Source organism: Enterococcus sp. AZ079 (genome assembly GCF_050547255.1).
Taxonomy (GTDB): Bacteria; Bacillota; Bacilli; order Lactobacillales; family Enterococcaceae; genus Enterococcus_D; species Enterococcus_D casseliflavus.
In genome coordinates, this window is sequence record NZ_CP172955.1 from 57,672 (window position 1) to 115,342 (window position 57,671).

Sequence of the window (57,671 nt, forward strand, 5' to 3'; positions counted from 1 at the left end):
AATGTCCGATTGGTATTAAAGATCTCCATTAAAAAGTGACGTTTTTCAATGTCGGATTCTTTGGTGACATATTGTAAATAGGCTTGTTCTGCTTGTTCTTCGATCGTTTGTACGTGAGGGGGCAATAAACCGATCAACCCTAGTTCTTTTCGTTCTTCTTGCGTAAACGCGGTTCCTTTGTTTAAAAATGGGTTATTTAAAATGTCATGTGCTTTCATTATGTTCCTCCAATGGATATATTTTGAGTACTCGTTCATTTCCATTAGCTACTTTAATCCTCGGACAGAATTATAGTCAACTATCGGTGGTATAATAAAAATTATTTATAACAAAACCGATGCGAGCTTGAATCGGCTAAGGGAGAAATCAGACGATGAACATACGAGATTTAGAATACTTTAACGCTTTGGCAGAGATGCTTTCTTTTACGCAAGTGGCGCATAAATTTGCTGTCAGTCAACCAACCGTCAGCTACGCTATCAAACGCTTGGAAGAGCATTATGGCTGTGATTTGATCGCTCGAGAAGCCTCTCATCGCTCCATCTCATTGACGACAGAGGGGGAAATTTTGAAGGCTCATGCACAGTATATCTTAGATGAATTTGTGACCTTGGACCGAGCCATCGACCATGCTAAAAACAACCGGACCCACATCGGTTTGCCACCGATCATTCGTTCCAAACTCTTTTCAAAACTCTTAGATGAGAAAGAGATCATCCGCTTTATTTCGAAATTTCACTTGGTATCTGGGGGATCCAATGAATTGCTTTCAAAACTATTATCGGGAAAAATCGATTTTAGCTTGCTGGGCAGTGTCAATCCCCTCGTCCACCCGAATCTGCAGGTGAAGTTGCTGCACCAGCAAGAGTTTTTTATCTTTGTGTCAAAAGAAAACCCATTGGCAGGAAAAAAGGAAATCTCATTCGAGGAAGCTGCCGAATATCCCTTTATCCTATTGGAAAAAGGCTATACCCACATGCGTGCCTTTCAGAATTTAAGTGAGAAATCAAAGAAGAAGCCAGAAGTCCCCTTTTATTTTTCAGACGTCCAGACGATTGGCCAGCTGGTCAGTTCCAATATCGGCATTACCTTGATGACGGAATTTCCCGTGTTTCAAGAAATGGAAGGCTTAGTGAAAATACCATTGGTCCCTGAAGATAAGGAAATCTTTTATATTCAATATGCCTATTTAAAGAGTGCGATGTTGAATCAAGAAGTCCAGAAGTTGATTAGGATCTTGGATGAGCTGTCTTGGGAGGATGAAGGGTGAGGAATGGGGATTTCTTGATGTAAGGGCAGAGAAAAAATGGACGTTTGGGGAGGGGTAACCGTCCTAACTTGGAGAAGTATTTGGTTCACTAATGGTGTTTCAGAATCAGGGAGAACTACTACCAGTATCAAAAGAGGACTTTGGTTTGACACTTATTATTATACATGGAGTTACAGAGTTTGGTAAGAAATCTAATACTACTTTATTCCTTCTATTGCAAACAGAAGGAATTTTTCTTTTTTAGAAAAAATGATCGTCTTGTCTACAAATACGACAGATAAAAAAATAGAAACCCTGAAAACAATTTTTGCTCAAGATACCATAATTTCAGCTGTTAGACATATCATAAAGTTAAGCACTGAAAGAAACTATAGAATTTAGCTGAATTTATATATAATGCTATTTTTAAACCGAATCGTTTCATAAATAGTGTGTTTTATAAATTTATTGAATAAACTTATTTGTATTTTGTTATTGACTTTTAATGTTTTTTATATGATATCGTTTTATTATGAAATAATGAATAAAATATAATGTGCAAGGAGGAAATAATGGAAATGATTAGTGTTGCTAAAAAAAGTATCAAAGGATTATTTTTAGTTGGTGTTGTATCATTAGGTATTATTGCGTATCAACCCAATTCCGCTGTAGCGTCAGAAGCTACGTCTGAGTTTTCTGGTGGCTGGATAGAAGGAGAAGGGGAGTTTGGAAACAAACCAACAAATGCAAACTCTTTAGTTTCAGCAAGAGCAAAAGATTTCTATCATAATAGTGGGAACAAGAATGTTACTACCCGACAAAAAACTGGATGGGCTGAGACTTACTGGCGTAATGTTTACCACTATTCTCGTGTGCAGCTAAAAGCCCCTATACTTAAAGATGTACGTGTAGATTCGGGAAGAAAATACGGGCAAGCTTATTCATATGCTGAAGCAACAGGGGTTCGAGATCTAGTAACTTATACTTACTGGGGAAGCTGATTGCTAAAAAAATCTAATGTTCGAATTAGGATACCCAACTCTTGAAGTTGGGTATATTTATTTAGGCCGATTAATTCAATAAGCGCCAAAGGTTATGCTAACATTAGGAAAGAGAAAAGAGGGAATTTTTTGAAAAGAACACTTTTTTTCGTAACAAATCTAATTTTTCTGATTGCAACACTCATAAATGCTTTTTCCTTTTTTTATTTTTTTTATCAAAGTAATTTAGACTTTGTTTCCAATAATTTTACGTCTAAAGAGTCAGTACGTCTTATTGTTAATAATAATCTATCTTCCGAAACATGGGGAAATTTGCTAGGTGATCAAAAGAAAATGCTTGTTGTAAAAAATTTAGAAAGTAATTTTTACTATAAAGCAATCTATACTAACTACGACTGGTATCTTCCACTTTCTGAGGGGAGAAACTTTGTTAAAGAAGATTTCTATGATGGGAAGAACAGAGCGATTGTCGGAAAAGAATTGGCTTCTAAAAATAAAAACAATGTAAATATTGAAGGAAAAAATTACGAAGTCATTGGCGTATTAGACGGATCCTATTCAAAAAATTTAAACAAAACGGCTTTAATTAACATTGATTCACTGGAAGGAACTCAAACTCAAGGTGTTTATCAAATTAACTCAAATGAATCAGCGATGGAAAAAGTAAAAAAACATTTGATCAATGATATTTCCGCCATTACGTATTCCGATGATACCAAAATATATAATGCGAAAAATACAGAAGGCAATAATAATTTGTTGCGCTATTCTTTTCAAATACTCTGCTTGTTAGGGGTAGGAATTTGTATATTTTTCTATCTTACTTTATCTCAATCTACAAATTATTTAAAAAAAATTATAGGGATATCTAGAAATACGGTTCTTATAGAAGAGATAAAACAGTTATTAGCTGTATGGTTGGTTGAGAGTGTTCTAGTTTTAACTATTCTATATTTTCCTTTTAAAAAATATATTTATGATTCGATACATTCATTTACAACTAATTATATATCTTCTCAGTTTCTTATCATATGTAGTGCAGCTACCCTATTTATTCTTCTTTTCTTGAGAAATTGGAGGAAGCTTGATGAAATTTAGTAATTATCTGTCAGAGATTTTTGAATCTGTTAAACGAAAAAAACATTTGTTATTTTTCTACAGTTTGTTTTTGTTGTTTTCATTTCTAACACTTTCAGTTTCTAATATTATGTCACAAGAAAATAGTAATGAAGAGAAAAGGATCTCCACTGGAGATACTAAAACGTTCAAGTTAGTTGATAATCTAATTGGAGAAGACGAAGAGAACTTTTTAAAAAATCTTCAGAGTGTAAATTACCTCTCGTCTATGTATAACGAATTATTGGGAAGCACAATAGGAGAATACCAAGTGATTGGAAGCCAAGGTATAAACTATTTAGAGGAAAACAATTTGGATACTCAGTTTATTGATAACTATGAACATATTGTTAATGTTATTGATAATATGAGTAGTGATGAAATTCCATATAAATCACTGCAAATAAACAATAAGGTGCTTCAACGTTTTAAACTTAGGTTATCACAAGGAAATTTGTTCTCACAAGAGGATTATCAATACAATGACAATAAAATTTCGGTGATATTAGGAGACAATTATTCAGAATACTTTTCTGTTGGAGACAAAATTCAAATTTCTTATTTATTTAAGAATTTCGAAGCTAAAGTAATCGGTTTTGTTGAAAAAGGGGAAAGAATTGTTTTTAATGAGTATGATGATTATGTATTAGATGATCGTATTATTCTTCCTTTCATCGAAAAGGCTCCCCAACAACTAAATAAAGAAGATTTTTCATTTTTTCAAAAACATTTTTTAAACGGAATTAATGGATACTATCAGGTACCTGATTCTTTATCGCAAGAACAAATGTATAAATTCGTGAATGAACTTTCTCAGCCTTACCAAGTTGGTACAATTGATTTGATAGGAGAATCAGGATTTCATCTATCTTCTATTCTATATACGATCACTAAAAACAATAGGTTACTAAAACTAGTTGCTTATTTTTCAATTGTTGTATTAATAGCGGTAACGATAGTATTTTCTTACTTAGAAATGTTTCGTGATAAAAAGGTTTACCATTTACATTTGTTTTTAGGTGTGATGTTAGGATGATTTCATGGACACGATTTGGTAGAATCTAACTACTAAGAAAAGGACGTGTCCACGATGGCAAAAGCCAATAAAAAATTTGATGAAGACTTTAAGAAGACGATCTTAGATTTAAACCAGTCTGGCCAATCGGTCGAGGAACTGGCAGAGCAATATGGTATCGCTACACAAACGATTTATCGTTGGAAGAAGCTTCATACAAAGAATGAAGCAACCGGCATGACTGAGGCAGAAATCCTAGCAATGAAAAAGGAAATGGCCCGCATGCAGGAGGAAAACACCATCCTAAAAAAGGCTTTAACCATATTCGCTCAAAAGTAAAAATGAGTGATGTCTTCGAATTTATTCAATCAAATGTTCATGATCATGACGTAAAACAAATGTGTACCGTTTTGGAAGCACCGAAATCCAGCTACTATGACTGGAAGAAAAAGAAGCCTTCCAAGCGCCAATCAGAAAACAAACGCTTAAACCGCTTGATTTCAGGAATCTACTTTGAAAACAAGGGGATCTATGGTGCGCCCAAAATTCATAAGATTCTTGTTGGCCGTGGCGAGAGCTTGTCCCTAAAGAAAGTACAAATACTGATGAGAAAATTAGGCTTGCGTTCAGTCACCCTCAAGAAGTACAAGCCTGGCAAACAAGTGAAAGTTAAAAGTGAAGGACGTAAAAACTTGTTAAACCAAGATTTTACCACTACGTCGATCAATCAAAAATGGGTGACAGATATTACCTATATTCATACCCTAAAAGATGGCTGGACCTACCTCTCCACTATCCAAGACCTCCACACAAAGAAAGTCATCGGTTGGAAGTTTGGCAAGCAGATGACGAAAGAATTGGTTATCGAAACCCTTGACCATGCGCTCTTACACCAAACACCCTCCGAGAACTTAATCATCCACTCAGATTTGGGTTCTCAGTACACTAGCGAAGCCTATGAGGCAAAGCTGAATGAATTGAACATTCGGCACTCCTTCAGTCGTAAGGGCTGTCCCTACGATAATGCCGGCATCGAATCGTTTCACGCCTCACTCAAAAAAGAAGAAGTCTATCCATCAAAAGCGTATGAAAACTTTGAAGCTGCTCATTTAGCGTTATTTCAATACATTGAAGGATTTTACAATCGCAAGCGAATCCATAGTAGTATCAACTATTTAACACCAAATCAGATGGAGGAGTTGGCATTGCAAGCTTAGTTCCTAGCTACCACCTACATTTTTTTTGCGAGATTTCCACAGGGCTTCAACTTCATCGCTTCGATCAGCGGTCAAACGGTTTTGGTTTGACGGCTGGTCGAAACGATGAGATACTCACCCGCTGGAATCTCGAAAAAATTCTCACAAATCGTGTCCGAGGTATTGACTCAAATCCAGTGCTACAAAAAAAGAAATTCGCCAGTACTTCCTTGGAGAAAAAATATTACTTTTATCTAGTGTTGTAATTATCAGTGTGATTATAACCAATTACTTAGGGGTAGTTACCAGTAGCTTTCTGATATCATTACTATGCCTGGCGTTATTACTATTTTTATTATTTTATCTCTCAGTAACCATAATTCTTAAGAAATGGAGAATTACAAATGATTAGTATTCAAAACGTTGCACTTCAAATAAAAGATGGTCGGAATAAAAAAGAACTTTTTGAAAATCTTAACTTAACTTTAAATGAAGGCCAAAAAGTCGCAATCATGGGAAAAAGCGGCAGTGGCAAAACAACATTGTTAAAACTAATTGCGGGATTGATTAAAGCAGAAACAGGAGCTATCATTTTTGATGGAAAGAATTTAAGCAGTATGAATGCGAATGAGCGAAGCTTCAATCGTTTAAGGAATATTGGATTTATATTTCAAGATAATCCGATGATTGAAAGTAAGAATGTTTTTGAAAATATTGCTTTACCACTAAAATATTTAGGTGTGGAGAAAAAAAATGTGGAGAAAAAAGTTCATGTTATGTCAAAGCGCTTAGATATTTCACACTTACTATCTGAGAACCCTAGCTATTTATCTGGCGGTGAAAAACAAAGAGTAGGAATTGCTCGAGCACTGATTACTGATCCAAAACTTATTTTGGCAGATGAACCAACTGGTTCACTAGATTCAGAGACAGAATTAATGGTATTAGATATTTTTCAAAGAATTGAATGGAATAATACGAGCTTTGTAATGGTGACACATGACGCTTCCGTAGCAAATATTTGCGATGAGCTATACATGTTAAAAGATAGAAAACTAGAGAATTTTCAAGACTTTAGAAATATCTAAAATAATTTTGAATTCTACTATCAGCCGTAGCAAGAGATATTACCAGCGAATTTTGAAATTGATTTAATTCATAATGGAAGGGGTCAGAAACTTTTTAGTTTTTGATACGCGGGTAAACTCTCGGTATAATAGGCTTGAGATCGTTCCATAAATTTATTTCATAAAGTTAAGGGGATTTTGCATGATTTTAGATAACAATTTGGGTTTAACCAATCAAGCTACGTTAGACAAGGCTGAAGAAAAACTCAGCAAACAAAAAGCGAAGGAATTATATGATTCTGGGAAAATAAATGAAAGCGAAGTAGGTTCATTCCCTGTTGTACTAAGCAATCAGTCTTTATGAATTTGATTTTGAAATTAGGAGAAATTCGGATAGTATTTCTACGTGGAATGATTGTAAAAGGAGAGTACAGAGAAGTTTTTCTCGGTATTCTCCTGCTTTTTTTGAGAACAGAAACAACAAGCTTATGCCATGCACCCATTTTCTAAGAGTGAGTAAAAAAGTAAACCAAGCTCATTATTGTTGCATATGCAACAATAATGAGCTATTATAGTGCTAGATAGGGAGGGGATAGTTCGTGGAGGATATACTTCGTGAGATAGGTTCGATCAGTAGAATGTTGGAATCCATTGCTAATATTGAATTTAAAGAGGTTCAACTCAGTAAAGGACAATACATTTACTTAGTTCGTATATTTGAAAATGAAGGAATTATTCCTGAACGATTAGCCGAACTCATCAAAGTTGATCGCACGACTTTGTCCAGGGCAGTAAAAAAGTTAGAGGAAAATGGGTTCATTCTAAAAGAGTCAGACAAAGAAAATAAAAAAATCAAACACTTATACACAACCATCAAAGGAAAACAGGCGGTTCAATTAATCATAAGAGAAAATAACTATTCAAATAAAGTAGCGATTCAACAGTTATCTGCTTTAGAAAGAAAAAATCTTGCGGAAATGCTGGCAAAAATAAAATCTTCGGTAGAAGTTGATTGGGTCAACGTCAAGAATGGGATCAAAAGAGACTATTGAACGAATAGCGCCGCTAGGGAGATTGGCTCTGATTGAATGTACATTCATGTTACCTAGGAAAGGAAGCACAGGTAGCTGATATTTTGTTAAAAAGGATATAACGAGGATGTCTGCTGAAAAAACAAAGAGCCTGAAAAATAAAGGACAGGAAGTTGTTCAAATAAACTTAGTAGGAGTGTAGAGAAAGTGAAGAAAATAATGATCGATCAAGAATTTTGGGCGCTGTTTCCAGAAGCACAAATCAACTGCCTTGTTGTAAAAAATATAAACAATGTTGCCGATGCTGCACAAGAAACGTTTTTTACTGACTTGCTAAAAAGTAGTAAAGAACAAGCAAAGCGCTACTTAACGACCGATACCTTCAGTGAAAATCAGGTGATCCAAGAATGGCGAAGTGCTTTTCAGCAATTTAAAACGAAAAAAGGGGTACGCTCTTCCATCGAAGCACTGTTGAAACGGGTGAATCAAGACAGAGAATTTTCTCCCATCAATCCCCTAGTAGATATCTATAATAGTATTTCCTTGAAATATGGTGTCCCTTTAGGTGGAGAAGATCTCGATACAATCGTTGGCGACCTTCATTTAGGCGTTGCAAAAGGCGGCGAATCCTTTTTCCCTTTAGGTGCAGAAATTGACTCCCCAGCCTTGGCAAATGAAGTCATTTATTATGATGAGAAAGGTGCGATTTGCCGATGCTTGAATTGGCGGGAAGCCCAACGTACGATGCTAACAGAAGAGACCACCCATGCTGTTTTATTCATTGAGTCGATCAATGAAACGCAACGGGCTCGGGCGAATGAAGCAATCAAAGAATTAAGTCTGTTGATTCAAGAGTATTTTAACGTAACAGGTGATGATTATGTGCTAAGTAAAGAAAGTCCTGAAATCATTTTGTAGGGATGAGCTTGTTGTCTATAGGATAAGATTGATTTACTGAATGCTTGAAAAATTCTAATAGAGAGAAAATCTACTATTATCAAATTTTCTTGAAAAACGAGAGAGGGACAAAACTGAGAAGTTTTTGTCCCTCTTTTAGTCATTTGCACATGTTTCTAATTTCTGATTTAACTGTGTCTCATTGGACAATATTTAGAAGGTAATCAGAATAGGTTTCCTATAATGCACAGCAACTATTGTTGTAAGGAAGGATTCGGTAGTATGTTTCAGGCAAATCGCCAGAAATAGCTAAAAAGCCACTCTATTCTACTCTCTTTTTCAAGAATTCCTGTTAAATGGTAGGTTTTATGTCAAAATGAAAGGTAGAAATGAATGAGGAGTGGTTGATATGAAAGAAACGATATTAGCAATGAAGCTGAAAGAATATAGAGAAAAAAACAAGCTAACGCAAAGTAGGCTAGCAGAATTATTAGAAGTAAGTGACAAGACGATCTCAAAATGGGAGTTAGGTGCTACGTACCCTAGCAAAAAAAATATGATCAAAATAGCCGAAGAATTGGATATTTCATTAGAAACATTACTTTTGGAAGAAACTAAGAAAGACAATGAGGATCTAAAAGTAAGCATCAAGTATGGGGTGATTAGTTTTTGCTTGATCTTTTTTGTCACGATGATCGTAACTTCGTTCAATCAAGACTTCAGCACGATTATGAATCTTTCTATTCAAGAAAAGTTAGGAGTATTTTTAACCACCGCTTTAAAATTATTGAGCATCTCTGTGCCGCCAGCGATCATCATTGGCTCCGCGTTTTATTTTTATATCTTCCCAAAAAATAAAAAGGAGAACTAACCATTTCCTCGATTTCGACGGAAATGGTAGATTAGGGTATAGGAATCAAGTCATGGACAGAAAAACGGTATTTTAGGCTCAGTACGACTAGTATAAAAAGCGCGTAAATTTTACAAGAAGGAGAGAGCAGGATGGGATTATTTGGTAAAAAGAAAGAAGTCAGAAATTTAACGAAGGAAGAAGAAGCAGAAATCAAAGAAGAAATGGCACGACAAATGCTTTCAAAAAACGAAAATGATATTGGCATGGTCAAGAAAATCAAAGACCTGACAAACATGAGCACAGGACAAGCGAAATAGCTATTCCTGAAATTCAGGGATGAGTTAACCGAGAGATAGCGGTTAGGGAATCAGCCAACAACAGCCTTTCAAATGCGAGGCAGATTCGCTTCATTGACAGCTTATGCGGTTGAAAAGGATACCGTCTTCTAGTCAGTTAGCATTATAAAATTTGGTTACGCCGTAGCACTTCTATTACAATCAAGATTTTTTTCTTCTACTGGAGGGCACAACGATGTCGAAAGATTTAAAAAAGGTTTACAGTATTACGATTATTCAGGTAGTGATTTACGTGAGTGCATTCGCCATGGCTTTTCTTAATCGCGGGATCGCACCGAACTGGCCCTTCTACTTGGTCCTAGTAGGAATATTAGTAGGATTTTTTATCCCCCAAAAATATCGCTCCCAATTTTCTTCGACTGCTCCGGGTATTTTTTTTAAGAACCGTACGAGACGTACAGAAAATATAATCGAACTGACCGTCACTTGTTTCGTCATTTTTCTGGTTATTTATTTAAATCTTGTCTAAAATATTCGGACTCTATATTTATAACCAACGCCGTTTCACTAATCGATAGTTTATCGCTATTTTTGCATTAAATTTTCCATCATGTGGACATTTTGGTAAAATTTTAATGCAATTATTGTCATCTTTGCAGGATTAAATTATGGAATAATAAGCACATAAAGAAAGAGACAGTGCAAAGTGAAAGAGAATCTTTTTTAGGATGTCTAATATAGGGAAAATACTTTCAATCAAACACTGACAATACGTAGCCTTATTATTAATTTTATTATTAACTAATGATCGTATACAGGTTATAGAAGAATCTTAAAAACTGAGATGAATATAAGGAGAGAATAAATATGAAGAAAAAAAACTCTGAAAAATGGTATTTTTGGGTACTTGTTGTCATAATGGTCGTTGTCTTTTTGTATCTTACTAATTAAAGAGGATTAATTTTCTTGAAAATAAACACTTACTAAGAGTGACTATTTTAAAGTTAGTGAATGGATGATGATTTTTGGAAAACGAATATGATTTACTTTTTCTTGGTACAGCAACCACTTATTTATACCTAAAAACGAAGAACATAACCTCCTCGATTCTGTTGCATTTCTTATATAATGTATTTGTTGTATTCCTCTCTTTCATATAAGAAGAAGCTAATTAAAAAGAGTTTTTAATGCTTAGCTCTTGTATAAGAAGATCCTGTTATATTTTGGGAATCCTTTTTTGGATACATTCAATCACAGGGACATTGATCAAATAAACATCGAAAAACTATTTTATCCATGTATGTTTTGTACAACAGGCTTTATTTGTATTTATAAATCTATCTGTAAATCATTTTCCTGGACATGGTTTTTAAACAAGACGCTCTCATGTTATGATGGTGATAAAATTTCCTAACATTAAATCCTTCAAACAAGCGATTCGTGTTTTTAAAAATAGCATAAGTAGATGAGAGTGTGAATGTATATGAAACTAAGAGAAGTAAATACTATCCAGCCAGAATTAGAGCAACAATTAATTGAAGTATGGGAGAGTTCTGTTAAGGCGACGCACACCTTTTTGTCAGAGACCGAAATCCAAGCCATTAAGCAATACATTCCAGAGGCATTGCATCATGTGCCGCATTTGATTGTCGTAGTAAGTGAGCATGGAGAGCCAGCTGGTTTCATGGGGATCTCGGATCGAAATCTTGAAATGCTGTTTATAGCAAATGAACAAAGAGGCAAGGGACTAGGAAAGAAACTCTTGGCATACGGGATGGAAAACTATGCTGTAAATGAACTGGGAGTAAATGAACAGAATCCTCAGGCGAAAGGATTTTATGAGCATATGGGATTTGAGGTATACAAAAGAAGCGAGTTAGACGAACAAGGAAACCCTTATCCAATTCTTTATATGAAGAAAGTTGTTAAAGGGTAGTCATTGCCAGTAAAAGACTTGATTTTGTGGGAAATAGGTAAGAAGAGTATCTAGAAAGCCAATGGTTTCTAGATACTCTATTTGTTCGTTGGCGTTGTCATAGAATTCTGCAACTACGACAAAAGTTAGGAACGCTTGGTTCCCAATGAAGTAAGCGATGCTCTTTGCTTACTCTCCAAGAACTTGGTTCCAACATATGTTGTCGTGTTCTCAACCCTAATTTATGTAATAATGCAAACAGGAGCCATGAGGAGAAGCACATATCGTTAAAAAACCAGGTGTCATTTGTTAGGTTTGGGAGAAGAAATGTGTGGTCCTTCATGCATTTGAAAAAAGAAGAGATAAGAGGGGAAATTGTGGACAATTACCAAATGTAAGATCCTTACTTCAGACTTTCTTTATTTTTCATCTATGCATAAGCTAGCAATGGCTAGGTGTCTTGTAGCTCTATTTCATCTTAAGGAGTGACTATTTTGACAGTTTTAAAAGTATATCAGGTTGATGCATTTACAACGGAAAAATTTAGAGGAAATCCTGCTGGAGTCGTTTTAAACGGGGATAATTTAACAGATCAGGAGATGCAAGCAATCGCACGCGAATTAAATAATTCTGAAACAGCATTTTTACTATCACCTGATAGTCCAGACCATGATGTTAGAACTAGGTATTTTACACCAAAAACCGAAGTTCCTATTTGTGGACATGCAACTATTGCTTCTCAGTATGTCAGAGCAATTGAGAATAATCTTGAAAGTTGTAGAGTCATGAATAAAATCAATATTGGTACGTTACCGATAGAAATAAACAAATTGGAAAATGACTACACCATAACTATGGCTCAGGGAGATATTGAATTTTCTCAGTACATTTCAGGCAGCAACCTAGAATTTCTGATGAACGCTTTGAGAATAACTGAAAATGATCTAGATGAACGGTGCCCTGTTCAGATTGTTTCTACTGGACGTTCCAAAGTGTTAATCGGTATAAAATCTCGTCATGTATTAGACCGTATTGTACCTAATTTAGAAGCATTGAAAGAACTAAGCAAAGCAATTGACTGTACGGGGTATTTTCTATTTACTTTACATCCTGAAACAGAGACTATTTTAAGTCATGGCAGAATGTTTGCTCCCATAAGCGGTATTGACGAAGACCCTGTGACAGGGAATGCAGTCGCTCCTTTAGGTGCCTATTTAATTAAACATAAACTAGTAAAACATGACAACTCTATGTTCTCTTTTAAGGTAGAGCAGGGTGATGTTAGGATGATTTCATGGACACGATTTGGTAGAATCTAACTACTAAGAAAAGGACGTGTCCACGATGGCAAAAGCCAATAAAAAATTTGATGAAGACTTTAAGAAGACGATCTTAGATTTAAACCAGTCTGGCCAATCGGTCGAGGAACTGGCAGAGCAATATGGTATCGCTACACAAACGATTTATCGTTGGAAGAAGCTTCATACAAAGAATGAAGCAACCGGCATGACTGAGGCAGAAATCCTAGCAATGAAAAAGGAAATGGCCCGCATGCAGGAGGAAAACACCATCCTAAAAAAGGCTTTAACCATATTCGCTCAAAAGTAAAAATGAGTGATGTCTTCGAATTTATTCAATCAAATGTTCATGATCATGACGTAAAACAAATGTGTACCGTTTTGGAAGCACCGAAATCCAGCTACTATGACTGGAAGAAAAAGAAGCCTTCCAAGCGCCAATCAGAAAACAAACGCTTAAACCGCTTGATTTCAGGAATCTACTTTGAAAACAAGGGGATCTATGGTGCGCCCAAAATTCATAAGATTCTTGTTGGCCGTGGCGAGAGCTTGTCCCTAAAGAAAGTACAAATACTGATGAGAAAATTAGGCTTGCGTTCAGTCACCCTCAAGAAGTACAAGCCTGGCAAACAAGTGAAAGTTAAAAGTGAAGGACGTAAAAACTTGTTAAACCAAGATTTTACCACTACGTCGATCAATCAAAAATGGGTGACAGATATTACCTATATTCATACCCTAAAAGATGGCTGGACCTACCTCTCCACTATCCAAGACCTCCACACAAAGAAAGTCATCGGTTGGAAGTTTGGCAAGCAGATGACGAAAGAATTGGTTATCGAAACCCTTGACCATGCGCTCTTACACCAAACACCCTCCGAGAACTTAATCATCCACTCAGATTTGGGTTCTCAGTACACTAGCGAAGCCTATGAGGCAAAGCTGAATGAATTGAACATTCGGCACTCCTTCAGTCGTAAGGGCTGTCCCTACGATAATGCCGGCATCGAATCGTTTCACGCCTCACTCAAAAAAGAAGAAGTCTATCCATCAAAAGCGTATGAAAACTTTGAAGCTGCTCATTTAGCGTTATTTCAATACATTGAAGGATTTTACAATCGCAAGCGAATCCATAGTAGTATCAACTATTTAACACCAAATCAGATGGAGGAGTTGGCATTGCAAGCTTAGTTCCTAGCTACCACCTACATTTTTTTTGCGAGATTTCCACAGGGCTTCAACTTCATCGCTTCGATCAGCGGTCAAACGGTTTTGGTTTGACGGCTGGTCGAAACGATGAGATACTCACCCGCTGGAATCTCGAAAAAATTCTCACAAATCGTGTCCGAGGTATTGACTCAAATCCAGGGTCATGCAATGGGGAGAAGCGGAGTAGTAGATGTATCAGTACTTATAAAAGAGGGAGAACCGGTTGAAGTATCACTTGGGGGAAGTGCGGTTATAGTATTTGAGACTGAAATCGTATTATAGAGACGATGAAGATGAAATGGGGTATGATTTTTGAGGTCAGAAATATATCTTCAGTAAAGAAAGAGCGTAGAGAAATTTTCTCTGTGCTCTTTCTTTATACTAAATGCTCAAAAATGTATCATGGGTTTAATAGAGGCTTTATAGATAGGGCAGGTTGTCTCAAATATCTTCAAAAGTAGCGGATTTTGAGTAGAAGAATGTAATCATCTTACAATAACGAATCATCGCATGCCTCTCTAAAATCAACCTTTGATCAACTCTACCAGCACATCAGCTGTTTCCTGCGGATGGCTGATTGGAAAATGATGACCCAATGGCAGATCGACTATTTTAGTCGTTTATCTTGGCGGTAAATAGCTTTTATCCTCGGTTCCCCATATGATCGGAATTGAAGAGTCTATTCTTTGGTGAAGGGTCATTTCTTTTAACAACCGATTTAGTTGAAGTGTTGTGTTGACTATCCGTGAAGAACGAACACTCTTCTTCACTCTTTTTACGTACTCGCTAGAAGAGGTTGCTTTGTCTATCAGCAGGCCTTTTTTTGTAAAATAGGCGAGTAATTGTCGTTCAGAGGCATGCTTTAAAGCTAGTTTACTGAGCCATGATGCAGGGGCCGAATCAATTTTGTGGACAGGTGGTTGTAAAAGAATCAGTTGGTCGTTCTCTGAAAAGAAGCGCTGTTCAGCGGCTGTTAGTAACAAGGCAGCACCAAAAGAATGGCCGATAAAAACAGAGCCATCAGGCAGGATATTCTTTAGTGAGCGTACCAACTCAAGATATGATGTCAGCAGCTGTGGCTTTTTAATAAACGGAGATCTTCCGAATCCTGGTAAGTCTGCGATGATAATTTTTCTGCCGGTTTGTTTATTCAATGCCAGCCCCAGTTGAAAGAGATCGGTGCCATCGCTAAATAAGCCATGCAAAAGCACGAGAGGAGTAGCAGAGCCCTCCAATTGATAGACCGTCGCTTCGTTGATAGCTATGCGTGTGTAGGGTGTTAGGCTTTCTTCCCCATAGGTCAAGCGGAAATCAATGTCAGCTACTGCTAGCGGGATGTTTGATGCTGCGATTTTTTTAATCAGTTTCGGCTCAAAATCACGTTTTGTCAGCCGATTGTCAAAGGTTCTATTGGTCAAAAAGTTTAAACTGCTTTCAGGAATACCCGTTAGTTTGCTTCCGCCAGCTGCCATAACGAACTTGAGTAAACCAAAAGGAACAGTCAGCCGAGGTTTGTTTCGATTAAGACTTTCAGAAATCAGCCCCATCAGTTGAACGATCTCTTTGTCGGCGTGTTTATCGGCAACAAGGGGATACGTCATTTCGTCTTTTGTCTCATTGAATATGGTTTTGACAATAAATTGAGCGAGTACATTTTTATTGATCAACGGTAGTCGATAGTCACTTCCTCCGGGGATAACAGGTAAGGCTCCACTTCGGATTATTTTTATAAATAAGCCAAAGCCTTCGAGTTGTTCGGTGCTGCCTGTTTGCTCATCACCGATGACGGTTGGCGGGTTGATTACTGCTAAAGGAATATGGTGCTTTTTCGCTTCTTGTCGAATATAAATATCAGATAAAAACTTCATCTGCTCATAGGGCGGGGTTCCAAGTAACGCTGGATGCACCTTTTTGAACACATCCGTCGTTTCCCAGACAGAAGCATCATCCGTGAATGGGCTCATGTACCCAGCTACGTGGATGATCTTTTTCAATTTGTTTCTCTTGTTGATTTCTGTTGCAAGGGTCATGAGATTTTTGCTGCCTTCTAAAAAGGAGCGCTTCGCGGCTACTTCTGATAAGGTGATATCCACCGGACCGCCGCAGTGAAGAATCATGTTGCAGTTCATCACTCGTTCTTGGTCGACCGCATTTAAGCCTAAGTTCTCTTTTGTTAAATCGCCTGTTACCAACACTATTTTTTCAGGGGCTAATGCTTGCAATGGTCTTGCTTTCGCTGGATTTCTGACAAGTAATGTTAAGAAAACATCTTCCCTTGCGAGTTGTTTGACGATTTCTTTGCCAATAAACCCAGTTGCCCCGATAATTAAAATATTCATTATTTTCTCCTTTTTTAGAACTATTTAGTCCTAATTTTATATAAAAAAATTACTCTTAAACGAGTAATTTAAATAAATTTTTGGCTGTAGTAGTGAGATACTGACTCTCTTTTTTTACTTCTGCTAAAAAGAGTGCCCCTTCAAGGTTATTCACAAAAATCTCCGCCGTTTCTTTGACGTTGATGTCTTCACGAAATGCTTTAGTATTTATTCCTTCTTGAATCAATCCCTCGCAGATACGCGTTAAATAATCAAAAAAATGATTGATTTTTTCTTGGACCAGCCGATCATTTTTCGGTGCTTGCATAATGAAAGTAATGAAGGGACAGCTGCCTTGATAGTCCCGCTCTTCAATTTCTTCAGCTAAACTTTCTAGAAAGGTCAGCATTTTTTCTTCCAAAGTTAGATTGGTCTGTTTCAAAATGTCTGCTAGTTTTTCTCGGTATGCAGTGATCCAAAAATCAATCACTGCTAGTAATAATTCCTCCTTACTTGAGAAGTGGTAATAGACATTTGATTTTGACACACCGCTTTGCTGCACGACCTCATCCATACTGGTATACGTGTAGCCGACTTTGAGAAAAAGGCTGGCGGCTGTTTCGATCACTCTGTTTTTATTTGAATGTTTATAATTTGCCATAATAGAACTATATAGTACTAATTGAGTCTTGTCAATTTTTTATTCACTGATTGATTCATTTTCTTTTTATTGTTGTAAAATTAATGTTAAAAAATAATTTAAGGTTCTTTTTTTAATAGTTGGTATGTATAATAAGAACATACAGTAAGAAAGTGTATGCTGAAAAGAGGACCCTTATGAAAAAGTTTGCAATTGGCTGTTTTTGGATCAGTCTTTTTATCACGGTCGTTGGCTTTTTTTACAGACGATTTTGATCCCTATTCAAGATTTTGACACAATCAGCAAAGAAGAACTTAAGGATATCCAACTTGACCTTGCTATTAATTATCCATTAGGAACTGGTATGCTCTATGTCGGGCTTCCTTTGTTAGTATGCTCGAGTGGTTATTTGGTTTTTTGTTATTTTAGAGATAGAAAGAACTAAAGCTGTTTTTGTATCCCTTATAAAAGGAAGAGCACTCATAAAAACACCACTTTTCACCACAAAAGAAAGAGTGTGGATTTCGAAACTTATAACAGAAATCATACGTGCATTGACTGGTAACATCTGTAAATTAGTTTTGAAAGATAGCGAAGCTTCTCTTGAAAAAATGCTTAAGGTGAACGCAATATAATATGATGTACGTTTGTTTTTAAATGAAAAGGTAAATATTGTTTGGATCTGTAATGTTTGGGGAATTACTAACTAATTAAGGAAGTGCTTTATGAAAATAAATGATGTTTTGCATAGATGCCAGTATACAATTATTTTATCTTCTAATACACCACCGCTTGATTTAGCTTCTTTAAGTAATATGGGGGTCTGGAGTAATCCAAAAGAGAAACACTATATATTGACTTTGACACACAATGCCGATTCCATTAACGATTCTTCTATGTTTGAGAAAATTTTTAAGGAGCGTACTGGATTACAGTCAAAAGATTTTATGTATGAAGCAAAACATGGTCCGCTAACCCTTCAACGTGCAGTTGATTTGACTTGGTTTTGAAAATATAGAGTTTTTGAGTAGATGCAATAGCGCAATTGCATGAAATCATGGTGTTGAGATTTCTATGAAGGATTTGAAAACAATGAATTTTTTAAGGGAAGCAGGTCTGAATAGCTATGAACAATCACGAAAAGAATAGAAAACAACATTCAATTAGCAATCTATCTAACAATTACTTTAACGTAATGAATACAAAATCTGATCCTTCACAAACTGGATCACCAATACCTTTTCAAAATGGCGACTTTTCATCAGTTGATCGAAACGTTCATTCTTCAAAAACAGCAACTGAGCTACTTTGTTTCTATTTATCAGGTAGCATTATTGCGGCAATTGGGTGTTATTTATATATTAAGCTGCCCTTATTTGCGAATTTACTGGAGAATACGATTTTATCTTTTGCTATTACTTTTGGGATTATCATCCTAAGCTTTGTTTTGTCTCATTTTATAACGAAAGTACTTACTGCTCATACCAGAAATAAATGACCAATAAGAAATGAATTGTGAGGATAAATAGATGTATTCAAATTACCAGAAGCTGCCGCACTATTTAAAAAAGTGGTATGCATTGTTGTATATTTTGCCATTGATGCTTCTCTTATTTGTTAATGCCTTGACAGCGTGGTTAACTTTTCCCATAAACATAGGGATTCTATTGATTCTTTATGGAATAAGTTGTTTGTTTGCTAACAAGGCGTCTCAAGATAAAAAAGAATGGTTTGTTCTAGATGGCATAACTTTTGGGATTGCCTTAATCAGTCTTTCTATCATTTAATCGAAATAAAGGGGCAACCTTTTAGGCAGAGATAATAGTGGAGAACCAATTATTGCGCATGTCGCTCTCTTTTTTCGTTGTGATAGCAGCAGTTATCACGATTATAAAGACTCCTTTTAATTGTTTATCCATATAAGGAAAAAAATGATGTTCGTTCAGCTATATTTTAGAATTATTAAAGTATGTTTAGTTGAAGTCAATTAGATAGTTCAAATATTCGAAAATGATCTGGTATTTTCTGTAGTTGATATATAGTTGTATCCAAAAAACGTTCCAATTTGAATAAAAAGATAACCCCAAGCAGCCCCCGAAAAACAGTTTCGGAGGCTGCTTGGGGTTTGGGGGGCTTAGCTAGCTAAGCAATGCTCGATCACTAAAAAAATGATCAAAACAGAATAGGCAATTTTTTGTTTTCAATCAAAAAAGTTTGATCGTTTTATCAAGCAGAGGATGGCACAAGTAAGTGGAAAGTAGGTAGTGGCTATTTTTTGTGTTCAGGATGGGGAAGTAGATTTGTCTAGGATACACGTGAGGATAAACGTTTGAGGATCATTTGTTTTTGACTTACCTATGTGCCATCACTGCGGAAACCCTGTGGATGAAGGCGTCGTGTACGACACCAGATACTCGGATGAGAACTAAGGACGGTTGATTGCCCGTGCCTGACACGCTTTTTCTAACCGCAAAGTCGTAAGGGCTGAAGAGCTGCAACGCTGAGTAAGTTGGCTGCCCCGTGCGGTTTTTGGTGTTTTTTGAACCCTACAAGCTGCTATTGCTCCTCGCCTATTCGTCACAAGCTTGGAAGGCTTTCTCAAAAAATGCCCGTCAGCTGTAAGCACGTTGTCTTTTGCATCAGGAAGCATCAGCGTTCCAACAAACCTTTGTGAGCCAGCAGGCGCCCACTCATTTTGGGCAACTTTTATCCGAGAAATCGTTGCGCTAGAAGTATGTCCGTCCGTACTTTCCAGAAAAAAGGCAGCTGAAAGTGGGCGGATACCCAACAAAAAGGCGGTTATGACGACCACAAGCGCTCTCAAAAAACTCAGTCCTTTCTTTTCAATGGTCATTGTTCTTATCTGCACTTCATGATAGCACCGAAACGCGAAGTATTTTTCGCGTTTTTTTGTTTTTAAAATAAAAAATTAGATATTCGCTTTTTTTAGATAAATGGTATACCTGAGATGGAATAAAAATAATAAAAGAAAGGACAGGATTTACAATGAAGAAAACATCATTAGTTGCAGGTTTCGTTTTAGGTGTAGGCGTTTTGTTCACTCTAGGTGCGTGCTCAACAGTGGAAGAGTCAGGGGAAGTGGTCTCTGGGTCAGGAACCGAAACGTTGATCAGTGATTCTTCAGATGAGGTGATCGTGGGAAGTGAAAAATTGAGTGATGACGGGTATTTTGAAGAAATCGTAACTAAGGGAATCGATCCGAAAGTCAAAGATGTTGTTTGGTATGAAACGAATTATGAAAATGCTGGTTGGGATCACATTCGCTTTTTAGTGAACCATGTAAAAATTGTGAATGTAGAAGCGTTCAAACACAAAGACAAAGAATACAAAACATTGCTTTCACTGAAATATCAATTGTTTAATGAAGATTCGAAAGACAAAAAAATCAAACCTGACAAAGCATATTTGGTGTTGAATGATGGCAAGAAAATTGAAGCGGAAGTGTTTGTGGACTACTTAGATGATGAAATTTTGACCCATGACAAACATAAAGATGGCTTTATTCATTTTAAAGTGGCGCAAGAACAAAGTTTGCCAGCGATCAAAGCGGTCGAAATCGAATTTAAAGCAGATGGAGATTTGACACATACGTACCATATTGATCTATCTTCCGCTGCTGAAAAATAGTATCTAACGATAGGAGGTTGAAAAAAATGGATACTAGCAAGAAAAAACTATCATTGTTGAGTTTTTTTGCGATAACTGCTTCAATGGTGATGACGGTATATGAGTATCCAACCTTTGCGACATCGAAGATGAATCTAGTTTTTTATTTACTCGTCGGCGGTTTCCTCTGGTTTATCCCTGTAGCCCTTTGCTCTGCGGAGATGGCTACTGTAAAAGGATGGGAAAAAGGGGGACTCTATACCTGGGTCTCAAAAACATTAGGGAGAAAATGGGGCTTTGCTGCCATTTTCTTCCAATGGTTCCAAATCACGGTAGGCTTTATTACGATGATTTACTTTATTGTCGGGGCGCTTTCCTATGCTCTAAATTGGCCGGCTCTTAATACCAATGTTTGGCTGAAGCTGATTGCCACTTTAGTGATCTTTTGGTTGATTACGATCTCGCAATTTGGCGGAACAAAAAATACCGCGAAGATTGCTAAAGTAGGATTCTTTGTGGGGATCGTCGCAACTGGGATCATACTTTTCATCCTAGGAATTGTCTACATTGCTCAAGGAAATCCCATCAAAGTTTCCTTTGGCTCAGGCGCTTGGATTCCTGATTTTACGAAAATCAATACGCTGGTCGTTTTTGTTTCCTTTATTTTGGCCTATGCAGGGGTTGAATCTTCTGCCAGTCACGTAAAAGACATGGACAATCCTGGAAAGAATTACCCGAAAGCCATTTTGATTTTAGTTGTAGCAACGATTCTTTTGGATACGTTAGGTGGGGCAACGGTGGCTGCCACGATTCCCCAAAATCAATTGTCTCTTGATACTGGTGTGATCCAAGCCTATTCTTATTTGATTCATCATTTTGGCGGCGGGGAGTGGCTGGTTCGTTTGATTGCCGTGGTCATCTGTTTAGGTGTCATTGCAGAAATTGCCGCTTGGGTAGTCGGCCCATCAACGGCGATGCTTGAAGCAGCTGAAAATGGCTTGCTGCCAAAACAAATGGCCAAAGTCAATCAACACAATGTCCCAATCAACATCGTTTTGGTGCAAGGCATCATTGTTTCTATTTGGGCGGTTGTCTTGACATTAGGCGGCGGGGGTGCCAATCTATCCTTCTTCGTTGCGATGGCTTTGACGGTCTGCATCTATCTGGTTGCTTATGTCCTCTTGTTTCTTTCGTATATTAAGTTAGTCAAAGAAAAAGACGACTTAACAAGAACGTATCATATTCCTGGTGGGAAAAATGTGAAAATTGGTGTTGCGATGGTTGGTTTGCTTGTTTCTATTTTTTCTTTCTTTATTTCCTTCTTTCCACCGAGCGATATCGGATCGGGAAAAGGCGGAACCTATTTAGCCATCTTGATCATCAGCTGGCTGATAATTGTCGTGATACCGTTTGTCATCTATAAATACGTAGGTGAAAAAGCAAGCGATAAAAAATAAAAAGCACAACCTATGAGGAGGAGAGCTGCATGTTATTTAGTAAAAAAAATCGAAAAGAAGCCCAATATTTGGAACCTATCTATGGGAATGAGGCAATGGATCGGGCGATCCCTATGTACAAATTACCAAAAGAGTCTTTGGTACCGCGGGATGCCTATGAACTAGTCAAAGATCAATTGATCGATGAAGGGGTCTCAAGACAAAATTTGGCGACGTTTTGTCAAACCTACATGGAACCAGAAGCAGTCAAAATTATGAGTGAAACCCTTGATAAAAACGCCATTGATAAAACCGAGTACCCACGGACAGCAGAAATTGAAAACCGCTGTGTTAACATGATCGCTGATTTATGGCATGCACCAGAAGCGTCTGATTTTATCGGTACATCAACGGTAGGCTCAAGTGAAGCGTGTATGCTAGGTGGATTGGCCTTAAAATTTGCTTGGCGCAATCGGGCAAAAAAACTTGGTTTAGATATCAATAAACAAAGACCAAACTTAGTGATTTCTTCTGCCTATCAAGTCGTTTGGGAAAAATTCTGTGTCTACTGGGACATTGAAATGCGGACGATCCCTATCGATGAAGAACATGGCAGCATTAATGTCGAAAAGGTCACAGACTATTTAGATGAATATACGATCGGGGTCGTCGGTATCTTAGGGATCACTTACACTGGACGATACGATGACATCAAAGCACTAGATAAGAAATTAGAGGAATACAACAAACACACCGACTACAAAGTTTACATCCACGTGGATGCGGCTAGTGGTGGATTGTACACACCATTTATGGAACCAGAGCTTGAATGGGATTTCCGTTTGAAAAACGTTCGTTCCATCAGTACGTCTGGACATAAATATGGGTTAGTCTATCCTGGTATCGGTTGGGTGCTTTGGAAAGAAAAAGATTTCCTTCCAGAAGAATTGGTCTTCAAAGTAAGCTATCTTGGCGGTGAAATGCCAACGATGGCCATCAACTTTTCAAGAAGTGCCAGCCAAATCATCGGACAATATTACACCTTTATCCGCAATGGGTTTGAAGGCTACCGCTTGATCCACAAAAAGACGAGTGATGTTGCCCAGTATTTAGCAAAAGAGATTGAAAACATGGGTTACTTCGATATTTATAATGATGGTTCACGGTTGCCGATCGTCTGCTACAAATTAAAAGAAGATGCCGACATTTCTTGGAATCTGTATGATTTGACGGATGAATTTGCCATGAAAGGCTGGCAAGTCCCTACCTATCCATTACCTGATAATCTATCACATATCAATATCCAACGCTTTGTCTGCCGGGCAGATTTAAGTATGCAAATGGCAATGGATCTGGTGCAAGACATGAAAGAAGGAATCGAGCGCTTGAACAAGCGACCAAGCCGTCATGTTTCATCCGACCAAACCTATGGCTTTTCACATTAAGAAACGGTATCGCTAGAAACCCGTTCATTGCTTTTTTCAATGAATAAAAAGACCCTTTATGAAACGTTTTTTGCAAGACTGAATGAACAATGGTTTATAGAAAAATCAAAGGCGGTTGCATCGACTGCCTTTGATTTTTTTGCTTATAAGAACGGGTAAGTACTTGATAGGGTCATTTTTTAAGAGAAAGTAAAAAAATGGCGCTTGATAATTTCATTTATTGACATTTCTAGCTTGTGATAGTATTAATTATTATGGTCTAAATATATTTTTTTAGAGAAGCATGTTTTACATAAATAAAAAGAAACTCCGAGAACATTGTCGCGAGAAAATTCTGAGAAAAGTTCGTCTGGCAGGGCGCATTTTTGTTCGTTCGTTTTGGTTTATTTGGGGAGTAAGTGAAGGAAAAGTATGTGTAGAAAGGGCATGTTTTTACTGCATTTGTTGTTTCATAGGGAATGTACTGCTATCTTTTTCTGTAAATTGGTTGTAACTATTCGAAAAGAATAAGGATTTACACAGGAGGAAAAACAGTCATGTATAAAGAAGACTTACTGGATAAAGACTTGAAATTGGAGTACATCTTGCTCAAATTCTTGTATTTATCGACGGGTCACATCAAAAAAAGTGATGCGTGTCGGGAATTAGAGATTACGATGCCAACCTTGACGAAACTATCAGAAAATCTTCAGCAGCAACTAAAAAATGAGAAGGTCTCTTTTGCAATCAACCGTTATACCCTTGATCTGCAAGTAAACGACAGCGTCTCATTGGATGATTTGACCGACACGTTATTGAAAAAATCTGTAAAATATCAAATCATCCATTATTTGTTTCAACATGCAGGCTATGATGCTTTCGTATTAGCCGATGAATTAAAAATAAGCGTGGGGACACTGAATCGTGTGATTGCAGAGTGCAATCAGCTGCTGCAGCATTTTGAATTAAAGATAAAGAACAAAAAGCTAGCGGGAACGATGACGCAACGCATTTATTTTTACTATAATTTTTTAAAAATGGGGGAAACAGCGATCGATTCTGTTTTGATCGATGACCTGGTGGCGGAGCTAGCGAAAAAAATAACCCTCTCGATTGCGCAACAAAAGCAGTTGAAGATCTGGCTATTTGTGATCATGAAAAAAGTCACGCCACACACAACCTTGGGAAGCTTAAGTCCGGAGGAACAAATCAAAATCAATCGCTGCCAAGAGATGCCGATTTGTCGCTTTATTCGACAGGCCTATGTGTCGAAAAAAAGCATCTGTTCAGTAGACGAAGCCAAGATCGTTCCCTTCTTTATCTGTCTATTTCTCGTTACGGTAGGAGGAATTCCTTACGAGGAGCTTCGCTTAGGGTTGTATACCAATAAAAATCCTGTTTTTGAGATTACCGATGAAGTCATGGCAGCGATCCAGTCCATTTATTGTCTTGAAGCCTCGCATACGACGATCGATATTAAAGCCAGTGTCTTCTCCTTGATCGCACAAGTCTATTACTTTCATGGGGTAAATTACTCCATTGACCGAGTCACCTTGAATTATTATCACAAGCTGTTTCACAATTCCTTGCGAGATCAAGTGATTACAGACATCCTACAACACATTATTGCACCAACCAACTTGTTTACGCCCACGAAACTCAACTACCTCAAGAAACGTCTGGTCTTTTTAATCTATCTGTTATCACCGAAAGAGGAATATCGGGTACGGATCGGGGTCTTAAATATGGGCTCCAGTCTTTTGGCAGATGCTTCCATTTACTTGTTAAAAAATGAACTAAAAGGGAAACAAAATGTAACTATTTCTCCTTACAACAATGAGGAAGAATACGATTTGCTGATTTCAAACGCCCGTGTCCCTCAACTTGGCAACAATTATGGTCAATTTTATCAAGTGACTGCCATCGGTGCCGATTTAGATGTCAATCAGGTTTCTGCGATCGTCGATCAAATTGCTTACTCTAAGTACCATTCTTTTGTGGTGTGAGCCATCACTTGTTATTTAAAAAGCAGTGAGTCAACGGATAGGTGATTCGCTGCTTTTTCAATTATCTGCGAAGGAGGGAAAGGAAAAGGAGCTTGAATTGCTCTTATCATGGATGACGGAATAAGAATAGTGATCAGTCAAGCAGCTTTCTGCTAGATAAATGTGCCCAGTATCCTTGTATAACGTATCGCAACAGAGCAGAAGACATCAAGTGTGAAAATAACAGAAGGGTTTCAAAATACTGATTTTGGAAGGATGTAAAAAAAAGACCCACATAATGATGTGAGTCTGGCATCGTTAGTTCTGATTTTCTAATTTCTCTAGAACCTTTTTGGGAATTGCGTCTTTTTCAACGCCATTCGGGCCTTTTATTGTACGCTTTTCACTGATCACCGCTTTTACATAAGAATTTGGTGTTAAGGGTTTTGCGTTATCTTCTGATAATGAAACCTCAAGGGTTTGGGTGCTGCCATCTTCTTTTACAAAGTTTAATGTGTAATCGTAAGAATACCAAGGAGACTGGTCGCCGATGCCGCTCTTACTTTCGTGTTGGACTTTAGGCGGAATCTCAGACGGGACATACGCGTAAGCTGTTTGTCCTGAGTAGGTGGATTGATAATATTCATATCCTTTGTATCCAACGAATCCTAAAAGTACGACTAAGATGAATCCGATTATTTTTTTCATATAAACCATCCTTATCCTCAAATATGGAGCTATTATAACAGAATGGTTCTATAGATGACCTTTCATCAGACGAACAGTTTTGCAAGGAGAAACGTTGCTATCCAGTCGTGAAAAAGCAGGGAACGCCGCTAGTAAAGGGTTCGATCTATAAATCCTCAGGGGATTGGTGCTTAGAGCGACTAGAAATAAGAGGGGAAGTAGACGACAAGATCTTAATTAAAAAACACAGCATGGAAAATGCTTCTTTTATGTATGCCCAGCAGCAGACAGCTTGATGAGACGTGCCGTTTGTTTTTTCACTATAGACAGGCGAAAGAGGGCGCACCAGTTTCATAAAAAACCAGCAAAGACGCTCCGTAAGAGACCGTCTTTGCTGGTTTTTTTACCGAAAATGCTTGAGAGCAGTCCATGGCAGCTTTTTATGGTTCGATTTTACTATACAAATCGAGGGCTCTTTTTCTGGCTTCGTTGTGGTCAACTATAGGCAACGGATAGTCGGTGCCTAAAACTACCTTTAGGTCGGCTTGTTCTTCGTCAGTCATCAAGTAGGGTTCATGGATGAATTTTAGCGGCAACTGGGCGAGTTCGGGAACAAATTGTTTGATAAACGTCCCATCCTTGTCGAATTTTTTCCCTTGTGTAATGGGGTTGAAAATTCGAAAGTAAGGAACCGCATCGGTGCCAGTCGAAGCTGCCCACTGCCAGCCGCCGATATTGCTGGCAGCGTCGTAGTCGATCAATTGTCGAGCAAAATAGGCTTCTCCTTGCCGCCAATCGATCAGTAAATCTTTGGTTAGAAAGGAAGCGACGATCATCCGTAGACGGTTATGCATCCAACCGGTTTGATTCAGCTGCCGCATCGCGGCATCAATGATCGGATAGCCGGTTTGCCCTGCTTGCCATTTGGTTAGCTCCTCTTCATTTTTTCGCCAATCCATGTTTCGATATTTCTCAATGAGTTCATAGTTTTTTTGTTCAGGATGGCTGAAGTAGATCATATGATAAAAATCTCGCCAAGCCAGTTCTTTTAAAAAGGTCGCTTTGCCAGTGCTTGATGGCATTCCTTGGCAAGCGGCCCAAACCTTCCGAATGGAGATTTGTCCAAAAGACAAGAAAGGGGACAGGCGGCTGGTTCCTTTGATCGAAGGGATATCACGGTCTTTTTCATAGGTGGCCAAACGCTTTTGCACAAATGCTTGCAATTGCTTGTGCGCATAGTCTTCCCCAACGATCGTTGAAAAATCGGTCTTTCTATTTTCTAGCAGCTTAGCAAGCAGCGCTGTCCCTGCTTTGAAGTGAGGGGCATCATCAAAATGAACGGCTTTTTCAAAATCGAGAGCCTGCTTTTGATACACCGGTTTGGGCAATTGAATCCATTTCTTATAGTAGGGGGTAAATTTTTTGTAGTATGTCCCATCCTCTTTGGTGACTTCTGTTGGTTGATGCAGATGATGATCTTCAAAAGAATGGACAGTGATGCCTTTTTTCTCGACCAATTCTTTTATGTAGAGATCACGTTTACGACCAAATCCACGGTTATCAAAGTTGAAGTAAAGCTGGCTCCATTCTGGATAGCAAGCGAGCAACTGATCAAAGGCTTCTGTCAAAGTCCCTGTCAATAGGTGGATCGTCAGATTTTGCTTTTTGGCAGCCTCGATAAAGTGAGCAACTGCGCTAAAAAAGTAATCATGGCTTGGCGCCTTGGGGAGAAACTGCTTGTCATTGAGATGAAATACACACAACAAATGGTCGTTTTCTTGAAGAGAAAAAAGCGCCTCAGTCAGTGCCGTGTTGTCCTCTAAGCGTAGATCCTTTCTAAACCACATCACATGAATTGCCATACAAACCTCCTTGATAATATAACCGTGCAAAAAAACGATCGGATTTCGTTTATAGTAATGGAAAGATGGGATTTATTCAAATTTGGCGATTGCGTCAGCTAACCAGAAATCTTGGCAAGCGTCCGTGATTATAGAAAGCATATGGAACAAGAAGATGCGTCGCTTTTCAATAGCCGATCTTGTAAACAAAAAAAATCGAACACAGAACAAGAGTCTGTGTTCGATTCTAGCAATCAACAAAATTATTTCATTTTCCGTTCATCTGGCACGATGTCTGCTTTTAACAACCAGATGTGGAAGAACCATTCTGCCACACCAATCAATACTGCTGGGATCAATACTAGCATCCAAATATCATTTGTATAGTCCATATAAGTCAGATACAGCCATAGGATAAGGGCTGCTGCACCGGCATCTGCGATCGTTGCCGCAATGTTACCGATCTTGCGCAAAATGACCAAGTCGCCTAACACATAGATCATCACCACAATGATCACACCGACGATCGTCGAGTCCATAAAACTGACATCGTAAATCCCTGACAACACAATCCACAAAATCGCCCAAATCATTAGTGCTTTAACAACCAACGCTTTTAGATGTTTCATTTCATACACTCCTTTTTATTATTTATTCCAAAAGCAAGAAGGTCATCTTAGTGATAACCTTCTATTTCAAGGCTATCATCTGACATTTTTTGTGTCAAAAAAAAGGATTGGTTTGGTTTTTTATACTATTTTAAGCATATTTGCTTGACGAATAGTCGTAAATAGTTTAAACACTTTAAGGAATGATCAGTGGGATCAATTTGTGAAACGAAAGAAGAATAGAGGGGATTTTGTAAGGAGATAAAGTATCGGTACAGTATTTACTGGAATCAAACAATTTAGCAAGGCAATTTAAATGGAGCGACCCGCCAAAGTCAGATTTTGATCTGCTTTTCGAGGGTCGCTTTATGCCGTCTTCTTATTTATTTTCTCCTAACAGCTCGATAATAATTGAGCCCGGTTCCTGCAAATACTACGAAACTAGCCAATAGGAACAAAAATCCTACAGGAATCAGGTAGAAATTTTCATGTAAAATGCCGGATTGATCGATGTATTCTACGGCGCTTGCTTTGATGAAGAAGCAGGCAAAGCCGAATAGTAGTAAAAATGTTCCGATCAAGGTCGTGATCAAATTGAGTTTGGCGCGTCGGGTCTCGCTGCCGTCTTTGATTAGTTTTTCAGTGATCTTGTTCACTTGGGTTCCTCCTAAAATCAATTCATCAAGCGAGAGTTCAAAAATCGTGGCGATGGCAATCAGCATTTCTAAATCTGGTAGATTGCGATTGTTTTCCCAGTTCGAAACGGCTTGTCTTGTCACGTGTAGTTGAGTGGCAAATTGTTCTTGGGTCAAGTTATTTCTCGTACGTACTTCTTTGATTTTTTCGCCAAATTCCATCTTTTCTTCCTTTCGCTGATGTGACTTAAGCATAGTCGAAACCCTCATTGGTTCCAAGAAAGCAGGGCTTGCTGCTTGATAAATCAAGGGAAAGTGGTGCTTGCGTCGCTTTTTTGTCCGCTCTTGGTTAGGGCGGGAGCCAATCATCTTTAATAATCAAAGCGATCAGCTGCTAAGTAAACGATTTGATGTGTGTTATTTTTACAATGTATCTTTTCTTTTATTATAGCATTGTGATCGAGGGGAGGGAATTGTGGGATACAGGCCTTTCGCTGCTTGATCGGTAGCTGTCCGACAGCTGTCGAGAGTATCGAGTGGGGGGGGAGCGCAACAGCAAGTTTCTTTTCTTAAAGAAAATCACTTAGTTGACAAATCGCAAAACATCTTGTTTAATATACCCCAAGGGGTATACGAAAGGAGCAAGAAATGTTTTCACTATTTAAGCGCATACCAAGTATGTCAACAGCAGATTTACAAAAAGAAGGAGCCAAAGAATGGACGGTTCTGGATGTACGCACGCCGGCGGAGTACCGCAGCGGGCACATTGCCTATGCGAAAAATGTACCGTTAAATAAGGTTGCTGGATTTACTCAAAAAGGCGACAAGAAACTGGCAGTCATTTGCCAATCGGGGATGCGAAGCAAACAAGCAGCCAAAATCCTAAGTAAAAAAGGTTTTGATGTGGTCAACGTTCGTGGCGGCATGAATCAATGGCGCGGAACAACCAAAGGAGGAAAGTAATGATGGAAAAAATAGTTATTGTCGGTGGGGTAGCAGGGGGAATGTCGGCAGCCACGCGCTTACGTCGGCTTAAAGAAGCAGCGGAGATCATTGTTTTTGAAAAAGGTCCTTTTGTCTCTTTTGCGAATTGCGGGCTGCCGTATGCAATTTCTGGTGAGATCAAAGAGCGAGATGCCCTATTGGTCCAAACACCTGAAGCATTAAAGAAACGGTTCAACTTAGATGTGCGACCTTTTCATGAGGTACTGGCGATCCAGCCAGAGGAGAAAACGGTGACGGTCAAACATGGCGAACACGTCTTCACGGAATCTTATGATGCGTTGATTTTATCGCCGGGGGCAAAACCGCTAGTACCAGCGATCAAAGGGCTAGAAGAAGCAACCAACGCCTTTTCTTTGCGCAATGTTCCTGACTTAGACCAAATCATGGCGCATCTTGAAGACAAAAAGCCTCAAAAAGCGACGATCATTGGCGCTGGGTTTATTGGGTTAGAAGTCGCTGAAAATTTACATAAAAAAGGCCTCGAAGTAACGATCGTAGAAAAAGCACCCCACGTATTGCCACCTTTGGACGAAGAAATGGCTGCGTATGTCAAAAATGAATTGATCAAGCAAGGGGTCAAAGTTTTGACCTCGCAGTCAGCGACCGCTTTTGAAAAAGCAGGGCAAGAAATCGTTCTGGAAGATGGCACGGTCCTGGCTTCAGATGTCACGATTCTTTCGGTTGGTGTCCAACCAGAAACGGATTTGGCGAAACGTGCTGGTATTGAATTGGGACACCGGGGGGGTATCCTAGTAGATGAGCAATACCAAACCAGCAAGAAAGATATTTACGCGGTGGGTGATGCCATCGTTGTGAAACAACAAATCACCAACGAAGATACGCTGATCTCCCTGGCGTCACCAGCCAATCGCCAAGGTCGGCAAGTAGCCGATGTGTTGGGTGGACTGGCTCGCAAAAACAAAGGCAGTATCGGGACGGCGATCGTGCGCGTATTCGATCTTGCAGCAGCTTCCACAGGGTTAAGTGAGCGCAGCGCCAAACTGGCAGGGCTAAATCCCCAGGTGGTTCATCTTTCAGGCAAAGACCATGCAGGGTATTATCCTGATGCGACGGATATTTATTTGAAACTGATTTTTGATGCGAATAATGGAAAAATCTACGGTGCGCAAGGCATCGGTGCCAAAGGGGTCGATAAACGGATCGATATATTGGCAACAGTGATCAAAGGCGGTTTAACGATCTTTGACTTGCCTGAACTGGAATTCACCTATGCACCGCCTTTTGGCTCAGCCAAAGATCCAGTGAATATGCTTGGCTATGCAGCGATCAATCTAGCGGAAGGAATCAGTGAGAATATTCAGTGGCACGAATTGACGGATGCCTTAGAAAACGGTAAGCAGTTGTTGGATGTTCGTTCAGAGATGGAATTAGCCAATAATGGACGTTTTCAACAAGCGCTCCACATTCCGTTAGATGAATTGAGGGATCGGTTGTCTGAATTGGATCCAAGCGTTTCGTATGTCGTTACGTGTCATAGCGGATTGAGAAGCTACATTGCCGAACGCATCTTAAAACAAGCGGGCATCAATTGTCAAAACCTCGATGGTGCCTTTTCGTTGTATAATACTATTAAGCCGGAGATGATTATTCATGATTAAAGCAATATCTATGGAGGAATTTGCCCAAAAAGAAAAACGTGAACCACTTGAGATCCTTGATGTCAGAGAAGTCGATGAGTTTGCACAAGGACACATCAAAACAGCACAAAACCTACCGTTGAGCGAGCTGACAGAACAAATCAGCGACTTAGAGAAGGATAAAAACTACTATGTCATCTGTCATTCAGGGGCTCGTTCGCAAATGGCATCTGAGTTTTTGAGTCAGCAAGGGTTTCAAGTGACCAATGTCCTCGGCGGCATGTCAGCATGGAGAGGAGAAATCAAACGATGACCGCATGCAACAAAGATATTTTGAATCGGTTAAAACGAACCGAAGGCCAGTTGCGGGGGATTCAAAAAATGATCGAAGACGAGAAAGAATGCGTCGATGTAATCACGCAATTGTCCGCCGTCAGTTCCAGTGTTAACCGTATTATGGGGATCATTGTCGCTGAAAATTTGAAAAATTGTTTGGAAAATCCAGACAGCGACACGGAAACCCAAAAGCAGAAAATCGATCAAGCCGTTCAGCTGATCGTGAAGAAATAACGGGATTTTTGAAAGGTTTGTCGTGTTTTTTCATTTGAAAGAGTTTTTTGTCAACCAGTTGAAGATTCGAAGCTGACCGCAAAAGAAGGGAAATACCTATTTTGCGGTTTTTTCTACATTAAAAAAATGATTGCGTTTTCTTTTTTTGGGTGCTATGATTAATTTAAGAAATAAATAATGATTTTTTTTATGTGTATGTGACTGTACGGCAGGCAAGGCATAATAAAATCAATTTTGCGAAGGTTCGCAGATTTGATTTTATTATGCCTTTTTTTACGCTTAGAAAGACTAACTATATAGAGTCAAGTGAAAATTAGCTAAATCAAAAAAATATTTTATAACAGTTAAGTCCAAAAAATGAGTACAACAAATAGACCTTTCACTATTAGATTTTTTTGATTGTTCAATAGCTAATCGGAAACAATCTTATAAGGTTCATTTTTAGTTAAAATAGCATGAATCACATAACAAAGCTTACGAGAAACAGCACCTAAGGCCGTCAGATGATGCTTTCCCTCAGAAATTTTTTTCTGATAAAACGCGCGAAAAACAGGATCACATTGAGAAGCAACTAGAGCAGCTGAAAACAAGGCTTTTCGTAAGTATGGAGATCCACGCTTGCTCATAACATTATGTGTTGCTTCGTATTGCCCAGATTGGGACACAGACGCGTCTATGCCAGCATAAGCAACCAGTTTTTTCGGATTAGAAAATTTGCGAATGTCTCCAATTTCACCAAGAATTGTCGCGCCATTTATAGGGCCGATTCCAGGGATTGTGAGAATAACAGAGTCTAAATTACTCATTATGCGCTTAATTTCTTTTTCAGTTTCTTTTACTTGGCTTTCGATGAATTTCAATTGTTCAATCATGGAGCGTAATTGAAATGTAAAAGCTTCTTGAGCAAATTTCACTCCAAAGGAGTTAGAAGCTGCTTGCTTCAATTGATCTGCTTTCTCTGGCTTTATTCGGTTCCTGCTTAACTCAGCTAAGTATTGAGCCAACGTTTCTGCCGAAATTTCTTCTAGCTCTATAGGAGAACTAAACTCAAGCAATAACTCTTTAGACGCTTTTCCGAAAATACCTTGTTTAGAAAAAATTGATGCATATTCAGGAAACACTTGATCTAGTACAGCTATGATTTTTCGTTTGAAGTCGCTTGCGGTACCTACTAAATAGGTTCGGTAACGTGAAAGTTGTTTTAACGAAAAAACATTTTCATCAGACAATACTGTTTCTACAAAGGAACCATAACGCATCAAGTCAGCAATCAAAACAGAATCAATAATATCATTTTTTCGTTTTCTGATTTCTGTTCCTTTGCGCCAGCCATCGGTTTGAAGAGGATTCACAACGTGAATCAAAAAGTCTGATTCGTGGAGGTATGAAAAGATGGAGAGCCAATAATGACCCGTAGCTTCCATTCCGACAATAAAGTCAGCGGGAGTCTCTGAATATTTTGAAAGCCGCTCAATCAGGGAATCAGCTCCTTCAGTAGTGTTAGGGAAAGAAAAACCTTTTAGGATCACTTTACCTTCTTCACTCATTAAAGAAGCCACGTGAGTTCGCTTGCCGATATCAATTCCTAAGAAGTACATACATTTGACCTTTCTAAAAAAATATTTTGGATTGAAACCCGCTCAACTGAAAAGCGTCACTACCTTGTACGAGATACGGAGTAAAGCAAAAACTTTCAACATCTAACTCATACGTAATCCACTTATCAGAGAGAGGTGCCAGTCTTTCGATTACGAGCTTCAAAACTCAAGGAGGCAACGGCATAGCCTCTCAATCCAATAAATATATTATCTCAAAATGAATGAGTTAATACCAAATTAAAATAACGATGGTTCATAGGGTTATCCAATCAAAACCGGAAGGTTAAAACCCTAACTCTAATATACAAGGAGGAAGGAGAAGAATACATGTATTTGATTAAGAAGGTTTTGAATGTGAACGTTATTATTGTTGAGAAAGACAACAAAGATGTTATTGCTTTTGGCAAAGGTATCGGTTATCAGCAAAAGAAGGGTCAATTGATTTCGGAAGAGAAAATCTCTAAATTTTATCTTCCGATTGAAGATAATCGAATGGAGTCCTTGATCACGTTTATGAACAATGTACCTGTAAAGTATATCGAGCTAGCGTATGAAGTCATCCAAGAAGCGGAGAAATATCTAGATACGGAGTTATCTGCTAATACACTCTTTTCACTAACCGATCATATTTATTTTACTGTCGAGAGGATCAGAGACAATGTCATTATGACTTCTTCAATGTATTGGGAGTTCAAACGATTTTACCCGGAAGAATTTCAGGCTGCTCAAAAAGGTGTTGCCATTATTGAAAAAGCACTTGGTGTTTCTTTGAATGAACAAGAAGCAGCGAACATTACTTTCCATATTATTAACGGAAATAGTCGCTCATCAATTCATGCTAATGCTATCCAAATTACAAAAATCGTGACAAATATTTTAAAGTCTGTACAAATGTTGGTGAAGAAAAAATTGGATAGCCACAGTCTGCACTATGAGCGTCTGGTTACACATGCCAAATTTTTTGCAGAACGCTATTTAACGAACACGATGTTAAACAATGATGCAGTTCTAATAAAGACAGTTTCTACGCTATATCAAGAATCGATGGCCTATAGTCAGCGAATAAAACGGACGTTAGAAGAAATCTATGAGAAACCAATCACTGAAGAAGAAATTGCGTATTTAGCCATTCATATTAATAGACTATTACTATCACAAAATGAGGAGTGAACCAAATGGTTGATAAAAAGAAAGAATCAGTAGACAAAATCATTCAATCGATCGGTGGAGAGAAAAATATTAACGCGGTCTATCATTGTGCAACTCGCCTTCGCTTCCAGTTAAAAGATACCACGCAATTCAATCAAGCACAGGCGAAGGAAATTCCAGGAGTATTAGGAACCAAATTGACCGGAGATGAAGTACAATTTGTGATTGGTGGAGAAGTAGGCAATTACTATTCGACTGTAATCAATCAGTATAAAATCACGGAAAAAAACAGTGATGAAGCTGCAGATACATCTAAAAACGGACTTGTGAAACGAATCATCGAAAACATTGTTGGTGTAATGGCGCCAATCATTACTGCATTGATCGGATTTGGTTTAATCCGGGCGGTTCTAGCTTTACTGGTCCTTTTGGGATTGAGTAGAGAAAGTTTAAATTATCAAATCATCAATATGATGGGAGACGCTGCCTTTTACTTTTTGCCTTTTTTAATTGCGGCTAGTGCGGCAAGGCAATTCAAAACCAATCTTTATTTAGCATTGGGGATCACAGGTGTCTTATTACATCCAACTTTTCAGAGTCTGGTTGCCTCGGATGTTTCTATGCAGCTGTTTGGGCTTCCGATACGTGAAGCCGCTTATTCAGGAACGGTTATCCCCATCATCTTGATTGTCTGGGTTATGAGTTATGTTGATCGTTTATCTGAAAAGATCATTCCGAGTGTTTTAAAAACCATGTTGAAGCCGCTTTTCATCGTGATCATCATGGCTCCGCTAGCACTGATGATCTTAGGACCTATCGGCGCGATTTTTGGAGATGGATTATTCTTTGTTGTGGATTATCTGCGAGTGACTGTTCCGTGGCTCGTTCCAACACTGATGGGCATCTTCACGCCTTTATTAGTAATGGTTGGTATGCACACGGCTTTGACTCCGATTGCGCAAGTCTCCTTTTCAACCGTAGGATTTGAGATCGTCCAAGGACCAGGTATGTTAGCAAGCAACATTTCGCAAGCGGGGGCCGCCTTTGGGGTATTTGTTAAAACCAAAGATAAACAGATGAAACAAATTGCTTTTTCCAGCGGTATCACGGCGCTGTCTGGTATCACGGAACCTGCACTGTACGGGGTTAACTTGAAACTGAAAAAACCGCTGATTTATGTGATGATTTCAGGTGGAATTGCTGGTTTTTATGCGGGGATCAGCGGACTAGTCCGCTATTCATTCGGATCGCCGGGACTTTTGACCTTGCCGGTATTTTTCGGAGAGGATGCCTCTAATATTGTAAAAGCAGCCATAACATTGGCGTTAGCTTTTTCGATATCGTTTGTTTTGACAGTCATTTTTGGTTTTGAAGAGGGTACTGAAGAAGATATGAAAACGTTGGATAAACCTTCACCGATTGCTTCAGAAAAACGGACAGCGGCTGAAGAAGCATTGATTCAAGGCTTCGTCCGCGGCAACGTTTTGCCGCTGAGTGAAGTAGCTGACGAGGTTTTTGCTACCGAACAAATGGGACCAGGGCTAGCGATCGATCCTGTGTCAGGAGAATTCCATTCACCGATTGAAGGCACGATAACAACTGTCTTTCCAACAAAACATGCCATCGGGTTGCGACATGATAATGGATTAGAAATGTTACTGCATATTGGATTAGATACAGTGAAACTGGATGGAGACGGATTTGAACTTTTTATTGAGGAAGGTCAGCGAGTAAAGGCGGGTGATTTGCTGGCCCGTGTTGATATTGATTTTATCAAGTCTAAAGGCTATGATCCAACTTCTGTTTTGATTTTTATGAACAATCAGAATGAACCGGTATTTTTAGAGCACGATGAATTGATTGATTGCTCGAATAAATTAGTAACAATTATTTAGAAGAAAGAAGGGGAAAAAATGAAAGCAAAATTTCCAGATGGATTTTATTGGGGCGGGGCGACAGCTGCCAATCAATTAGAAGGAGCATATCAAGCGGATGGCAAAGGAATGTCAATCAGTGATCTGCTTCTGGGAGGCGATATGAACACGCCTCGGCGAATCACCACAGAAATTGAAGAAGGTGCTTTTTATCCAAGTCATGAGGCGATTGATCATTTTCATCGATACAAAGAGGATATTGCTTTATTTGCAGAAATGGGATTTAAGCTATATCGCTTTTCTATCGCATGGACTCGTATTTTTCCGACCGGTTTAGAGAAAGTGCCAAATGAAGAAGGGTTAAAGTTTTACGATGATCTGATCGCAGAATTAAAGAAGTACGAGATAGAACCGATGGTCTCATTGTCTCATTATGAATCACCGATAGAAATGACAAAACAGTTCAATGGCTGGGAAAGCAGAGAAATGATTGAATCGTATGAAAGATTCGCCAAGACGGTCATTGATCGTTATCAAGATGATGTGAAATATTGGCTAACATTCAATGAAATCAATATTTTATCCAGGGATGTAGGGGTGGGTACGTATTTAGGTGGAGGAATGTATCCAAAAGATATTGATGATTTTTTGAATACTCAAAATATCGATAACAGTCAGCAACGGTTTCAGGCACTCCACCACCAATTCGTTGCAAGTGCCCGAGTCATTAAATACGCAAAAAGTCTACACAAAAATTTGCAAATGGGCTGTATGATTGCCTATCGAATGATTTATCCGTTGTCTTCTCATCCAGAGGATATTCGCTTCGCACAAGAGATGACTAATATCAGTAATTTTTACTGTGGTGATGTTCAAGTGAAAGGGCGCTATCCATATTTTGCTAAAAAGTTTTGGCAAGATAGAGGGATCGATCTTACTATCGAAGCAGGAGATTTAGAAGTACTGAAAGAGGGCACTGTTGATTTCTATACGTTTTCTTACTACCAATCTTCCACTGTGACTAAAGTAAATAATCAAGCCGAAAAGCAAACGGGGAATTTTTTCAATGGGGTTAAAAATCCGCATCTTACAGCGAGTGAATGGGGCTGGGAAATTGATCCATTAGGATTACGCATCGCGTTAAATCAAATTTATGAGCGCTATGAAATTCCCTTGATGGTGGTCGAAAATGGGTTAGGTGCAATGGATACCCTAATTGAAAAAAATGGTGAATATACAGTCGAGGATGATTATCGTATCGACTATTTACGAAGACATATTAAGGCAATGGCTGATACTATTGCAGATGGCGTTGATCTTATCGGCTATACTTCTTGGGGGCCCATCGACCTTGTTTCAGCAGGAACTGGACAAATGGCAAAACGCTACGGGTTTATTTATGTAGACAAGCATGACGATGGGACTGGCTCGTTGGCTCGCTATAAGAAAAAGTCCTTTTATTGGTATAAAAAAGTGATTCAATCAAATGGGGAAGGAATTAATTAGAAAATCGCAAGCTAAAGTAATTACAGAAAAAAGCGAAGGTGCTGCTGAGCCTTCGCTTTTTCGTCGCCTACAATTGGACAGGGGGATTAATTGTGGCTGACTTCCTCGTAAAAAATGGCGTTGCGTTCTGCAATCAGTTGGGTTTCCCTTCGCTCTAATTCAAGAAAGGTTTCATCTGCCAGCAATTCGGCAGCAGAGTAGCCGGCAGCCAAGAAATTTTCGGCATAGGTCAATTTTTGATTCGTAATGTTTCTTCGTTGCTCGGCAATGACGAGTAGCTGTTTTACATTCATATATACACTCCATTCTTTTATAAAAAGCAAGTACTAAAAGAGGACAGCTAAGGCAGTACTTGCAAGTCAACGGTGAAGGTAGGGCTGCGCGCTTGTTTGGCTATTCATCGTTCATGAGGAAAACGTCCGGTTTGTTTCTGATCAAACGGGTTTATACGGAAGCTTTGTACTAAGTATAAAAAAATTTCCCCCGAAGCAACAGAACCTAGTCGTTTACATAAAGCAACCATTGGTTTACATTCTTTGGACAAGCGGGTGTTACAAGAAAATCAAGTAATTTTTCCAAGAAAACGGTGGGATTTGACGACAAAAAAACCTGCGACCAGCTTGAAGCGGTCGCAGGTTTCTTAGATTAGTAGAAATAGCTTAAACGGTTTGTTTTGCTGGGCGCAGCAAGACTTCGCTGATCGCCACATGTTTGGGCTGTTGAATGGCATAAACCACTGCATTTGCTACATCTTCTGGCGTTAGGCTGTTGCCTTCTACGCGAGAGGTTTCTTTCAAGGCTGCTTCTAGTTGAGCATTGCCGACGGTTTCAAACAATTCCGTGGAGACCATTCCTGGAGAGACGATGGTGGAGCGAATGCCATGTTCACGTTCTTCTTGTCGCAAGCCTTCCATGATTGCACGAACTGCAAACTTTGTCCCGTTGTACACGGCAGAACCTGGGTAAATGACATGTCCGGCAACTGAGTCAGTGGCGATGATCAAACCGTCTTGCTGTTTTTGCATGATGGGCAACACAGCGCCGATCCCGTTCAATACCCCCATGATATTGATATCCAGCATTTTTTGCCAGCTGTCATAGTTCAACTCTGCCAAGTTTCCTTGAGGCATGATGCCAGCATTATTGAAAAGGACATCAATCCGACCAAAGGAGGTCATGGCTAAATCAATGACTTGTTGGACTTGTTCGCGATTGGTGACATCAGCTGTTTGATACAAGACATTTTCTCCTAATTTTTCAGCCAGTGCTTTGATGCGCTCTTCACGGCGGGCAGCGATCACTACTTTTGCCCCCTTGCTCGGCTAGTTTAACGGCAGTTGCTTCCCCAATTCCTGAAGATGCTCCCATAATTACGATAACTTTTTCTTTGATTTCTGTCATTTGTATTTCCTCCAATGAATGATTTTTTCAGCGAATCCTGCTACTGCCAATGGTGAACCTGTGAGACGATAGGTGATTGACAGTACAGTGCTTGCGGTGTATTTTAATTGTAGAACCTGAAGTTAGGTTTAGGTCAAGCGATAAACAAAATTTTTTTTAGGAACGATGCAAGTGAGTTACTCGATTGGCGAAGTATCACAAACGACTAATATCCCCATCTCGACTCTGCGTTATTACGATCGAGAAGGGATGTTTCCGAAGCTGGCCCGCAGTAATGGCGGCATTCGGGTGTTTTCAGAAAAAGAAGTAGCGACGATCAAAGTGATCGATTGTTTGAAGAATACTGGTATGCCTATCAAAGACATCAAGAATTTCTTGGATTGGGGCGAGGAAGGCGATGCGTCTTTGCAGAAACGGCAGCAGCTGTTTCATGAACGTCTGGAAGAAGTCACAAAGCAAATGGCAGCCTTGCAAGAAACCATGAATACGATCAAATACAAATGCTGGTACTACGATACAGCGATGGCAGCAGGCACTGAAGCGGTGGTAAAAGAGTTGCCGCTAGAAGAAATACCAGAAGAAGTCCGAGCATACAAACTATAAGCCCATCGAAAAACCACCTGCTGTTTTTGCAGGTGGTTTTTCGATTGTACTAGTTTTGCTGGGAAAATCAACCTTGCCAGTTGCGGTTTTCTAATAGCAGTTCGGCAGTCCCATGAAAATTGGGTTTCGTTCGACGGCAGTGTTACTCAATAACGCCTACAGGAATCAAATAGCGGGGTTCATTTTCCGTTGGCAGCTGCAGCAGCTCTGTGAGTTCATGATCAGTGAAGGCGCCGATCGGCACAGCGCCTAAGCCTAACGCTTGGGCTTGTAAAAGGACATTTTGGGCGGAATGACCGACTTCGATATAGGCATAGCGTTCGATTCCTCGGTCCCCATAGCGCTCGATCAGTCGTTCATAAACCACTGTATAAAGCAATGTGGCAGGTGCCCGTTGGATCGCTTGCTGGTCCAACGAACCTTCCGCCAGTGCGGTCCGAAAATCGCCGGCAAGAACTTTTGCTAAGGTATGCTGCTCTGGTTGATACAGATAAAGCCCTGGCTCAAGCCCCGTTACCTGTGTGACCACGACATAGAGGTCTAAGGGATACAAGGCACCAGCCGAAGGCGCTGTCCGGCGACCATCTTCTGTAGTGACACCGGCAGCGGCCCATAAAAGCTGTGCCAGCTGTTCTTGTGTTAGCTCAGTGTCTAGAAAATCCCGTTGCGAGCGCCGCTCGAAGAGAGCTTCCGCCACACTGGTTTCCCCGTCTAAGATTGGTTGCGGCAATGGAAAGGTTTCATAGGAAACTGCTGGTTCAGAAGAAGTGGCGGTGTTGGTAGTCGGTTGTTCTTCAATTGGTGCCGTATCCGCACTGCAGCCAGTGAGGAGTAAGCCCAACACCAAAAGAGCGCCTAAATGAACAAAGCGAAATCGTTTGTAACGGGTCATGAGGGTTCCTCCTTTTCTAAGGACTTCGTGTTATTTATAAGTATAACAAGGATTGCTTTTTCATGCGCTTTTATTCACAAGTAAATGACAGTGAGTTACGCAGTCTTTCAGTCGTATCATAGACTGATTGTGCTTTTTAATATTTTCTAAAGACTTAGATAATGAGTAGTATCGTATTAACTTGCTATGAATCTTTTTAATGAAATCAAAACCGATTGCAATCAAACGTAAGAGATAAAAGAGCATACAAAAACCCTCCAGCAATTCGTTGCTGGAGGGTTTCATTTAATTGGCAGCTGCCAATGCTGCTTGGCTTTGTTTGGCATGATAGGCTTCCACGTCTAGGATTGCCTGTTTAAACATTTCTCGCGTGATCTCATAAGGGACGTGGACGATGTCATTGGTGGTCATTGCTTTGTCTAAGATTGCCTCAAGGTCGCTGGTGTCGTTAATGCCCATATCCGCTAGGCAAACCGGCAGTTTGTTTTCCTTCATAAAGGCGTAGATGCGCTGGAAGAGGGCATCTTGCTGATCGAGCTGCAACAAGGCCAAAACGCCGTAACTAACGGATGCGCCGTGTAAATAGTCTTCCATTTTTTCCAAAACGGTCGTTCCGTAGTAAAAGGAATGGGCAAGGGCGGAGTTGTAATCATTGATGACTAAGACGGAAACTAAGCCGGTGGTCACGATGATATCCAAGACGACTTGCTCAATGGCATAAGACGGCTGATTGGCGGCACTGTCTTTCAAGGCTTGTGTGCCGTATTGCAATAAGCGTTCCGTACACATTTTGCCGATTTGGATGCCTAACCCATCGGTGTAATCTAGCTGATCGCCCCGCGCTGAAAATGTCGATTCGATCTCTTTGGAGAGGGCATCGCCGATTCCTGCCCATAAGTACTTGTCGGGGGCTTGGGCGATGATCTCACTGTCGATAAAGGCATGGGACGGCGGTTGCGAAGGGAAAAACAACCCTTGCATCTCGCCGTTTTCTTTATAGATGACACAAACCGCGGTGACTGGTGAGCAGTTGGAGCCGATCGTTGGGAAGGTGAAGACTGGTTTGCCAGCTTTTTCCCCAACCACTTTGACGGTATCGCAAACGCGGCCGCCACCAACGGCGAATAGAACATCGGCGGCTTGGACACTTGGAGTAGCTAACAGCTGATCGACGTTTTCATAGGTCGAGTTGCCGCCGTACCACAAGGTATCCGTCACTTGGACTGCTGACGTTAAAGCGGCTTTGATCTTGTCTTCGGCTTTTTCAAGGGCGGTTTTTCCGCCGATGATCACGGCATTGGTGCCGTATGGTTTTACGATGTCATTTACTTTTTCGTAGGCGTCCGCCCCGATTGTGTAGTTTGGCAAAAAGATACTTTGACTCATACTTTTCTCCTTCTTTCTTGGCCACGAGATTGGCTAAAATTGGTCCGGTAATTTGATGGATCACCATGCCGACTGCGGCAGGGGTAACGGCTGCAGCAATGGCGGCAAAGTGGGCATTGGCTAACGAGATCGCTAGGCCAGTATTTTTCATTCCTAATTGAAACATGATGGATTTGGCTTGGGTGGCACTGACGCCCATCACACGGCTCAGACCATAGCCTGCGCCGTAGCCGATCAAGTTATGGAGCAAGACTAAGAAAATCACGATCAAGCCAGATTGGACGATGACGGCGCCGTTGCGAGCGACAGTTCCTGCAACGATCAATAAGATACTGACGGAAGAAATCAACACAAATGATTGCAGAAATCGCTCGATGTGCTTGGCAATGAGTTTGTGGACGATCACCCCTAAAATGATCGGCAAAAGCACCATCTGCAAGACAGACAAGAGCATTTCCCAGAAGGAGATCTCGGTGTACTGACCAGCCAAGACATAAACCAAAAAGGGTGTAACGACGGTCGCTAACAAGGTCGATACCGTGGTCATGGAAACGGTGAGGGCGACATCGCCTTTGCCGATGAAGGTCATGACATTGCTGGCGGTTCCGCCAGAAACGCAGCCTAGTAAGACAAAACCGATGATCAAACCGGAAGAAAGACCAAACAGCTGCGCTAAGCCGTAAGCCACCAAAGGGCTGATGGTGAACTGGAAAAGCACCCCTAAGATGAATGCTTTGGGCTGTAAGACGACCATTTTAAACGCAGCAACGTTTAGAGTCATCCCCATACAAAACATGATGATGCTCAAAAGAATCGTTGTACGAGGCGGAATCCATAAGAAGGGTTGCGGGAAAAAATAAGAGACGATCATCAATAAAATCATGATGTAGATCAAATACTTGTTTACAAAAGCAGCGATCGTGTTGACGGTTTTCATAATAAAAAATCATCCTTCCTTTTTTCTGCTTGACCAATCAAGTGTCCAAACAGAAGGGGTCTTTAGAATAAGTGCAGTGCATAACCGCGGGGAATCGGCAGCAGTTGGTCAACGAGCGTTTTGGATCTATCTGACATCAAGGCGTCAGCTTGCAAAAGGCCGCTTTCTTGAAAATGGGTATAAAAAAACACTCCATCTCAAGAAGCTGTTCTTCTTTTTGGATGCAATGTGAATAGGGACTCTTTGAATGTATAAAATCAAACAGTCCCGACTATAATAATAAAATAATTCGTTTGCTAACATTGGTGCGGGTCATATACGCCACCGTCCTTTTCTTTATTTTGAATTTTCTAAATATTTAAATTATTTCTACTTAGTCTACAAAAGAGTCAACGCTTTGTCAATCGTTTGAGAAAATTTTTTCATTTTTTTGGGTGTTTTTTAAAAAACGTAGGTTTCTATGGGGAAAAACAGCAAGAATTGGTTTGTGCTGTGCTTTTTTCCCCTTCGTTTAGAAACAGAATAGTTGTTGGATCTTGGTTTTTGTCCTACGATGATACTAGCAAGAGTTGGAAAAAGAAACGAGAGGAGCAAAGAAAATGAAAATTTTTGTCGTTGGTGCTACTGGACGAGTAGGCCAAAAATTGATCACCTTTCTAGAAAAACAAGGACACATCGTTTATGCTGGTGCGCGCAGCAGTGAGAAAATCACAGAAACGGAGACGATCAAGCCCGTGTTCTTTGATTTACACACGGAACCGGAAGAGATGGCGGCGAAATTCGCAGATGCGGAAGCGGTATACTTCGTGGCGGGTTCCCGAGGCAAAGACTTGCTGCAATCTGATCTGTATGGTGCGGTCAAAGTGATGCAAGCCGCTGAAGCAAAAGGAATCAAGCGCTACATCCACCTTAGCTCAGCCTATGCCTTAGAGCCTGAACAGTGGCAAAGGGAAGGCGTGGCGTCATTGATGGATTACACGATCGCCAAATTTTTCTCTGATCGCTGGCTGATCGACAACACTGCACTAGACTATACGATTTTGCAGCCGGGTGCGTTGAAAGAAACACCAGGTTCTAGTTTTATCGAGATCAGTGAAACGACCTCTGGTGCGATCCCCATCGAGGATGTCGCCGTCTTGTTAGGTGAAATGCTGGAACGTCCAGCAACTTATCAAAAAGTCATCAAAGTCCAAGCTGGGGAAACCCCCATCAGCGAGGCACTGGATCAGCTTTAAGGCGAGCCTTTGGGCTTGAAGAGAATGTACTGAAGGAGCTGTACGGCAATGAATCGTTGGCGTGCGGCTTTTTTTTGTGAAGAAGCCAGCCACTTTTCATTTTTGAAAGCGGTGACTCTTGACTTTGGAAAAATAGTTTGTTACGCTTATTGCTAACTTTAGAGGGGGTGGTAAACGAATGTCAAGCGACTCGAGTGACGGTGAGCAGAAACACTATTTTGACTTGCCTTACTTTTTAATTGAATAGGAGACAAACAACAGCGCGTTATTTAGGAGCAGTTTCTAAATAAGGGGCTTATTTGTGTTATCCATCAATGAAAAAGAAAAGGAAGAAGAAAAAAATGAATAAAAAAGAGTTTCAGTTATCAGTGTCAGAAACAATCGAACAGTATCAGGTCCCCTCTATCGATCAAGGATTAGATGAGGCGCAAGTAACCGAGCGGTTAGAAACCTACGGATTGAACCAATTAGCGGTTAAAAAAACCGCCAAGTGGCGTTTGCTGCTGCGACAATTCCATAACACGATCATCTACATTTTGATTTTCTCTGCCATCTTAACGCTGCTGATGGGGCATTTCTCCGATGCCGTGATCATTGGCATCGTCGTGCTGGTCAATGCGTTGATCGGTTATTACCAAGAAGCGAATGCTTCCGATGCGTTAGAACGGATCAAAGAGATGCTATCAGCAGAAGCCACGGTCTATCGGAATGGGATTCGTCAAGATATTCCAGCTGCCGAAGTCGTTCCAGGGGATGTCGTATTCCTAGAAGCTGGCGACAATGTGCCCGCAGATCTGCGGATCATCGAAGCCGACAACTTGCGTATCCAAGAATCCGCCTTGACTGGTGAAGCCGATTCGGTGGAAAAAATAACAGACGCCTTAATGGATGAAGCAACTCCATTAGCGGAACAACGGAATTTGGCGTTTGCTTCGACTTCCGTGACGTCAGGAAGCGGGAAAGGGATCGTGATCGCTACTGGCGTCAAGACTGAGATCGGGAAAATCTCAGCTGAAGTCAATCAAACGGAAGAACGAAAAACGCCGTTGATGAAAGAGATCGATGGACTGGGGAAAGGCATCACCTATGTGATCATGGGCGTGGCGGTCTTGCTATTTGTCGTCAGTTTGTTCCAGCAAACCTATGCGATCTCTGTCTTATCCTTAGCCGTTGTCACCATGATCGTCGGCTCGATCCCAGAAGGATTGCCAGCAACGACCTCGGTGGTTTTGGCGATGGGTGTCAGCGACATGGCAAAAAACAAGCACACCATCATCAAAACGCTGCCAGCGGTTGAAACGCTAGGCTCAGTGGATGTGATCGCGACGGATAAAACAGGTACCCTGACCAAAAACGAAATGACGGTCAAAGACATCGTATTGGCTGAGCAGGAATATGAAGTGACGGGTGACGGCTATGCGCCGGTGGGAGAAATTCGTCCAAAGCAGGAGGACGTCCACGCGCAAGACACCTTGCAGTTGTTTTTGGAAGCTGGTTACGAAGCCAACGATACGGTACTGGTCCCAGAAGGAAATCACTGGACGATCAATGGGGAACCAACAGACGGCTCCTTTTTGACGCTGTATCATAAGCAGTTTGCCTATCCGCAAGCACCTGCTTACCAAGAGCTGGATATGCTGCCCTTTGATTCGGACAACCGCTACATGGCGAAACTAGTGGCAAACCCTGCGGGGGAACGTTTGTTATTTGTTAAAGGCTCCCCAGATAAATTGTTTGAAATGGTGCAAAAACAAGCGGCGCCTTTTGATGAAGCCTATTGGACAGGCCATGTCCGCCGCTTGTCGGCAGAAGGCAAACGAGTGGTAGCGGTGGGCTATCAGAAAGTTTCGATCGATCACATTGATGAAACGATTTTTGAGCAAGGGCTGCAATTACTAGGGATCGCTGGGATCATCGATCCGCCGCGAGAAGAAGTGATTGCCTCCCTGAAGGAAATGAACCAAGCCGGTGTTCAAGTGAAAATGATCACTGGCGATCACCCTCTGACCGCCAAAGCGATTGGGGAAAAGCTTGGCTTAGCGGATGAGATTCACGTCGTGACTGGTGCCGAGTTGGATCAGATGAGTGAAGCCGAATTTCAAGATGCTGCCTTGACGAATCAAGTCTTTGCACGAACCACGCCGAAAAATAAATTGGACATTATCAAAGCGCTGCAAGCCACAGGCAAAGTCACGGCGATGACAGGGGACGGCGTCAACGATGCCCCTGCGTTGAAGCGGGCGGATATCGGTGTAGCGATGGGGATCAGCGGCACGGATGTAGCCAAAGATTCTGCTGATATGATCTTGACCGATGACAATTTCGGTACCATGTCCTTAGCGATTCGCGAAGGACGCAGGATCTATGACAACATCAAAAAGAGTATTCTGTTTCTGTTGCCGACATCTTTTGCCGAAGGGCTGATCATTGCCTTTACGATCATGATGCAAAAAGAATTGCCGCTGCAGGCGACACAACTGCTGTGGATCAACATGGTTTCTGCTATTACGATCCAGTTTGCGTTTATCTTTGAACCAGCAGAGTCTGGGATCATGAGCCGCAAACCTCGAAAGACAGGCAATAAATTGTTGAATCGTCACGATATTTGGCAGATGGCGTATGTATCGATCTTGATGGCAGTCATCAGTTTGATCGCCCATGACTGGCTCTTGCTGCAAGACGTCAGCGAAGCCGTTGCTAGTACCATGATGGTCAATATCGTGGTCTTAAGTAAGATTTTTTATTTGTTCAACATCCGTACCAGTGCACCAGCGTTTTCTAAAGCTTCCTTCACCAATCCAAAAGCGTTCGTGATCATTGGTGTGATGCTGGTTCTGCAACTGTTATTGACCTATGTTCCATTTATGCAAAGCGCCTTTCATACGGAGGACATGTCCTTGATCGGCTGGGTCATCTCAGCAGCTTCCGGGATGGTCGTCTTACTCGTGACGGAGTTCGATAAATGGCTTCGCTCGAGAAAAAATATTTAACCTAGGTTTTCTTGTATTTTTTTTCAGGCAAAATCGCCTTGCTGCAGCTTAGGAAAATGGCGGAACGACAAGGGATTTCTGCTGTCGCTGCTTTGGGGTTGCCAAAAGAAAAAACCAAGAGGAATTCCTATCGGCTCGTGATCAGGCCTATTGACAAACAAAAATGGTCGGGCTAAAATGCACATGAATTGAATAGTATTCTTCGGGGCAGGGTGTAATTCCCGACCGACGGTGACAAGCGTAATGCTTGAAGTCCGTGACCCGCATAGCTATGCGGTGGAGCCAGTGTGAATCTGGCACCGACAGTGAAAGTCTGGATGGGAGAAGAAAAACCACAAAATTTCAAGGGGCGCAGTGCGTCTAAAATTGATTTTTTGCCGGTCTTGTTTGTCTATGCCTCGTGAGATTCTCACGAGGCATTTTTTTATTGAAAGGAGGAAGGAAGATGCATAACGAATACATGCGTTTGGCGATCGCAGAAGCCAATAAAGGGCGTTACCAAACCTTTACCAATCCGTTAGTGGGCGCCGTGATCGTCAAAGAGCAACGGGTCATTGCTAAAGGGGCTCACTTAGTCTATGGGCAGCCCCATGCGGAACGAAACGCCATCGAACAATGCCATTCCTCCGAAGACCTAATCAATTCGACTTTATACGTGACGTTAGAACCTTGCAACCACCAAGGAAAACAGCCGCCTTGCACCCAGCTGATCATCGACAGCGGCATCAAAAAGGTAGTCATCGGCCAGTTAGACCCTAACCCGATCGTGGCTGGACAAGGCAAGCGCTTTTTAGAAGAACAGGGCATCGACGTGTTGGTGGGCATCGAAGAAACAGCGGTGCGCCGTTTGAATCCACACTATAATTTTTACCATCAGCATCAGCGACCTTACGTGGCGTTGAAGCAAGCGATCACTTTAGATGGCCGGATCGCTCATGATGCGTTAACCCGCAGTGCGATCACTGGTTCAGCGGTTTGGCAAAACGTCCATCAAGAACGTGGAGACTATCAAGGAATCTTAGTGGGCAGTCAGACGGTGTTGACGGATGATCCCACGTTATTGACCACGGTTGAAACCAGCTTTCCGCCGATTCGCATCGTGTTAGACCGTCGGGGGCGAACGCTGTCGCAACCCCATTTGGCACTGTTTGCCGATGATTCGGCACCTGTGTGGATTTTTACGCAGCAGACAACTGTCAGTGATTTGCCAGCTCATGTGTCAGTGATCCAGCTGGAAGAGTTGACAATTGTTTCATTGCTGAAGGAGCTTGCCGAACGACAGGTCCAATCGCTTTACGTAGAAGGAGGCGCTGCGATCCATGATGCCTTTTTAGCCAGCGGACTGTGGCAAGAAAGCATTACCTATGTGGCGCCAAAGTTTCTTGGGGGCAATAGTCTCGCAAGTTTTACCAGTGAGCGTACCCCGAAACAGCTGCAGCAGCTAACAGAGGTGACGGTGACTGCAGTTGGGGAAGATGTTTGCATCCGAGGAAGGAGACCAGAGGAATGTTCACAGGATTGATTCAGGAAAAAGGCCGCATCAAAGAGATCCGCAAGCAAAGCCGCACGATCCAGCTAACTTGCAGTGCGTCCGAAGGATTACTGGCGGATTACCAGATCGGAGACAGTATGGCGATCAACGGGACGTGTTTGACGGCGATCGCCAAACAAGCGACGACGTTTACGGTGGATATCATGCCAGAAACCTTTCAACGAACCACCTTTAAACAACTCTCGGTGGGTGCCGAAGTCAATTTGGAGCGAGCGATGGCAGCGACGCAGCGTTTTGAAGGCCACTTTGTCGCAGGCCACATTGATGTAACGACCCGTTTGATCCAGAAAAAGCAGTTGGAAAATGCCTTGATCTTGACGTTTGCTTATCCTGTCAGTGTGCAAGGGGAAATCATTCCGCAAGGGTCGATTGCGATCAATGGCGTCAGTTTGACGGTTACCCAGACGACGGCACAGGCATTTTCCGTTAGCTTGATCCCCCATTCCAAAGACCAGACGACGCTGGGGCAGTTGAAACAAGGGGAGTGGGTCAATATCGAGACGGATATGATCGGGAAATATGTCAAATACCAACGAAAATGAAAGAAGGCAGACGATGCATAAAGTAGAACAAGCAGTGGAATGGTTAAAAAAAGGCGGCTTAGTGATTGTCGCCGATGATGAAAATCGGGAATCAGAAGGAGATTTGATTGGGATCGCTGAATACGCAACGCCAGAATCTGTCAATTTTATGGCGACTTATGGCCGCGGCTTGATCTGTGCACCCATCTCACAAGCGATCGCTGAAAAGCTGGCATTGCCTGAGATGACCGCCAATAATACGGATGCCTTTGGCACCGCGTTTACCATCAGTGTCGATCACGTGACGACGAGTACAGGAATTTCTGCGAAAGACCGGGCAGTGACGATTGAAAAGTTGGCTGATCCTGCGTCACAGGCTGCGGATTTTTATCGCCCTGGCCATATCTTCCCATTGACCGCTCAACCTGGCGGCGTGTTGGAACGCAGAGGACATACAGAAGCGGCTGTGGATTTAGCAAAGCTTGCTGGCAGCGTGGAAGCAGCCTACATTTGTGAGATTTTAAATGAAGATGGCACGATGGCTCGGGTCCCAGAATTGAAAAAATTAGCAGAAAAATGGCAGCTGCCGTTTTTGACCATTGATGAGTTGGCGGAATATCTACGAGGAACCACGCCTATCACGGTGGATCTGCCAACGGCTTATGGGGCGTTCCAATTGACCTTATTTGAAGATGAATTCGGCAATGAACACCTTTTACTAGCCAAAGGCGAGATTCAACATACTGCCGAGCCGCTTTTACTGCGGATCCATTCAGAGTGTTTAACAGGCGACGTCTTCAGCTCTCATCGCTGTGATTGCGGCGAACAGCTGCAAGAAGCGATGCGGCAGATCGAAGCAAAAGGCCGCGGTGCGATTTTGTATCTACGCCAAGAAGGCCGCGGTATTGGCTTGCGGAACAAGCTCCGTGCCTATCAGCTGCAGGAACAAGGCATGGATACTTATGAAGCAAATATTGCATTAGGGTTTGCAGCAGATGCTCGTCATTACACGTTTGCCGCCGATGTTTTACGTTCCTTAGAAGTGCAGGAGATTCAACTGATGACCAACAACCCTGACAAAGTGAAGGAATTAGAAAGCTTAGGAATTAAGGTAGCAGAACGAGTACCGCTGGAGATGCCTGCGCATAAAGAAAACAGAAGCTATTTGAAAACGAAGAAAGAAAAGTTTCACCATTACCTATCTATTTAATCAGCCAAAGGAGAATGAACGATGACAGTATTTGAAGGAACGTTTCAGGGAGAGGCAGTCAAAGTAGGGATCGTAGTCTCACGATTCAACGAGTTTATCACTTCCAAGTTAGTGGAAGGCGCCAAAGACAATTTGTTGCGTCATGGAGTCAAAGCAGAAAACATCGATGTGTATTGGGTTCCAGGGGCTTATGAGATTCCATATATTACCAAAAAAATCGTTGACCACAAACAATACGATGGGATCGTGACATTAGGTGCCTTGATTCGCGGAGCAACGACCCACTATGAATTGATCTCAAATGAAGTGGCGAAAGGCGTAGCCCAAATTGGTCTGAATGCCGACATTCCGATCATGTTTGGTGTGTTGACGACTGAAACGATCGAACAAGCCATTGAACGAGCGGGAACCAAAGCTGGCAACAAAGGCAGCGAAGCCGCTCAAGGTCTTTTGGAGATGATTTCGTTGAATCAGCAAATCCTTGGCAACGCATAGGTTTCACGTTCGAACAAAGAAAAGCTAGCAAGAACAAGCCTGCCTGAGCATAGGCATCAGACTGGAGACAGACTTCGTACAAAATGAAGTCTGTCTTTTTTTCATCATTTAAAAGCATGGGATTATTTTTGCCAAAGGATTCGCTTCTTCACGGGTACCGTATTTTCGATCGATCAATGGAGAGGAAAACGCCCAATCAATCACGAACATTAGAATAACTCTTATTTAAGGAAATTTTCAGAAAATTATTTACATTTCACAAAAGGTTCCTTATAATGACTCTATTCATTGAGAGTGATTCTCATTTGCAAATAGATGTCAAAGCAGTACATGGCTTTGGCGCTTTTCATGAGAAGAACTGTTATAAGCGAAAAAACGCACAGATGCTTCTTTTATGATGGTGGCGAGGCAACAGTCAGGTTGTTTTTGCTGTGAAATCAGGAGAGGATCGTGCTGAATAAAGGAGAATCACATGTCGGTAGGGTTGATTAAATCAAATCGTTGGATGGTTTCGACAATCATTTGCTGTGTTTTAGTTGTCGCCATTCTCTTATCTGCAGGAGTTGCTTTGGCAAACGGACAAGCCAATATCACCCTTGACGAAGTTTATCAAATTCTCTTCTATAAAATCAGCCATGGATTGGTTGGTGATCTTTCAGGCATTTCAGACGCAAACATCAATATCGTCTGGTTTGTTCGGGCACCGCGGGTCTTGCTGTCTATTTTTGTGGGCATGGGGTTAGCGATCAGCGGGGCAGTGATGCAGGCAGTGGTCCAAAATCCGCTGGCAGATCCCTATATCTTAGGAATCTCTTCTGGCGCATCCTTAGGGGCGACCTTCGCCATCTTAGTCGGCTTTGGCGGCTCGGCGCTAGTCTTGCAGCTGGGCTTATCGTTTGGTGCCTTTGCAGGAGCGGGGATTGCGACCATTTTGGTGCTGCTGCTTGCCAGTATCGGTGGGAAAATGACTTCCACAAAACTTGTGCTGTCGGGGACGATCGTCAGTGCCTTATGCAGCTCTGTTTCAAACTTGATCATCTATCTGGCTAGCAATGCAGAAGGGATGAAGACTGTGGCGTTTTGGTCGATGGGCAGCTTAGCCTCGGCTTCTTGGAACAAATTAGGCTTTATCGTGGTTCTGGTTTCTTTGATCACGCTGTTCTTCCTGACGCAATACCGTGTTTTGAATACGCTTTTGCTGGGGGATGAAGTTGCCTCCACCTTAGGGGTCAAGCTGACCTTCTATCGTCGTTTTTACATGCTACTAGCAGCGCTATTAACCAGTATCATCGTTGCGAATTCTGGTATGATCGGCTTTGTCGGCTTGATCATTCCTCATATCGTACGTGGAGTCAGCGGCTCGGATCATCGCCTGTTGATGCCTTTGACCGCTTTGACAGGCGCGTTGTTTTTGATTTGGGCGGATGTGATCGCCCGCTCGACCCTGCAAGGAGTCGAACTGCCGATCGGGATCATTACAGCGCTGATTGGCGCACCGATCTTTATCTATATCATTGTCAAACGGCAATACAACTTTGGGGGGTGACGGAATGAAATTAGCAGTTGAAAAGCTCAATCTGACGATCGGGGATCAGCAGATACTAAAAGACATCTCCGTCCAAACCGCACAGGGGCAATTTGTCGGCTTGATTGGGTCCAATGGCAGCGGCAAATCTACATTGTTAAAAGCTATCTACAAAACGTTGAAACCTGACAGCGGCGACATTTATTTGGGTGAGATGAATATTTTGAAAAGTTCCGAAAAAAAAGTCGCCCAGCAAGTCAGCGTTGTCAGTCAGTTCAATGAGTTGAGCTTTGATTTAACAGTAGAACAGATGGTGCTTTTAGGCCGCACGCCCCACAAGGGTTTATTGGAACAAGACACCAAAGCCGATCATGAGCTGGTCACTGAAGCCTTAGCCAAAACAGGGTTAAGTGCCTACAGAAAACGCAGCTACCTCTCATTATCAGGAGGCGAAAAACAGCGGGTCGTCCTTGCTCGTGCCATCACCCAAGAACCGAAATTTATGATTCTCGATGAGCCGACCAATCATTTGGATATCCGTTATCAGCTGGAAATCTTAGAAACCGTCAAGCATCTGAAGATTGGCTTGTTGGCGGCGCTGCACAATTTGGAACAAGCAGCTAACTATTGCGACATCATCTATGCCTTAAAAGATGGTCGGGTCGTAGGGTATGGCGAACCAGAAACGTTGCTGACAGAAGAACTGATCGAAGAAATCTATGGCGTGAAATGCAGTATTTACCATCATCCGATCACAGGCGGATTAGGGTTTCATTATTATTTTGAAAAGGAGCAAACAGATGAATAAATGGGGAAAAATGATTGGGGTAGGATTGGCAGTCTTTACATTAAGCGCTTGCGGCAATACGAAGGATGAAGGTACTTCGGCTTCTTCCTCACAGACAGAAAGTACGTATCCCTTAACCATCAGCAACTACACCAAAGCAGAAGGCGGCACGCAGTGGACCGCCAAGGATCAAACCTTTAATGAGGCACCGAAAAAAGTCGTAGCCAACACACGACCAGCAGCGGAATTGCTGCTGCATCTCGGCCTCAAGGATCAGATTGCGGGTGTCGGTGCAACCTTTGGTGCCGCCGATGAGGAAGTTGCTGCTGATTATGCAGAACTAAACGACCTTGGCAGTGACTATATCAGTAAAGAAACGGCGCTAAGTGTGGATCCAGATTTGATTTTTGGTCGCGGGGGACTTTTCGATAACCAAGATTGGGGCGTCGGCACCGTTGATTCCTTGAACGAGATGGGTATTCCGACTTACGTCCAAGAAACCTCTGTCACTGGGGCGACATTTGATTCCGTTTATCAAGACATTGAAAACCTTGGTAAGCTCTTCAATGTGCCTGAGGCAGCCGCTGCTTTTGAAAAAGAATTAAAGGATCGCCAGAGTGCCTTGGAAGAAAAAGTAGCAGACAAAGAAGAGCAAACCTTTGCCCATCTCTTTATGTCTGATCCAAGTGTGGTCAGTGTCTATGCCGCTCAGGACGAATCTTTTTTCAACAGCAACTTTGACATGATCAAACTGAACAATGTGTTTCAAGACTATTCAGGAGAAGTCAGTGTCGAAACCTTGATCGAAACGGATCCCGATGTCTTGATCGTCGGCGACTGGTCAACGATCGAAGGCAGTGTTTCTGGTCAAGAAATCATTGAAGGCTTGTACAAAAATGACAAACTCTCCAGCATGAAAGCCATCAAAAACAAACAAGTCTACAGCATGGACTACAATTATCTCTTTGGCTACGGCTACCAAGCCTTGACTGGTTTGGAAGAACTGGTAGAGCAAATGGCACAATAAACACCTCCTATTCCCATAAAAAGGAGAACCAACTTTTTATATAATAGAAGAAAACCAACGTTTCACTGGCCGATCGACCACAGAAACGTTGGTTTTTTGTATTTGGGAAAAGCAACCTTTGCCGCTGCCCGTTCCGCAACGAGTAGCCCGTTAGCTGTTTTTTTCTGTCACGTGGTCCATTTGATAGCGAGACAATAGCTTCTCTTTGTGTTTTTGCATGATTGTTTCCAGAGAAATATCGTATTTATCGGCGAGGATAAACAAGTTATCCAGTACATCGCCCAATTCTTCCGTCAGGTTTGCCAGTTTTTCTTCTGGCAAGCCATCTTGTTCATCGGGACGGTCACGACCGATTTCCAATGTCCGAATGGCACGGCTCACTTCCCCGACTTCCTCTGCTAAAAAATTCGCCCGAATAAACGGATCGTACTGATACCAATTGCGGGCTTTGTAGAAGTCACTGATAAATCGTTGATACTCCTCAATGTTCATAAATTTTTTTCCATCCTTTCCCAGAACCTTTATCAGAATCATGATATACTATTTCAAAATGATTGAGAAGGATGATGGAGAGTTTTATGAAAATTGCAGTCTATTGTGGTGCCAGTGTCGGTAATGAACCTAGTTTTGCAACAGCCGCCCAAGAATTGGGGCAGTGGATCGCCTCACGGCAAAATACACTGGTTTATGGCGGCGGAAAAGCGGGCTTGATGGGCGTATTGGCAGATGCTGTCTTAGAAAATGGCGGTCAGGTGATCGGGGTGATCCCAACATTTTTAAAAGATCGGGAACTAGCACATCCTGGATTGACCGAACTCCATGTCGTCGAGACGATGTCAGAAAGAAAACGAAAAATGTTCGAATTGTCGCAGGCGTTTGTCGCACTGCCAGGTGGTCCGGGTACGCTGGAAGAAATCACGGAGATGATCTCGTGGTCAAGAATCGGTCAAAACCCGAATCCTTGTGCTTTTTATGATGTGAACAACTTTTACCACGCAACGAGAGCCTTGTATGACAATATGGTGGAAAATGAGTTCTTGACGCAGGCCGATCGCGAAAAAATCGGCTTTGCGCAAACAACGAAGGAGCTTGAAGCTTTTATTCAAGCCTACGAACCACCAGTTATGCGGCAGTATTAATGAGCAATCGGTTAAATCCTATCATAGTTCTCTAGTTTAAGGAATGAGGAGGAGAGAAGCAATGCTTGAATGGCAAGATTATTTTGAATCCCATATTTTGGAAAGAGGAAAAGAATATTATTTAAGCGGCTGTGTGGCGCGACTGAGAGCGGATGATCAGCTTATTCTGGCCGAAGTATTCGGCACAGAGCTTTATGAAGTAGAAATTGCGCTAAAACAGGGCAAGGTCGTGGAGGAATTTTGTAATTGTCCTCACTTTGCGGCTGGTTTTAATTGCAAACATCTTGCGGCTGTTTTATTCGCCTATACGAGAGCGAAAGAAAAGAATAAGCCGCTGACTCCCCCAAAACGTAAAGGACGCCGTGAGGTCTATCAGAAGCTGGTGGATCAGCTAGATGAAGCAGATATGCGGCAGATTTTACTCAGTTTGATGGTTGAGGATACTTCTGTAGCCCTTTTTGTGAAGAACGTTGTATCGGATAGCGAAGATGATTTCGCTGAGGAGGAAGAAGTAGAAGCTTGGGATGACTGGGATGAAGAAGAGGAAGATTGGGAAGAAGAATGGGAGGATGACTGGAAAGCTTAAATGGAAATTTCGTACTAGGTCTGATACGCGTATCTTGCTCTTTTGCTTCTTTGACGCATTCTTAGTATAATGGGGTTTGTTTTGCAAGTGAGGTCATAAAATAAGATCCTTGGACAAAGAAATGGAGCGTAAATCATGACAACAAATTTTTGGGCTGAATTGCCGAAGCCTTTTTTTATCCTAGCACCAATGGAAGATGTCACCGATGTCGTTTTTCGACATGTCGTTCAAGCTGCCGGCGCACCAGATGTTTTCTTTACGGAATTTACCAACTCCGATAGTTACTGCCATCCAGAAGGACGCGACAGTGTACGGGGACGTTTAGTCTTCACCGAAGATGAGCAACCGATGGTGGCCCACATTTGGGGCGACAAGCCAGAGTATTTCCGTGAGATGAGTATCGGCTTAGCGGAGATGGGCTTTAAAGGGATCGACTTAAATATGGGCTGCCCAGTGCCAAACGTTGCCGGACGAGGCAAAGGCAGCGGCTTGATCTTGCGACCAGACGTTGCTGCTGAGCTGATCCAAGCAGCCAAAGCTGGCGGTCTGCCGGTCAGTGTCAAGACTCGTTTGGGCTATACCGAACTAGGAGAAATGGAAGCTTGGTTGACCCATGTCCTGCAACAGGATATCGCCAACCTTTCGATCCATTTGCGAACCCGTAAAGAAATGAGCAAGGTCGATGCTCATTGGGAATTGATTCCTGAAGTGGTTGCCTTGCGGGATAGAATCGCCCCACAAACG

Annotated in this window: 54 protein-coding genes, 2 pseudogenes and 1 riboswitch (2 of these 57 cut by a window edge); of the genes and pseudogenes, 41 read left to right on the forward strand and 15 right to left on the reverse strand. The window is 41.2% G+C overall.

The features are described 5' to 3' along the window. Nucleotides 1–257 carry the beginning of a malolactic enzyme gene (locus IGJ15_RS00270; protein WP_278014713.1) on the reverse strand. Its footprint begins 1,405 nt before the window's first position, so 257 of the gene's 1,662 nt are visible here — the first part of the coding sequence; it begins with the start codon at nt 255–257; the stop codon falls past the left edge of the window. 116 nt (nt 258–373) lie between these two features. On the opposite strand from IGJ15_RS00270, the gene IGJ15_RS00275 reads away from it, so the two are divergent. The 16 genes and pseudogenes from IGJ15_RS00275 (at nt 374) to IGJ15_RS00350 (ending at nt 14,122) form a co-directional block, all read left to right on the forward strand. Next, nucleotides 374–1,270: a LysR family transcriptional regulator gene (locus IGJ15_RS00275; protein ID WP_430599233.1), complete on the forward strand. Its 897-nt coding sequence runs from the start codon at nt 374–376 to the stop codon at nt 1,268–1,270. 551 nt (nt 1,271–1,821) lie between these two features. After that, a complete protein-coding gene (locus tag IGJ15_RS00280) occupies nt 1,822–2,250 on the forward strand; it encodes a hypothetical protein (protein ID WP_010748915.1) in 429 nt (142 codons plus the stop codon). A 129-nt stretch (nt 2,251–2,379) separates the two neighbouring features. Then, complete coding sequence (locus tag IGJ15_RS00285) at nt 2,380–3,348, forward strand: ABC transporter permease (protein ID WP_010748916.1); 969 nt, start codon at nt 2,380–2,382, stop codon at nt 3,346–3,348. Continuing rightward, the gene (locus tag IGJ15_RS00290; RefSeq protein ID WP_430599234.1) at nt 3,338–4,402 is read left to right on the forward strand and encodes a hypothetical protein; all 1,065 of its coding nucleotides are present in this window, start codon (nt 3,338–3,340) and stop codon (nt 4,400–4,402) included. The genes IGJ15_RS00285 and IGJ15_RS00290 overlap by 11 nt, the downstream gene beginning before the upstream one ends. A 54-nt stretch (nt 4,403–4,456) precedes the next feature. Continuing rightward, nucleotides 4,457–5,598 (forward strand): IS3 family transposase gene (locus IGJ15_RS00295; protein ID WP_142429341.1). Its coding sequence is split into 2 segments (ribosomal slippage): nt 4,457–4,685 and nt 4,685–5,598, totalling 1,143 coding nucleotides; the frame shifts between segments, so codons are not numbered across the junction. 383 nt (nt 5,599–5,981) lie between these two features. Next, nucleotides 5,982–6,665, forward strand: coding sequence for an ABC transporter ATP-binding protein (locus tag IGJ15_RS00300; RefSeq protein WP_010748918.1), 684 nt, complete (start codon nt 5,982–5,984; stop codon nt 6,663–6,665). Between the two features lie 181 nt (nt 6,666–6,846). Beyond that, nucleotides 6,847–6,978 (forward strand): annotated as a pseudogene (locus tag IGJ15_RS00305) (mobilization/cell filamentation-like protein); the annotation flags it as partial. A gap of 265 nt (nt 6,979–7,243) precedes the next feature. Further along, nucleotides 7,244–7,696 (forward strand): MarR family winged helix-turn-helix transcriptional regulator, encoded by a 453-nt coding sequence (locus tag IGJ15_RS00310; RefSeq protein ID WP_010748920.1) that lies wholly within the window; start codon nt 7,244–7,246, stop codon nt 7,694–7,696. Nucleotides 7,697–7,882: 186 nt separating this feature from the next. Then, nucleotides 7,883–8,593 carry a B3/B4 domain-containing protein gene (locus IGJ15_RS00315; RefSeq protein ID WP_010748921.1) on the forward strand — a complete coding sequence of 237 codons (711 nt, stop codon included), beginning with the start codon at nt 7,883–7,885 and terminating at the stop codon, nt 8,591–8,593. A gap of 388 nt (nt 8,594–8,981) precedes the next feature. Next, entirely contained in the window at nt 8,982–9,443 is a 462-nt protein-coding gene (locus IGJ15_RS00320; protein ID WP_010748922.1) for a helix-turn-helix domain-containing protein, read from the forward strand. 131 nt (nt 9,444–9,574) lie between these two features. Continuing rightward, nucleotides 9,575–9,742 carry a hypothetical protein gene (locus tag IGJ15_RS00325; RefSeq protein ID WP_010748923.1) on the forward strand — a complete coding sequence of 56 codons (168 nt, stop codon included), beginning with the start codon at nt 9,575–9,577 and terminating at the stop codon, nt 9,740–9,742. Nucleotides 9,743–9,956: 214 nt separating this feature from the next. Next, complete coding sequence (locus tag IGJ15_RS00330) at nt 9,957–10,250, forward strand: hypothetical protein (RefSeq protein ID WP_010748924.1); 294 nt, start codon at nt 9,957–9,959, stop codon at nt 10,248–10,250. A 496-nt stretch (nt 10,251–10,746) separates the two neighbouring features. Next, nucleotides 10,747–10,881 carry a CPBP family glutamic-type intramembrane protease gene (locus tag IGJ15_RS00335; RefSeq protein WP_080647006.1) on the forward strand — a complete coding sequence of 45 codons (135 nt, stop codon included), beginning with the start codon at nt 10,747–10,749 and terminating at the stop codon, nt 10,879–10,881. A 323-nt stretch (nt 10,882–11,204) separates the two neighbouring features. Then, nucleotides 11,205–11,657 carry a GNAT family N-acetyltransferase gene (locus IGJ15_RS00340; protein WP_034696258.1) on the forward strand — a complete coding sequence of 151 codons (453 nt, stop codon included), beginning with the start codon at nt 11,205–11,207 and terminating at the stop codon, nt 11,655–11,657. 473 nt (nt 11,658–12,130) lie between these two features. Continuing rightward, nucleotides 12,131–12,955, forward strand: a complete 825-nt coding sequence (locus IGJ15_RS00345) for a PhzF family phenazine biosynthesis isomerase (RefSeq protein ID WP_430599235.1) — start codon at nt 12,131–12,133, stop codon at nt 12,953–12,955. Nucleotides 12,956–12,980: 25 nt separating this feature from the next. Further along, nucleotides 12,981–14,122, forward strand: a protein-coding gene (locus IGJ15_RS00350; protein ID WP_142429341.1) for an IS3 family transposase whose coding sequence is annotated in 2 segments (ribosomal slippage) — nt 12,981–13,209 and nt 13,209–14,122 — 1,143 coding nt in all. Because the reading frame shifts where the segments join, the coding sequence is not laid out codon by codon here. A gap of 638 nt (nt 14,123–14,760) precedes the next feature. On the opposite strand, the gene IGJ15_RS00355 is transcribed toward IGJ15_RS00350, so the two are convergent. Both IGJ15_RS00355 and IGJ15_RS00360 read right to left on the reverse strand, forming a co-directional pair. After that, nucleotides 14,761–16,479, reverse strand: a complete 1,719-nt coding sequence (locus IGJ15_RS00355) for an alpha/beta fold hydrolase (RefSeq protein ID WP_430599236.1) — start codon at nt 16,477–16,479, stop codon at nt 14,761–14,763. A 55-nt stretch (nt 16,480–16,534) separates the two neighbouring features. Then, the gene (locus IGJ15_RS00360; RefSeq protein WP_010748928.1) at nt 16,535–17,119 is read right to left on the reverse strand and encodes a TetR/AcrR family transcriptional regulator; all 585 of its coding nucleotides are present in this window, start codon (nt 17,117–17,119) and stop codon (nt 16,535–16,537) included. A gap of 704 nt (nt 17,120–17,823) precedes the next feature. On the opposite strand from IGJ15_RS00360, the gene IGJ15_RS00365 reads away from it, so the two are divergent. Next, entirely contained in the window at nt 17,824–18,108 is a 285-nt protein-coding gene (locus IGJ15_RS00365) for a hypothetical protein (protein ID WP_010748929.1), read from the forward strand. 1,415 nt (nt 18,109–19,523) lie between these two features. Here IGJ15_RS00365 and IGJ15_RS00370 read toward each other — a convergent pair. After that, nucleotides 19,524–19,952 (reverse strand): hypothetical protein, encoded by a 429-nt coding sequence (locus tag IGJ15_RS00370; protein WP_174272999.1) that lies wholly within the window; start codon nt 19,950–19,952, stop codon nt 19,524–19,526. A gap of 152 nt (nt 19,953–20,104) precedes the next feature. On the opposite strand from IGJ15_RS00370, the gene IGJ15_RS00375 reads away from it, so the two are divergent. The 4 genes from IGJ15_RS00375 (at nt 20,105) to IGJ15_RS00390 (ending at nt 25,591) form a co-directional block, all read left to right on the forward strand. Then, complete coding sequence (locus IGJ15_RS00375) at nt 20,105–20,746, forward strand: hypothetical protein (RefSeq protein ID WP_010748932.1); 642 nt, start codon at nt 20,105–20,107, stop codon at nt 20,744–20,746. 26 nt (nt 20,747–20,772) lie between these two features. Continuing rightward, a complete protein-coding gene (locus IGJ15_RS00380) occupies nt 20,773–22,182 on the forward strand; it encodes an amino acid permease (RefSeq protein ID WP_010748933.1) in 1,410 nt (469 codons plus the stop codon). Between the two features lie 29 nt (nt 22,183–22,211). Next, nucleotides 22,212–23,606, forward strand: coding sequence for a glutamate decarboxylase (locus IGJ15_RS00385; protein WP_010748934.1), 1,395 nt, complete (start codon nt 22,212–22,214; stop codon nt 23,604–23,606). A 536-nt stretch (nt 23,607–24,142) separates the two neighbouring features. Next, nucleotides 24,143–25,591 carry a helix-turn-helix domain-containing protein gene (locus IGJ15_RS00390; RefSeq protein WP_010748935.1) on the forward strand — a complete coding sequence of 483 codons (1,449 nt, stop codon included), beginning with the start codon at nt 24,143–24,145 and terminating at the stop codon, nt 25,589–25,591. A gap of 297 nt (nt 25,592–25,888) precedes the next feature. Here IGJ15_RS00390 and IGJ15_RS00395 read toward each other — a convergent pair whose 3' ends face one another. The 4 genes from IGJ15_RS00395 to IGJ15_RS00410 all read right to left on the reverse strand — a co-directional run bounded on the left by IGJ15_RS00395 (nt 25,889) and on the right by IGJ15_RS00410 (nt 29,563). Beyond that, nucleotides 25,889–26,287, reverse strand: coding sequence for a YxeA family protein (locus IGJ15_RS00395; protein ID WP_010748936.1), 399 nt, complete (start codon nt 26,285–26,287; stop codon nt 25,889–25,891). 410 nt (nt 26,288–26,697) lie between these two features. Next, a complete protein-coding gene (locus tag IGJ15_RS00400) occupies nt 26,698–28,119 on the reverse strand; it encodes a cryptochrome/photolyase family protein (RefSeq protein ID WP_194186268.1) in 1,422 nt (473 codons plus the stop codon). Between the two features lie 242 nt (nt 28,120–28,361). Next, on the reverse strand, nt 28,362–28,727 hold the full coding sequence (locus IGJ15_RS00405; RefSeq protein ID WP_010748938.1) for a DUF2512 family protein: 366 nt from the start codon (nt 28,725–28,727) through the stop codon (nt 28,362–28,364). A gap of 362 nt (nt 28,728–29,089) precedes the next feature. Beyond that, on the reverse strand, nt 29,090–29,563 hold the full coding sequence (locus tag IGJ15_RS00410) for a DUF3955 domain-containing protein (RefSeq protein WP_051095338.1): 474 nt from the start codon (nt 29,561–29,563) through the stop codon (nt 29,090–29,092). Between the two features lie 426 nt (nt 29,564–29,989). Here IGJ15_RS00410 and IGJ15_RS00415 point away from each other — a divergent pair, with 426 nt between their 5' ends. The 4 genes from IGJ15_RS00415 to IGJ15_RS00430 are packed head-to-tail and all read left to right on the forward strand — an operon-like array spanning nt 29,990 to nt 32,514. Then, a complete protein-coding gene (locus IGJ15_RS00415; RefSeq protein WP_010748940.1) occupies nt 29,990–30,304 on the forward strand; it encodes a rhodanese-like domain-containing protein in 315 nt (104 codons plus the stop codon). A 2-nt stretch (nt 30,305–30,306) separates the two neighbouring features. Beyond that, complete coding sequence (locus tag IGJ15_RS00420; protein WP_034696253.1) at nt 30,307–31,965, forward strand: FAD-dependent oxidoreductase; 1,659 nt, start codon at nt 30,307–30,309, stop codon at nt 31,963–31,965. Continuing rightward, nucleotides 31,958–32,257, forward strand: a complete 300-nt coding sequence (locus IGJ15_RS00425; protein WP_010748942.1) for a rhodanese-like domain-containing protein — start codon at nt 31,958–31,960, stop codon at nt 32,255–32,257. The genes IGJ15_RS00420 and IGJ15_RS00425 overlap by 8 nt, the downstream gene beginning before the upstream one ends. Then, a complete protein-coding gene (locus IGJ15_RS00430) occupies nt 32,254–32,514 on the forward strand; it encodes a metal-sensitive transcriptional regulator (RefSeq protein WP_005230585.1) in 261 nt (86 codons plus the stop codon). The genes IGJ15_RS00425 and IGJ15_RS00430 overlap by 4 nt, the downstream gene beginning before the upstream one ends. A gap of 410 nt (nt 32,515–32,924) precedes the next feature. Here the strand turns inward: IGJ15_RS00430 and IGJ15_RS00435 are convergent, their stop codons facing one another. Beyond that, on the reverse strand, nt 32,925–34,112 hold the full coding sequence (locus IGJ15_RS00435) for an IS110 family transposase (protein ID WP_010748508.1): 1,188 nt from the start codon (nt 34,110–34,112) through the stop codon (nt 32,925–32,927). A gap of 327 nt (nt 34,113–34,439) precedes the next feature. On the opposite strand from IGJ15_RS00435, the gene IGJ15_RS00440 reads away from it, so the two are divergent. The 3 genes from IGJ15_RS00440 to IGJ15_RS00450 are packed head-to-tail and all read left to right on the forward strand — an operon-like array spanning nt 34,440 to nt 38,641. Further along, entirely contained in the window at nt 34,440–35,282 is an 843-nt protein-coding gene (locus tag IGJ15_RS00440) for a PRD domain-containing protein (protein WP_010748943.1), read from the forward strand. 5 nt (nt 35,283–35,287) lie between these two features. Continuing rightward, on the forward strand, nt 35,288–37,156 hold the full coding sequence (locus IGJ15_RS00445) for a beta-glucoside-specific PTS transporter subunit IIABC (protein ID WP_010748944.1): 1,869 nt from the start codon (nt 35,288–35,290) through the stop codon (nt 37,154–37,156). Nucleotides 37,157–37,174: 18 nt separating this feature from the next. Further along, nucleotides 37,175–38,641, forward strand: a complete 1,467-nt coding sequence (locus IGJ15_RS00450) for a glycoside hydrolase family 1 protein (RefSeq protein ID WP_010748945.1) — start codon at nt 37,175–37,177, stop codon at nt 38,639–38,641. An 86-nt stretch (nt 38,642–38,727) separates the two neighbouring features. On the opposite strand, the gene IGJ15_RS00455 is transcribed toward IGJ15_RS00450, so the two are convergent. Continuing rightward, nucleotides 38,728–38,934 (reverse strand): hypothetical protein, encoded by a 207-nt coding sequence (locus IGJ15_RS00455; RefSeq protein ID WP_008380254.1) that lies wholly within the window; start codon nt 38,932–38,934, stop codon nt 38,728–38,730. Nucleotides 38,935–39,300: 366 nt separating this feature from the next. After that, nucleotides 39,301–40,042 (reverse strand): annotated as a pseudogene (locus IGJ15_RS00460) (SDR family oxidoreductase). Nucleotides 40,043–40,207: 165 nt separating this feature from the next. On the opposite strand from IGJ15_RS00460, the gene IGJ15_RS00465 reads away from it, so the two are divergent. Further along, a complete protein-coding gene (locus tag IGJ15_RS00465) occupies nt 40,208–40,645 on the forward strand; it encodes a MerR family transcriptional regulator (RefSeq protein WP_005230594.1) in 438 nt (145 codons plus the stop codon). Between the two features lie 142 nt (nt 40,646–40,787). Here IGJ15_RS00465 and IGJ15_RS00470 read toward each other — a convergent pair whose 3' ends face one another. The 3 genes from IGJ15_RS00470 to IGJ15_RS00480 all read right to left on the reverse strand — a co-directional run bounded on the left by IGJ15_RS00470 (nt 40,788) and on the right by IGJ15_RS00480 (nt 43,860). Continuing rightward, the gene (locus tag IGJ15_RS00470) at nt 40,788–41,537 is read right to left on the reverse strand and encodes a SagB/ThcOx family dehydrogenase (protein ID WP_010748947.1); all 750 of its coding nucleotides are present in this window, start codon (nt 41,535–41,537) and stop codon (nt 40,788–40,790) included. Between the two features lie 285 nt (nt 41,538–41,822). After that, nucleotides 41,823–42,923, reverse strand: a complete 1,101-nt coding sequence (locus IGJ15_RS00475) for an iron-containing alcohol dehydrogenase family protein (RefSeq protein WP_231434800.1) — start codon at nt 42,921–42,923, stop codon at nt 41,823–41,825. Beyond that, nucleotides 42,859–43,860 (reverse strand): bile acid:sodium symporter family protein, encoded by a 1,002-nt coding sequence (locus IGJ15_RS00480; RefSeq protein ID WP_010748949.1) that lies wholly within the window; start codon nt 43,858–43,860, stop codon nt 42,859–42,861. Before IGJ15_RS00480 ends, IGJ15_RS00475 begins: the two co-directional genes overlap by 65 nt. A 599-nt stretch (nt 43,861–44,459) precedes the next feature. On the opposite strand from IGJ15_RS00480, the gene IGJ15_RS00485 reads away from it, so the two are divergent. The 9 genes from IGJ15_RS00485 (at nt 44,460) to IGJ15_RS00525 (ending at nt 55,202) form a co-directional block, all read left to right on the forward strand. Further along, nucleotides 44,460–45,095: an NAD(P)H-binding protein gene (locus tag IGJ15_RS00485; protein ID WP_430599237.1), complete on the forward strand. Its 636-nt coding sequence runs from the start codon at nt 44,460–44,462 to the stop codon at nt 45,093–45,095. Between the two features lie 341 nt (nt 45,096–45,436). After that, nucleotides 45,437–48,085, forward strand: coding sequence for an HAD-IC family P-type ATPase (locus tag IGJ15_RS00490; protein WP_010748952.1), 2,649 nt, complete (start codon nt 45,437–45,439; stop codon nt 48,083–48,085). Nucleotides 48,086–48,279: 194 nt separating this feature from the next. Further along, a riboswitch (FMN riboswitch) is annotated at nt 48,280–48,418 on the forward strand. A 112-nt stretch (nt 48,419–48,530) separates the two neighbouring features. After that, the gene (gene ribD / locus IGJ15_RS00495; RefSeq protein WP_010748953.1) at nt 48,531–49,607 is read left to right on the forward strand and encodes a bifunctional diaminohydroxyphosphoribosylaminopyrimidine deaminase/5-amino-6-(5-phosphoribosylamino)uracil reductase RibD; all 1,077 of its coding nucleotides are present in this window, start codon (nt 48,531–48,533) and stop codon (nt 49,605–49,607) included. Beyond that, nucleotides 49,592–50,179 (forward strand): riboflavin synthase, encoded by a 588-nt coding sequence (locus IGJ15_RS00500; RefSeq protein ID WP_005230617.1) that lies wholly within the window; start codon nt 49,592–49,594, stop codon nt 50,177–50,179. The genes ribD and IGJ15_RS00500 overlap by 16 nt, the downstream gene beginning before the upstream one ends. After that, nucleotides 50,157–51,368 (forward strand): 3,4-dihydroxy-2-butanone-4-phosphate synthase, encoded by a 1,212-nt coding sequence (gene ribB, locus IGJ15_RS00505; RefSeq protein ID WP_080647004.1) that lies wholly within the window; start codon nt 50,157–50,159, stop codon nt 51,366–51,368. The genes IGJ15_RS00500 and ribB overlap by 23 nt, the downstream gene beginning before the upstream one ends. 21 nt (nt 51,369–51,389) lie before the next feature. After that, the gene (ribH, locus tag IGJ15_RS00510) at nt 51,390–51,863 is read left to right on the forward strand and encodes a 6,7-dimethyl-8-ribityllumazine synthase (protein WP_005230622.1); all 474 of its coding nucleotides are present in this window, start codon (nt 51,390–51,392) and stop codon (nt 51,861–51,863) included. A gap of 472 nt (nt 51,864–52,335) precedes the next feature. Continuing rightward, nucleotides 52,336–53,409: a FecCD family ABC transporter permease gene (locus IGJ15_RS00515; RefSeq protein ID WP_430599238.1), complete on the forward strand. Its 1,074-nt coding sequence runs from the start codon at nt 52,336–52,338 to the stop codon at nt 53,407–53,409. A gap of 4 nt (nt 53,410–53,413) precedes the next feature. After that, nucleotides 53,414–54,196 carry an ABC transporter ATP-binding protein gene (locus IGJ15_RS00520; protein ID WP_010748955.1) on the forward strand — a complete coding sequence of 261 codons (783 nt, stop codon included), beginning with the start codon at nt 53,414–53,416 and terminating at the stop codon, nt 54,194–54,196. Continuing rightward, entirely contained in the window at nt 54,189–55,202 is a 1,014-nt protein-coding gene (locus tag IGJ15_RS00525) for an ABC transporter substrate-binding protein (RefSeq protein WP_010748956.1), read from the forward strand. Before IGJ15_RS00520 ends, IGJ15_RS00525 begins: the two co-directional genes overlap by 8 nt. A 150-nt stretch (nt 55,203–55,352) precedes the next feature. Here the strand turns inward: IGJ15_RS00525 and IGJ15_RS00530 are convergent, their stop codons facing one another. After that, on the reverse strand, nt 55,353–55,694 hold the full coding sequence (locus IGJ15_RS00530; protein ID WP_167823290.1) for a MazG nucleotide pyrophosphohydrolase domain-containing protein: 342 nt from the start codon (nt 55,692–55,694) through the stop codon (nt 55,353–55,355). Between the two features lie 86 nt (nt 55,695–55,780). On the opposite strand from IGJ15_RS00530, the gene IGJ15_RS00535 reads away from it, so the two are divergent. The 3 genes from IGJ15_RS00535 to IGJ15_RS00545 all read left to right on the forward strand — a co-directional run. Beyond that, the gene (locus IGJ15_RS00535; protein ID WP_010748958.1) at nt 55,781–56,341 is read left to right on the forward strand and encodes a TIGR00730 family Rossman fold protein; all 561 of its coding nucleotides are present in this window, start codon (nt 55,781–55,783) and stop codon (nt 56,339–56,341) included. A 61-nt stretch (nt 56,342–56,402) separates the two neighbouring features. After that, a complete protein-coding gene (locus tag IGJ15_RS00540) occupies nt 56,403–56,927 on the forward strand; it encodes an SWIM zinc finger family protein (RefSeq protein WP_010748959.1) in 525 nt (174 codons plus the stop codon). 135 nt (nt 56,928–57,062) lie between these two features. Next, on the forward strand, nt 57,063–57,671 hold the 5' portion of the coding sequence (locus IGJ15_RS00545) for a tRNA dihydrouridine synthase (RefSeq protein WP_010748960.1). 360 nt of this gene lie beyond the right edge of the window; only the first 609 of its 969 coding nucleotides appear in the window; it begins with the start codon at nt 57,063–57,065; the stop codon falls past the right edge of the window.

What these genes read in the sequence shown, in the direction of transcription:
- IGJ15_RS00275 (WP_430599233.1), top strand. Translation starts at nt 374, where the DNA reads ATGAACATACGAGATTTAGAATACTTTAACGCTTTGGCAGAGATGCTT.
- IGJ15_RS00280 (WP_010748915.1), top strand. Translation starts at nt 1,822, where the DNA reads ATGGAAATGATTAGTGTTGCTAAAAAAAGTATCAAAGGATTATTTTTA.
- IGJ15_RS00290 (WP_430599234.1), top strand. Translation starts at nt 3,338, where the DNA reads ATGAAATTTAGTAATTATCTGTCAGAGATTTTTGAATCTGTTAAACGA.
- IGJ15_RS00300 (WP_010748918.1), top strand. Translation starts at nt 5,982, where the DNA reads ATGATTAGTATTCAAAACGTTGCACTTCAAATAAAAGATGGTCGGAAT.
- IGJ15_RS00320 (WP_010748922.1), top strand. Translation starts at nt 8,982, where the DNA reads ATGAAAGAAACGATATTAGCAATGAAGCTGAAAGAATATAGAGAAAAA.
- IGJ15_RS00325 (WP_010748923.1), top strand. Translation starts at nt 9,575, where the DNA reads ATGGGATTATTTGGTAAAAAGAAAGAAGTCAGAAATTTAACGAAGGAA.
- IGJ15_RS00330 (WP_010748924.1), top strand. Translation starts at nt 9,957, where the DNA reads ATGTCGAAAGATTTAAAAAAGGTTTACAGTATTACGATTATTCAGGTA.
- IGJ15_RS00340 (WP_034696258.1), top strand. Translation starts at nt 11,205, where the DNA reads ATGAAACTAAGAGAAGTAAATACTATCCAGCCAGAATTAGAGCAACAA.
- IGJ15_RS00355 (WP_430599236.1), bottom strand. Translation starts at nt 16,479, where the DNA reads ATGAATATTTTAATTATCGGGGCAACTGGGTTTATTGGCAAAGAAATC.
- IGJ15_RS00360 (WP_010748928.1), bottom strand. Translation starts at nt 17,119, where the DNA reads ATGGCAAATTATAAACATTCAAATAAAAACAGAGTGATCGAAACAGCC.
- IGJ15_RS00365 (WP_010748929.1), top strand. Translation starts at nt 17,824, where the DNA reads ATGAAAATAAATGATGTTTTGCATAGATGCCAGTATACAATTATTTTA.
- IGJ15_RS00370 (WP_174272999.1), bottom strand. Translation starts at nt 19,952, where the DNA reads ATGACCATTGAAAAGAAAGGACTGAGTTTTTTGAGAGCGCTTGTGGTC.
- IGJ15_RS00375 (WP_010748932.1), top strand. Translation starts at nt 20,105, where the DNA reads ATGAAGAAAACATCATTAGTTGCAGGTTTCGTTTTAGGTGTAGGCGTT.
- IGJ15_RS00380 (WP_010748933.1), top strand. Translation starts at nt 20,773, where the DNA reads ATGGATACTAGCAAGAAAAAACTATCATTGTTGAGTTTTTTTGCGATA.
- IGJ15_RS00385 (WP_010748934.1), top strand. Translation starts at nt 22,212, where the DNA reads ATGTTATTTAGTAAAAAAAATCGAAAAGAAGCCCAATATTTGGAACCT.
- IGJ15_RS00390 (WP_010748935.1), top strand. Translation starts at nt 24,143, where the DNA reads ATGTATAAAGAAGACTTACTGGATAAAGACTTGAAATTGGAGTACATC.
- IGJ15_RS00395 (WP_010748936.1), bottom strand. Translation starts at nt 26,287, where the DNA reads ATGGTTTATATGAAAAAAATAATCGGATTCATCTTAGTCGTACTTTTA.
- IGJ15_RS00400 (WP_194186268.1), bottom strand. Translation starts at nt 28,119, where the DNA reads ATGGCAATTCATGTGATGTGGTTTAGAAAGGATCTACGCTTAGAGGAC.
- IGJ15_RS00405 (WP_010748938.1), bottom strand. Translation starts at nt 28,727, where the DNA reads ATGAAACATCTAAAAGCGTTGGTTGTTAAAGCACTAATGATTTGGGCG.
- IGJ15_RS00410 (WP_051095338.1), bottom strand. Translation starts at nt 29,563, where the DNA reads ATGGAATTTGGCGAAAAAATCAAAGAAGTACGTACGAGAAATAACTTG.
- IGJ15_RS00415 (WP_010748940.1), top strand. Translation starts at nt 29,990, where the DNA reads ATGTTTTCACTATTTAAGCGCATACCAAGTATGTCAACAGCAGATTTA.
- IGJ15_RS00420 (WP_034696253.1), top strand. Translation starts at nt 30,307, where the DNA reads ATGGAAAAAATAGTTATTGTCGGTGGGGTAGCAGGGGGAATGTCGGCA.
- IGJ15_RS00425 (WP_010748942.1), top strand. Translation starts at nt 31,958, where the DNA reads ATGATTAAAGCAATATCTATGGAGGAATTTGCCCAAAAAGAAAAACGT.
- IGJ15_RS00430 (WP_005230585.1), top strand. Translation starts at nt 32,254, where the DNA reads ATGACCGCATGCAACAAAGATATTTTGAATCGGTTAAAACGAACCGAA.
- IGJ15_RS00435 (WP_010748508.1), bottom strand. Translation starts at nt 34,112, where the DNA reads ATGTACTTCTTAGGAATTGATATCGGCAAGCGAACTCACGTGGCTTCT.
- IGJ15_RS00440 (WP_010748943.1), top strand. Translation starts at nt 34,440, where the DNA reads ATGTATTTGATTAAGAAGGTTTTGAATGTGAACGTTATTATTGTTGAG.
- IGJ15_RS00445 (WP_010748944.1), top strand. Translation starts at nt 35,288, where the DNA reads ATGGTTGATAAAAAGAAAGAATCAGTAGACAAAATCATTCAATCGATC.
- IGJ15_RS00450 (WP_010748945.1), top strand. Translation starts at nt 37,175, where the DNA reads ATGAAAGCAAAATTTCCAGATGGATTTTATTGGGGCGGGGCGACAGCT.
- IGJ15_RS00455 (WP_008380254.1), bottom strand. Translation starts at nt 38,934, where the DNA reads ATGAATGTAAAACAGCTACTCGTCATTGCCGAGCAACGAAGAAACATT.
- IGJ15_RS00465 (WP_005230594.1), top strand. Translation starts at nt 40,208, where the DNA reads ATGCAAGTGAGTTACTCGATTGGCGAAGTATCACAAACGACTAATATC.
- IGJ15_RS00470 (WP_010748947.1), bottom strand. Translation starts at nt 41,537, where the DNA reads ATGACCCGTTACAAACGATTTCGCTTTGTTCATTTAGGCGCTCTTTTG.
- IGJ15_RS00475 (WP_231434800.1), bottom strand. Translation starts at nt 42,923, where the DNA reads ATGAGTCAAAGTATCTTTTTGCCAAACTACACAATCGGGGCGGACGCC.
- IGJ15_RS00480 (WP_010748949.1), bottom strand. Translation starts at nt 43,860, where the DNA reads ATGAAAACCGTCAACACGATCGCTGCTTTTGTAAACAAGTATTTGATC.
- IGJ15_RS00485 (WP_430599237.1), top strand. Translation starts at nt 44,460, where the DNA reads ATGAAAATTTTTGTCGTTGGTGCTACTGGACGAGTAGGCCAAAAATTG.
- IGJ15_RS00490 (WP_010748952.1), top strand. Translation starts at nt 45,437, where the DNA reads ATGAATAAAAAAGAGTTTCAGTTATCAGTGTCAGAAACAATCGAACAG.
- ribD (WP_010748953.1), top strand. Translation starts at nt 48,531, where the DNA reads ATGCATAACGAATACATGCGTTTGGCGATCGCAGAAGCCAATAAAGGG.
- IGJ15_RS00500 (WP_005230617.1), top strand. Translation starts at nt 49,592, where the DNA reads ATGTTCACAGGATTGATTCAGGAAAAAGGCCGCATCAAAGAGATCCGC.
- ribB (WP_080647004.1), top strand. Translation starts at nt 50,157, where the DNA reads ATGTCAAATACCAACGAAAATGAAAGAAGGCAGACGATGCATAAAGTA.
- ribH (WP_005230622.1), top strand. Translation starts at nt 51,390, where the DNA reads ATGACAGTATTTGAAGGAACGTTTCAGGGAGAGGCAGTCAAAGTAGGG.
- IGJ15_RS00515 (WP_430599238.1), top strand. Translation starts at nt 52,336, where the DNA reads ATGTCGGTAGGGTTGATTAAATCAAATCGTTGGATGGTTTCGACAATC.
- IGJ15_RS00520 (WP_010748955.1), top strand. Translation starts at nt 53,414, where the DNA reads ATGAAATTAGCAGTTGAAAAGCTCAATCTGACGATCGGGGATCAGCAG.
- IGJ15_RS00525 (WP_010748956.1), top strand. Translation starts at nt 54,189, where the DNA reads ATGAATAAATGGGGAAAAATGATTGGGGTAGGATTGGCAGTCTTTACA.
- IGJ15_RS00530 (WP_167823290.1), bottom strand. Translation starts at nt 55,694, where the DNA reads ATGAACATTGAGGAGTATCAACGATTTATCAGTGACTTCTACAAAGCC.
- IGJ15_RS00535 (WP_010748958.1), top strand. Translation starts at nt 55,781, where the DNA reads ATGAAAATTGCAGTCTATTGTGGTGCCAGTGTCGGTAATGAACCTAGT.
- IGJ15_RS00540 (WP_010748959.1), top strand. Translation starts at nt 56,403, where the DNA reads ATGCTTGAATGGCAAGATTATTTTGAATCCCATATTTTGGAAAGAGGA.